The sequence below is a fragment of the Vibrio hepatarius genome, assembly GCF_011806575.1.
Taxonomy (GTDB): domain Bacteria; phylum Pseudomonadota; class Gammaproteobacteria; order Enterobacterales; family Vibrionaceae; genus Vibrio; species Vibrio hepatarius_A.
Window position 1 is genome coordinate 1 of record NZ_JAATOO010000029.1, and the last position, 46,679, is coordinate 46,679.

Genomic DNA, 46,679 nt, shown 5'->3' on the forward strand with positions numbered 1-46,679 from the left:
GGCCTGCCGCCAGCGTTCAATCTGAGCCATGATCAAACTCTTCAATTTAAGATTTTGTTCGGCTCAATGAATACTGACTTCAAAACTACTACTGTAATTTTAAAGCTATTATCGTTCCAACAGAACGATAATGAATTGACTGTGCTGAGTCCGAAGACTCAATGGTCACTTCGTATCATTGAAACCTAATTTGAAACCGAAGTTTCGAATTGGATTATCATCAACGAGTGCCCACACAGATTGATAGGTCTATATTGTTAAAGAGCTACTCTTCTTTGTGACTTACATCACTTCGGAAGAGGCGGCCATTCTAGCGAGATAATCTTCGGTGTCAAACACTTTTTCAAATTATTTCGTTTTTCTTTTTGGCCCGTCTGACTGGCTTTAAACTCTTGTGAGCCCTTGCCCTGTCGACGAGGAGGCATTATAGAGATCGCCATCACATTGGCAAGCGTTATTTTGAAAAAACTGCAAAAATAACGCTTAACCGAGCAAGTTTCGCTCAAAGCCTTATTTATCCAACTTTACCCCAGCATAGCCAACATAATACACACAGAGTTATCCACAGAACGTATTTTTTAGCCAAAAGAAAAGGTCGCCTTAGCGACCTTTTCATCATCTATATAGAAGTAACTTTCTATTTAAATACCAGAACCATCTCGTTCATTATCTTCTTCGTGCAATCCACATTCTCTTTTCAGACCGAAGAAACGAGTTTCCTCTTCTGACATGCCCGGCTCCCATTTTTTAGTAGTATGGGTATCACCAACAGACAAGTAGCCCTCATCCCATAGCGGGTGGTAAGGAAGGTTGTTCTCTTCTAAGTAATAGTGGATATCTTTGTTCGTCCAGTCGATTACCGGAAGGAATTTAAACACACCATTCTGGATCGACAATATCGGAAGGCCTGCACGAGACTTCGATTGCTCTCGGCGAAGTCCAGAGAACCAAGTACCAACATTAAGCTCATCCAGAGCTCTACGCATCGGTTCGACTTTGTTGAGCCTGTTGTATTTTTCGATACCTTCAATCCCCTGCTCCCAAAGTTGCCCGTATCGCGCTTCTTGCCAGTTAGCACTTTCTTTAGCTCGGTACACTTTTAGGTTCAGAGTCAGTTGTTCACTCAATAAATCAATGAAACGGTATGTCTCTGGAAACAGATAACCTGTATCCGTGAGAATAATGGGTGTATCCGGCTTTTGCGCTGTGACTAGGTGAAGCATCACCGCGGCTTGGATACCAAAGCTTGATGATACAACATGCTCCCCTTCCAAGTTTTCAAGCGCCCAAGCAACTCGTTCTTGCGCTGACAACTGCTCAAGCTTCACGTTGATTTCTGCAAGACGCAGAATTTGCTGCGTCTTAGTGAGTTTGAGTAGCTCTGCCAGCTCCAGTTTTGAAGCTACAGAATCAAGCATAGAAATCCCTCTTTGACACAAATACTTCTTCAATGATGCCAGCACGAATGGTGAAGTCACCGAAGCATTCGCCTTGTTCTCTTTCTTTCGCCCAGCGGCCAACGAGCTGGTCAATCTCTTCTAGGATCTGTTTGTCGGTAATGTTCTCTTTATACATCTTCGGTACTCGCGTACCGCCACGGTTACCGCCTAGGTGTAAGTTGTAGCGGCCTGGCGCTTTACCAACTAAACCGATCTCAGCCAACATCGCACGGCCACATCCATTCGGACAACCAGTCACACGTAGGATGATGTTGTCTTCTTTCGGCAAGCTGTGTTTAGCTAAGATAGCCTCTACGTCAGTGACAAACTCAGGCAAGAAGCGCTCAGCTTCAGCCATCGCCAGTGGACAGGTTGGGAAAGCAACACACGCCATTGAGTTCTTACGCTGCTCGCTCACAGACTCATCCATCAAGCCGTGTTCAACGGCGATCTTCTCGATCTTCGCTTTTTGGCTCTTAGCGACACCCGCCACAATCAAATTCTGGTTTGCGGTCATGCGGAAGTCGCCTTTGTGAATCTTCGCAATTTCAGCAACACCAGTTTTAAGCGGTTTACCTGGGTAATCCAGTAGCCGGCCGTTCTCAATGAATAAGGTTAAGTGATGTTTGCCATCGATCCCTTCAACCCAACCAATACGGTCACCACGCTCTGTAAACTCATAAGGGCGACTGGTTTCAAACGTAACGCCAGCACGCTTTTCAACTTCAGCTTTAAATACGTCGCTACCAACACGGTCTAAGGTGTACTTGGTTTTCGCATTCTTACGGTTAGAACGGTTACCCCAATCGCGTTGAGTGGTAACTACAGCCGCAGCCACATCGAGTGTTTTCTCTAGTGGGATAAAACCAAAGTCATCCGCGCGACGCGGGTAAGTCGAAGTATCGCCGTGAGTCATTGCCAGGCCGCCGCCGACTAGGACATTAAAGCCCACCAGCTTGCCGTTTTCTGCAATTGCAACGAAGTTAAGGTCGTTCGCGTGCACGTCAACATCGTTTTGCGGCGGAATGACTACTGTTGTTTTGAACTTACGTGGTAAGTAGTTGCTACCCAGAATTGGTTCTTCATCAGTCGTTTCGACTTTTTCACCATCCAACCAGATTTCCGCATACGCACGAGTCTTAGGCAGAAGATGTTCGCTGATCTTCTTCGCCCACTCATACGCTTCTTGGTGCAACTCTGATTCTACTGGGTTAGTGGTACACAATACGTTACGGTTTACGTCACCCGCCGTTGCGATTGAGTCGATACCAATGCTGTTGAGCGTTTGGTGCATCAGCTTGATATTTGGTTTCAATACGCCGTGGAACTGGAACGTTTGACGCGTCGTTAGACGAATACTTCCATACAGAGAGTGCTCTGTTGCAAACTTATCGATCGCCAACCATTGAGTTGGCGTGATGATGCCGCCAGGCATACGAGCACGTAGCATAACGTTGTGCAACGGCTCTAGCTTTTGCTTAGCTCGTTCATTACGAATATCGCGGTCATCTTGCTGGTACATGCCGTGGAAGCGAATCAGTTGGAAGTTATCCGCGGTAAAGCCACCCGTGATACGGTCTTGCAGGTCTTGCTCAATCGTACCGCGTAAAAAATTACTTTCTCTTTTTAGACGCTCGTTATCCGCAAGTGATCCTAATTCTTCGCCTAGTACAACCTGCTTATTATTTTCGATAGAAAAAGTCATTAGTACACATCCCTTTGGTAACGTTTAGCTTTGCGTAAGTCATTAATAAATTGTTCAGCATCATCGCGTGGCATCTTGCCTTCTTGCTCAGCAACGATAACCAAGGCATCGTGAACGTCTTTCGCCATACGAGTCGCATCACCACAAACGTAGATGTAGGCACCTTCTTGAATCCACTGCCATACTTGCGCTGCGTTTTCTAGGATACGATGCTGTACGTAAACTTTTTCCACTTGATCACGACTAAACGCGACATCAAGACGGCTCAATAACCCTGACTTAAGGTACTTTTGCCATTCAACCTGATACAAGAAATCTTGAGTAAAGGTGCGGTCACCGAAGAACAACCAGTTTTTGCCTTCTGCGTCACGGTTATCGCGCTCTTGGATAAAGCTACGGAATGGGGCAATACCAGTACCAGGACCAACCATGATGATCGGTGTGTTGTCATCTTGAGGAAGCTTGAAGTTATTGTTGTTCTCAACAAACACTTTCACTTCACCGCCTTCTTCTAGACGCTGAGTCAAAAAGCTTGATGCGCCACCAAAGCGTTTTTCGTCGTCTTTGTCGTACTCAACCAAGCCAACAGTAAGGTGCACTTCTTCATCCACTTCTGTTTGGCTCGAAGCGATTGAATACAGACGTGGCGTCAAACGACGTAGTAAACCAATCAACTCTTCAGCTGACAGCTTGGTTTTCTTCTCCGCGAGAACATCAACCACTTGGGTATTCGTCGCGTACTCACGTAGCTTGTCTTTATCTTCCACCAGCTTTTGTAACTTTTTGCTGCCTGATAGCTCGGCAAACTTCGTTACTAGTTGAGGGTTAGACGCTGTGATCTCAAACTTGCTCACTAAGGCGCTATGAATAGAGATACTTTCGCCATCGACATCAACACTCTCGACACCAGAAAGACCGACTTTGCCAAGAATCGCGTTGGCCAGCTCAGAGCTATTGTCGAACCAAACACCCAGCGCGTCACCTGGTTGATAGGTTAAACCCGAACCTTCAAGGTCGATTTCTACATGACGCACGTCTTTACCTGAATCTCGGCCAGTGATTTTCTGGCTGGTCAGTAACGTCGCCGTGTATGGATTTTGTTTGTTGTACTGAGAATGGCCAGTGGCTTGGCCAACTGGTAGTTGTACCACTTCAGCCTGAGGGCCAGCCGCTAGATCATCTTTAACTTTATCTAACGCTTTCGCTTTCCACTCTGATGCAGGTGCTTCGTAATCAACATCGCAATCTACGCGGTCAATAAATGGCGTCGCACCTAATTTCGATAAGTAGGTGTCAAAGTCTTTACCGGTTTGACAGAAGAACTCGTAGCTCGAATCCCCTAAACCGATCACACCGTATTTTAGGTTTGGGAGCTTAGGTGCTTTCTTCGATTGTAAAAACTCGTGAAGCTCGATGGCGTTATCTGGTGCTTCACCTTCGCCGTTAGTCGACGCCACGATGATCACGTGGGACTCTTTCGCTAGGTTCTTACCTTTGTAGTCACTGGCGTCAAACAGCGCAACGTCAATACCTTGTGCTTTTGCTTCTTGCTCCAGTGATTCTGCTACACCCTTTGCGTTACCCGTTTGAGAGGCAAAGATAATGGTTAGCTTACCTGCAGGTTGAGCTGCAACCGCAGCGGCCGCTTGCGTTAATGGCGCAGACGCCGAAGCCGTCTGAGGTTGGGACTGGGCTAAGCCCCAGAAATAACCACTCACCCAAGCGAGTTGTTGAGACGATAGACCTGCTACCGTTTGTTGTAATGAGCCAAGCTGCTGATCATTGAGAGGAGCAGCAATTGACGGTAATTCTTGTGAGGTGTTTCCTTGAGAGGGAACATTCTTGTTTAAAGACATGGTCACGACATCCCTATTCATTGCGTGAACATAGGTTAACCACTCTCTTTAATAACAAGAAAGAATAGAAGTGAATGTTTTATAACTTTTTGAAGTAAAGAGCGGTCAATTAATGCTCATTAAACTATTTGGCTTCGATGCGAACTTGTTTAAAGCCGACCGCCATTGCTGATTTGGAGGCGAGGTCTAAGTCTCCGTAGTGACATTCTTCACCGTGGGAATCGGTCAGTAGCACCAAACCACCACGCGCATGCCTGAATTCCACTATCCAACTGCCTTCTTGGGCTGACGGTTCAATAATGGCTTCTACCAACTGTTTTTCTCTGAATAGGTTTCTTAGCTCAGTGATCGTCATGAGATTCCTTTCTCTGCCAGATATAAGACTACTTATTAAGGATGGGTCAAACCGAGAAAAGTGCTAAAGAAATATTTTATATATAATCAAAGGGTATAAAAAACGCCGCTATATCGAGCGACGTTTTAAAAAAATCAAATAGGTTTAGAAACGGTATTCTGCTCCTGCAAACCAGCCGTGGGCGAAAATAAATGGTTTACCCAGTTCAGATTCACCGGCCACTTTGAAATCATCAGACTCCAAATCGATCGCACGATAACCGCCTTTCAGTAACAATTGCTGCTCTTTCACATCAATACTGTATTGCAAACCCGCCATTAGATCGGTGTTTTTGATCCCTTTAGAATCACCAAAGTTCATTTCACCAATCACGTCAAAGTTCGTATTGGGTACCCTTAACTCTGCATAGCCGTAAAATGCCCAGATCAGCTCATCAAAGCTGACTTGAGCTTGGGTATCGGCGTTACGGTAGTAAGTATTGGAAAGGTCACTGACCGTCACGCCAGCATCAAAACGCATTAAGTCGTGCTCTAAAATGCGGTAATAAAGCGATAAATCTAACTTATCAAACGCCATGTAGTCCGCATCCACTGAAGAATAGCGAACGCGAGCGTTTGGTAAGAACTTAACATCGTGTTCTATTCCTGCATAGAAACTTGGCGTGCTGTCTCTATCACGATTCACTTCATTGACTTTTGTTCTGGTCCACCAGCCTTCAGCTCCAAACTTTGTTGTCAGCGAAGATTCTGCGTACGCAGATACCGACAATACCGCGGCGGCTAAAATGGCAATGGTTTTAAAACCCATGAACTTAATTCTCCAGAGTAGAACTTAAACTCTTCCGTTGTATAACAGCTTAATAATGCTGGGAAGATGTGTATACGATATGCACCGATTCTACCATACACACAGCTTAAGCCAGCAACTATTTCTCTTTTACCACCCGTGATTATCTAGGCTGCACAACGAAGGATTTGAAGAACCAAACCCCGAGAGCAATCACAATCAGCCATGGCAGTATCTTAAGTACTGCACCAATCATACCGAGCAACACCATAACAACCATAGCAAACGCGATTCCCGCGAAGACGGTCAGCATAGTGACGCCAGTCACTAATAGTGTCGCGGTGAAAACCAAAATAAAGATTAACTCAAACATACGCATCTCCTTTGTTTTGTTTTATCTTTCAGGATGTATGCCAACATTTGAAATAAACTTATCTATCTGAATAATAAAAACAAAAATAAAAAGACGCTCTTGGAGAGCGCCTGTTGTAAAACCAAATTGGTAATTTTCACCACTATATATGGTGATTTTTACACATCTAATTCTTTTGGAATTTTTGCTAATGCAGCTTCAACGACTTCAATACCAGAGCCTGGTTTATGCGCATTTTCACTGATGTAACGACGCCACTGACGCGCTCCTGGCATATTTTGGAATAAACCCAACATATGACGGGTAATATGGCCAAGATATGCCCCTTTCGCCAACTGCTGTTCGATGTATGGATACATCTCTTGTACTACTTGAGTACGCTTCTTGATTGGTTTATCCAAACCGAAGATCTGTTGATCCACCTCAGCAAGGATATATGGGTTTTGGTAAGCTTCACGCCCCACCATCACGCCATCGAGGTGTTTGAGGTGCTCTTTAGTTTCTTCGAGCGTTTTAACGCCACCATTCACCGCAATCGTCAGATGCGAGAAGTCTTTCTTTAGCTGATAAGCTCGCGGGTAATCCAATGGGGGAATTTCACGGTTTTCTTTTGGGCTAAGACCAGATAGCCACGCCTTACGAGCATGAATGGTAAACTGCTCACAGCCACCTTTCTCTGACACGATAGAAACAAAGTCGGTCAAGAACTCGTATGAGTCTTGGTCGTCGATACCAATACGCGTTTTTACGGTAACTGGCACGTCCACCACTTCTTTCATTGCGGCAATACAGTCCGCCACCAGTTGCGGCTCTGCCATCAAACACGCACCAAAGCGACCATTTTGAACTCGGTCTGACGGGCAACCAACGTTCAGGTTGATTTCATCATAGCCACGCTCTGCGGCTAACTTAGCGCACGTTGCTAAGTCTTGCGGATTTGAACCACCAAGTTGAAGCGCGACAGGATGCTCTTCTTCGTTATAAGCAAGAAAATCCCCTTTACCGTGGATGATAGCCCCTGTGGTGACCATCTCTGTGTACAGCAAAGTTTCGCTCGTCAGCAGGCGATGGAAGTAGCGGCAATGGCGATCTGTCCAATCGAGCATGGGTGCGATAGAAAAACGCTGTAAGGCAAAGTCGTTGTTTACATCGATGTTAGACACTGAGTATTCCTCATAAGGTCTAGGTTTGGTGGAATCTGATCACAGAAATGGCCGAGAATAGAGTCTGAGCCCTAAAAGTTCACAATTTCTGCAATTTTGCAAAGTAATCGCGTATTATACACCACTGAAGAAGCACATTTACAGAGCGGCACAGTGATTAACCATCTCTCATCCTGTGGCAAACTGGTTTAATGTCCTGCAATCAATGGGTTTATGCTGTCACTGGCAAGTGCCGTAAAACTTATTGAACAAATGTTCCGATATACCTTATTGAGCGAACCATCAGAATTACTCTATGAAGCAACGATATAATTCAATAAATGGTATATTATTAGCAATGTCCAATAGTAATGGTGAAGAGTTTGGACCATCAGTTAGTCAAACAAATTGAAGAAATCTGTGCAGCCCGTGGAGTTAGACTGACTACGCAGCGCAAGCGTGTCTTTGAGCTTATCTGCTCAAGCCCAAAAGCGTTTAGTGCTTATGAATTGCTGGAAGAACTACAAAAAGTTGAACCGCAAGCTAAGCCACCGACGGTATACAGAGCATTGGATTTTTTACTCGAACAAGGTTTTATTCATAGAGTAGAATCAACGAATAGTTACATCCAGTGTTGCTCTTGTAACGCACACAAACATTACTCGCATTTATTGATATGTGATAAATGCAGCAACGTTATTGAACTTCAAGACGATAGTTTGGTAGCCTTACTTGTTAATAATGCAGCAAAGCATGATTTTACGATCACCAACCATGTCATTGAGACTCATGGGGTTTGTAAAGCTTGCTCGGCTGATTAGCGAAAGAAAAATATAGTAGATAATTATGCGCGCTGAATTTGTTAACCCGTTTTTAGCTTCGTTGATGAACGTACTAAAGACGATGGCAGCACTAGAGTTAAAGCCACAAAAGCCAAGAGTCAAAAAAGATGAAATCGCACGTGGCGATGTGTCTGGTTTGATTGGTATGGTGGGCCCACAAACACGTGGTTCAATGTCAATTACCTTTGATGAAACTTTGGCTCTAGAGATAATGCACAAGATGCTTGGTGAGCGTCCCAATGGCCTGAATGATGAAGTGACCGATATGGTTGGTGAAATCACGAATATGGTCACGGGTGGCGCAAAGCGTATCCTCGCGGAGAGTGGCTTCGACTTTGATATGGCAACGCCGATCATTGTTTCAGGCAAAGGCCATACCATTCGCCACAAGTGTGAAGGCTCGATCATCATCATGCCTTTCACCTCTCAATGGGGTAATGCCTTCATTGAAATCTGTTTTGAATAAACAGTATTAAGAAAAGTAAAAAGCTTCCATGTAGGAAGCTTTTTTTATTTAAGCGATGATAGTGCGTTGCTTTAATATTTGGATGCAATCCTCAACTAACTCGTCAATCGCCTTTTCTCCGGCTAACAAGTCAATTTCTGGATTGATTGGCGCTTCATAGTCAGAATCGATACCGGTAAAGTTGCGGATTTCTCCTGCGCGCGCTTTCTTATACAGCCCTTTAGGGTCACGCTGTTCGCACACTTCGAGCGATGTATTGACATACACTTCGAGAAACTCGCCTTCTGGCACCATTTCTCTGACCAACTGTCGCTCAGCGCGGTGAGGCGAAATAAACGCCGACAGAACAATCAGTCCGGCGTCGGCCATCAACTTTGCGAGCTCACCGATACGACGGATGTTTTCACGACGGTCTTGCTCAGAGAAACCTAAGTCACTACACAGACCGTGGCGTACGTTATCACCGTCTAACAAATAGGTATGGTACCCCTGCTCGGCCAGCTTGTTTTCCAACGCACCAGCAACCGTCGATTTACCAGCACCCGATAATCCCGTAAACCATAATATCACTGGTTTTTGCTGCTTTAACTTAGCGCGGAACTCTTTATCGATAGAGTGCTGATGCCAAACGATGTTCTCGTCTTTAGTCGGCGTTTCCGTTGTCATAATTCAATCCTTTTAAAACGGGAAAAACTGAGGAATAAGCGCTAGTACCAATACCGAATAAACGATAGAGATCGGTATGCCTACTCTTATGTAGTCAGTAATTTTGTAATTCCCTACGCTGTATACCAATAGATTAGTCTGGTATCCGTAAGGAGAGATAAAACTTGCGCTAGCGCCGAACAGTACCGCCATAATAAATGGCATCGGGTCTACGCCGTAGCTGATCGCCATACTGTAGCCAAGTGGGAATGCCAGTGCTGCAGCGGCATTATTGGTGACCAGCTCGGTCAAAACCAGCGTTAACAAATATGTCGCGACCAAGGCACCAAAGACCCCCCAACCGTTAAAGCTCTCCATAAACATCTGACCTAGGCTTTCAGACAAACCAGACGAGAGCATCAGTTGAGCTATCGACAGTGCTGAACCAACGATCACCACGATATCAATTGGAAAACGGCGGCGCAGTTCACCGAGCTGAACGATACCGCTAAACAATGCCACCAGCAGGAACACCGAAAGTCCTTTGATCAACGGTACCCAGCCAAGCAATGCGAATGCGATCACCGTACAAAAACCACCTAAAACCATCGCTGATTTGTGCGAATCTAAACGAGCACTGGAGTCGAGGTCGTTGATCACAACAAACTCTTTACGGTGTGCACGGCGTTCTTGTTCAAAACGTTTACCAGGCACTAATACCAAGGTATCACCGGCGTTTAAGGTAATATTCCCTAATCCGCCTTGTAATCGTTCATGCCCACGTCGGATTGCAACGACCACCGCGTCAAAACGGTCACGGAAATGACTCGATTTCAAGGTTTTGTTACAAAAGCTCGCCGAAGAACTCACGACCACTTCAACAAAACTTTGGCCGTTAAGATGGTGCTGACCAAAGAGCGTCAGCCCTTGAATATCTTGCAGTGTCGCGACGCTTTCAACATCACCACAGAACAACAAGCTATCACGAGCCTGCAAGACAAAGTCTGGCTCGACAGGGGCAATGGTTTTACCGTCACGCACGACTTCGGCCAAAAACAACTTACGCAAAGCGCGCAGGTTATTTTCATTAATACTACGACCGACTAACGGTGAACCCGGCTCGACTTTCGCTTCTAGAAAGTAAGACAGTTCTTCTTGGTTTTGATCTTCATAGCTCGGCAGAAGGTAACTCAGAGGGATCAGGATCAACAGCCCAGCCACCAGCACTGATAAGCCGATCATCGTCGGAGAAAAGAAACCTAAACTCGGCAAGCCAGCATCTTCAACAAAGCTGTTGATGATCAAATTGGTCGAGGTGCCGATCAGAGTGAGAGTACCGCCTAAGATCGCCGTATAAGATAACGGGATCAACAGCTTGGACGGCGCGTGTTGCTGATTACGTTTAATCGCACTGATCAGTGAAATCACTACCGCGGTATTATTAGTGAATGACGACAAAAAGGCGGTCGATAAACCCAACTTGGCAACCACAGTGCCTAAACAACCGGTTGATAAAGAGCGGCTCACCCAGCTTATCAGCATGGTTTTTTCCAGCGCCGCCGACGCTACGATCAGTAGCACCAGCGTCACCAGCGAAGAGTTGGTAAAGTTAGTGGCAACATCGCCGACTTCAATCATGCCCGCCATAAAAGCAATAAATGCCGCGCCAGCAAAAATGAAGCTTGGTTTAATGCGTGTTGTTAGTAGGCAGGTTACTGTCCCCAGTAACAACGCCAACACAAAACCTTGTTGCCACATAACTTTTCCTTGTCAGTAAGTGAGTACTTATTTAAGTAACTGACTGATGTCTTTCGCTTCCCAATGCGGGAAGTGTTTACGTACAAGCGCATTCAGCTCAAGTTCAAACGCTGAGATATCACCTGTTTGTGTTTCAACTTGGCTTAGGCTTTCACGTACTAGCCCCGCCCCAACCGTCACATTAGATAAACGGTCGATAATGATGAAACCACCGGTATCCTGACACTCGAGGTAGTGATCTAATGCCACTGACTCGTTCAGTGTTAGCTCACACAGACCAATACCATTCAGAGGTAGCTCAACCGCACTGTGTGTCGACAAGTTATTGATGTCGTATTGGTGACGAATCGCTTCCACGCGACCAACGGTCTTCTTACCCGCAATCTTGATATCGTACTCACGCCCCGGTTGCAGAGGCTGCTCTGTCATCCAAACCACATCGGCGAGCAGATGGTTGCTTGACTCGACTTTTGAATCTTCCAGTACGATCAAGTCACCACGGCTGATATCAATTTCGTCTTCCAGAGTCAGAGTCACCGCCAGACCTGCCTGCGCTTTATCGAGATCGCCATCGAACGTCACGATGCGCGCAACGGTCGATGTTTTGCCCGAAGGGAGCGCTTTAATGCGGTCGCCCACTTTCACTTCACCACCGGCAACCGTACCCGCAAAACCACGGAAATCGAGATTAGGACGATTCACGTATTGCACCGGGAAGCGGAACTCACCGACTTTCTTCTCACGGTCTACATCAACATTCTCTAATAGCTCAAGCAATGACGGGCCTTCAAACCATGTCATGTTTGCGCTAGCTTCGACTACGTTGTCGCCTTCCAGTGCCGACAGTGGAATGATTTGTATATCGGTTTCGCCTTGCAAGTGCTTAGAGAACTCTAAATACTCTTCACGAATCTCTTCAAAACGCTGCTGTGAGTAATCAACAAGATCCATCTTGTTAACAGCAACGATAAAGTGCTTCAGACCAAGCAAGTTCGAAATGAATGAGTGACGACGCGTTTGATCAAGTACACCTTTACGCGCATCAATCAAGATCACCGCCAGATCACACGTCGACGCACCCGTCGCCATGTTGCGCGTGTACTGCTCGTGCCCCGGAGTATCGGCAATGATGAACTTACGCTTCTGAGTCGAGAAGTAGCGGTAAGCCACATCAATCGTGATCCCTTGTTCACGCTCAGCTTGTAGGCCATCAACCAGCAAAGCTAAGTCTGGTCGTTCACCCGTTGTGCCGACACGTTGGCTGTCCGAGTGAACTGCGGCTAGTTGATCTTCATAAATTTGCTTCGAGTCATGGAGCAAGCGGCCAATCAGAGTACTTTTGCCGTCATCGACTGAGCCACACGTTAAGAATCTAAGTAGTGACTTGTACTGGTGCTGTTTGAGGTAACCTTCGATACCTAGCTCTTCTAGTTGAGCTTCTACTGCGCTATTCATTTTCTTTCCTTAGATCCTGTTTAGAAGTAACCCTGACGCTTTTTCAGCTCCATCGATCCCGACTGATCATGGTCGATCGCTCGGCCTTGGCGTTCACTCGATGTCGCCACCAGCATCTCTTCAATAATGCCTGTCAGCGTGTTGGCTTCTGATTCGATCGCGCCAGTCAGTGGGTAACAACCCAACGTACGGAAGCGAACGCTTTTCTCTTCAATTCTCTCGCCTGGTTGTAGCTTCATGCGCTCGTCGTCGACCATGATCAACATGCCGTCACGCTCTACTACCGGACGCTTCTCTGAAAGATAAAGCGGTACGATCTCGATATTTTCTAAGTAGATGTATTGCCAGATATCTAACTCGGTCCAGTTAGATAGCGGGAATACGCGGATGCTTTCGCCTTTATTGATTTGACCGTTGTAAGTGCGCCAAAGCTCAGGACGTTGATTCTTCGGATCCCAGGTGTGGTTCTTGTCGCGGAATGAGTAAACACGCTCTTTCGCACGTGATTTCTCTTCGTCACGACGTGCTCCGCCGAATGCCGCGTCAAAACCGTATTTGTTCAACGCTTGCTTCAGACCTTGGGTTTTCATAATGTCAGTGTGCTTAGACGAACCATGCTCAAACGGGCTGATGCCCATTGCCAAACCGTCTGGGTTCTTATGTACTAAAAGCTCAAAGCCGTATTTTTCTGCCGTACGGTCACGGAACTCGATCATCTCTTTGAATTTCCAATCCGTATCCACGTGTAGAAGCGGGAAAGGAATCTTGCCTGGGTAAAATGCTTTACGTGCAAGATGCAGCATGACTGATGAATCCTTACCGATGGAATACATCATCACTGGGTTATCAAATTCAGCAGCGACTTCACGGATGATATGAATACTCTCCGCTTCCAACTGCTTCAAATGGGTTAATCGTTCTTGGTCCATGTTAGGGCTTCCTTTACGACTCTTAATGAGCTTCTGACTAGTCAAAATTTGGTATTAGGCAAATTGGCGTTGCTGCTCATCTGCCTGTTGTGAAGTCGAGAACCACGCCAGCTTTTCTGACAGGGATACGACTTCTCCGATTACAATTAGCGACGGTGACTGCGCGCCTTGGGCGAGTTCAGCAAGTTGAGCAAGCTGACCTTTAAATACCTTTTGAGTTGCTTGTGTCCCGCGCTCGATAATGGCGATCGGTGTGTTTGGATTACGTCCGTGTTCAACTAACTGGGCTTGAATGTACTCAGACTTCATCAAGCCCATATAGATAACTAAGGTTTGGTTGCCGCGCGCCAGTGTCGACCAATCCATTTGGTCGCTCTCTGCTTTCAAGTGTCCGGTAATAAACATCGCTGACTGAGCAAAATCGCGATGAGTAAGAGGAATCCCGGCATACGCAGTCGCACCGGCAGCGGCAGTAATTCCAGGCACAACATGAAATGAAATGCCCGCATCCGCCAAGACTTCTAACTCTTCACCGCCACGGCCAAAAATGAAGGGATCGCCGCCTTTGATGCGCACCACGCGATGACCTTGCTTGGCAAAGTCGACCAATAGCTGGTTGGTTTTTTCTTGAGGAACACTGTGGTGACCTGCGCGTTTACCGACACAAACTTGGATAGTGTCGCTAGGCACGAGAGACATGATTTCGTCGGAGACAAGGTAGTCAAACAGCACAACGTCTGCTTGCTGTAAAAAACGCAGCGCCTTTAATGTCAGTAACTCAACGTCACCCGGTCCTGAGCCCACAAGCGCGACTTCGCCATGGCCAAGCAAACTGCTACCAATCGAGTTTAGGTTTGTTTGTTCATTGCGCTGCGCGTGCGAATTACTCAGAGGAAACTGAGAAACCGTATCCTTACTCGCCATCATGTCATCCTCTTGCTGTTGATGAGGGCATTATGGCGCCCAATACATATTACCTGAAATTCTAAAATTTCATTTTTTATACTATTTATTGATAAGACGACACGCAGAACAAGAATGTAGACGAGAGATTTTTGAGAGATTGTCAGCAGAGTCCAGTATAACCAACACGTTAGATCACACTTTACGATTCACTGAAATCATCGTTTCATGTCATTTTGTTACATTAAGCATGGTGCTAACAAACGCTATCGGAGCTTAAAAATGAAATTAGCAGTGAAACCTCTTTCTTTAGCAGTCTTGGGTGGGATGCTGACCATGGCTGGTCCAGCAATGGCTGATACCATCAAACTACGTATTGTCGAAACAACCGACATCCATACCAACGTGATGGATTACGATTACTACAAAGACAAACCAAGCCAAAAGATTGGTCTGACTCGTGCTGCTACTTTGGTTAAACAAGCCCGAGCGGAAGTGGAAAACAGCGTATTAGTCGACAACGGCGACCTGATCCAAGGGAGTCCAATGGGTGACTACATGGCCGCGAAAGGCATCGAAAAAGGCGAAGTCCATCCTGTTTATAAAGCGATGAATACGCTCGACTACGATGTAGGCAACATTGGTAACCACGAATTTAACTATGGTTTAGAGTTCCTCGCAGAAACCCTTAATGACGCTGATTTCCCGTATGTAAACGCGAACGTATTTAATAAGAAAACGGGTGAGCATTACTTCAAACCTTACATCATCAAAACTCACACTTTTAAAGATGTCGATGGTGCTGAACAAGAAATTAAAGTCGGCTACATCGGTTTCGTTCCACCGCAAATCATGGTGTGGGATAAGAAAAATTTAGAAGGCAAAGTGTTTGCCAAAGACATCAAAGAAACCGCACAAAAACTGGTCCCAGAAATGAAAGCGGCGGGCGCGGATGTGATCGTGGCGATTCCTCACTCTGGAGTCTCGTCAGACCCACATAAAGTTGGTGCAGAAAACTCGACTTACTACCTTTCTGAAGTAGAAGGCATCGATGCGATTGCGTTTGGCCACTCTCACGCGGTGTTCCCTGGTAAAGGCTTTGACAACATTCCAGGTGTTGATAATCAGAAAGGCACCATCAACGGCGTCGCCGCGGTGATGCCAGGCCGTTGGGGCAGCCACGTTGGCGTGATTGACCTTGAGTTAAAAGAGCAAAATGGTCAGTGGCAGGTGGTGACCGCACAGTCTGAAGCACGCCCTATTTACGATAAAAACGCCCAGAAACCACTGGCAGAAGCCGACGCGGACATCGTTAAAGCGCTTGAAGCTGACCATAAAGGAACACGTGAGTTTGTTAACCAGCCAATTGGCAAAGCCAATGACGTGATGTACAGCTTCTTAGCACTCGTGCAAGACGACCCAACAGTACAGATCGTTAACCTCGCGCAAAAAGATTACGTAGAACGTTTTATCCAAGGCGATCCAGACTTAGCCGATATCCCTGTATTGTCAGCAGCCGCACCATTTAAAGCCGGTGGCCGTAAGAATGACCCAGCGAACTTCACCGAGGTCGAATCTGGACAGCTAACCTTCCGTAACGCAGCCGACCTTTATCTCTACCCGAACACCCTAGTGGCAATGAAGGTCACCGGTAAAGAAGTCAAAGAGTGGTTGGAATGCAGCGCGGGCCAATTCAAACAAATCGACGTCAACAGCACGGCGCCTCAGAGCCTTATCGACTGGGATGGTTTCCGTACCTACAACTTTGATGTGATTGATGGCTTGACCTACCAAATCGACGTGACTCAGCCAGCGAAATACGATGGTGACTGTAAAGTCGTCAACCCAGACGCACAACGCATCGTTGGTTTAACCTACCAAGGTAAGCCCATCGAAATGAGCCAGGACTTCATCATCGCAACCAATAATTACCGCGCGTACAGCAACAAGTTCCCAGGCACAGGCTCTGACTTCGTTGCGTTCGATTCGCCAGACGAAAACCGCTCAGTGGTTGCCGCCTACATTACTCGCGTGAGCCAAGAGAATGGTGAGTTTGCCCCAAGTGCGGATAACAACTGGTCGTTTGCGCCGATTAAATCGGACAAAGCGTTGGATATTCGCTTTGAAACTTCACCAAGCGAGAAAGCAGCCAAGTTCATCAAGGAAAAAGGTCAATATCCGATGAAACATGTGGCGACCGACGATGTCGGTTTTGCGGTCTACCAAATCGACTTGCAAAAATAATTGTTAAGATATCATCTCAAGCCGCGACAACCGTCGCGGCTTTTTTCATCCTCGCAATGACAAAAAGTGCGGTAAAATTAGAGCACTGTTTTTACTCATCTGTTATCCGCCATGTTTGAACGTTTCCAACAACAACTCACTGACAACGGTTTTAACCCTCAAGAGATTGAGCAACTGACTCATTCTGCGCGATTAATTGAGCTCCCGACCCGTCATATTTTGTTGCATCAAGGCCAAGTCGGTGAAGAGATATTCTTTCTGTTGGAGGGCATCTGTCACTCAGCGTATCTGACTGATAAAGGCAAAGAGTTCAGTAAAGAGTTCTACTGGGAGAACGACTGGATCATCGGATTTGAAAGCCTGATCAAACAGCAAGCCTCGCCCTATCTGCTGGAATCGTTGACACCTTGCACATTGATTACACTGCCAGTTGAAACACTGCGAGCTTGGCGCGAACAGAAACACAGCGTCTACCTCAAGCTGCTCGAAACCCAGTTGATGTATAAAGAAAACAAAGAGCGTTTTATGCTGCTATACAGCCCCGAGCAACGCTACGAATTGTTCTGCCACCATTATCCAGAGCTACTCGAACGCTTAAACGACTACCAAATCGCGGCCTATTTAGGTATTACGCCGATCAGTTTGAGCCGGATAAAAAAGCGCGCACAAAGTTAACAATTGTTAATGCCTTTTGTTCGCTAGCCTGTTAATTTTCTGAGACTTTTGTTTATCTTCGAGAGCGATATGATCCACTGGCAACTTGTCCCGTTTACTCAGCTGACTACGCAGCAACTTTATCAATTACTTCAACTGCGAGTAGACGTATTCGTCGTCGAGCAAACTTGTCCTTACCCAGAACTGGATGGTAAAGATTGCCTCCCAGAAGTCCATCACCTGTTGGGCTATAAAGACGATGAACTGATAGCTTGTGCGCGTTTATTGCCTAAAGGCGTAAGCTACCCTTCCGTCAGTATTGGACGCGTGGCAACTAAGCAAACACATCGTGGTGGTGGTCTGGGTCATCAGTTGATTCAGCAAGCCTTGGCTGGTTGTGAACACCTTTGGCCTCAATCAGATATCGAGATCGGCGCGCAAGAACACCTCGCCGGCTTTTACGCTCAGCATGGTTTTGCTGCAACTTCAGCAATGTATCTCGAAGACGATATCCCCCATATCGATATGAAGCTGTCTAAGTAAGATCCGTCTGTGTCCCCTCACTACTTGGCGATTTTATTATTGGTCATCGGGAATTTAGCCGCCTCTTTATCAGATGTTGCAGTGAAAATTCTCGATGGTGGCGTGCCGGTCTATCAATATGTGTTTATTCGTCAGTTATTGTCTGCTTTGGTGATTTTGCCACTGTGGATACGACAACCGTCTGAGCAACGAAGGCTACGCAAACCAGTGCTCAATCTCTTTCGCGCTCATATCCTGATCATCGGTAGTGGCTGTATGGTCGTGGCGGTAACGTACCTCCCACTGGCAACCGCCAACGCGATTTTCTACGCAGCGCCGCTACTGATGCTGCCGCTCTCAACGTTGTTGTTGAAAGAAACGCCACCGTTTGGCAAAGTCATCGCTACCATCATTGGTTTTGTAGGCGTATTGGTGGTACTCAGACCGTCAGAGTTTCACTGGGCTGCTATTTTTGCTCTAGGAACCGCGATGACCATTGCGTTATTCAACATTACCGCACGTCAGCTACCTGTCGAACAATCGATCGTCACGACACTGTTTTGGACCAGTGTGTTGTCATTGCCACTTACCGCAAGCGTCGCCTTAGTTAATTGGACGCCTATAGATTCTCATGTTTTGTTATTGATTCTTGGCAGTGCGAGTTTGATTTTGCTGTACAACGGTTTAGCGGTGGCTGCTTACCAAAAGGCACAAGCTGGGAATATCGCGGTGGCAGAAAACTCTGGACTGCTGTTTGTGACACTATTTGGCGTAATGTGGTTTGATGAAGTGCCTGATTGGCTAACTGCGGTAGGGATTTTGATGATTATCGCTCCACTTATCCCTTGGCATTCGCTAAGAGTGTGCAGAGCGACAAAGTAGTGGTTATTTGCTACGACCGAATCCACCGTCCGACAAACGGAAGAACATCACCGAGTGGCCACTTTTCTCTAGCTGTAAGATATCCAGTTTACCCTCTTCGGTCAGTTTGTAACGTACTAACTGGCCTTGCTTGATATAGCTCAGCGGCTTGTCATTGCCTTCAACTTTCACTAACGCATTCAAATCTGCCATCGGTAAACCATTGCTGCGAAATACTTGCGCCAATGTATCGCCGCTTTTCACTTCGTATTCCTGCCACTCTTTCGAGGTCAACGCCGTTTCACCCGCGATCGTCTGTTCGCTTAAACCCGAGGTGTTAATATCAATCTCTACTCGTTGTGGTGTAGGTTGCGTGACTTCCTGCTTTGAATCAGGAAAAGGAATCAACAACAGTAGAAGAACGATAGGCGCTAATACCATCAATGCACGCTGATGCAACTTAGGCAGTCGATTCCAGTTTTGTTGGATCTTGTCTTTGATTTTTGACCAATCTATCGAAGACCATTTCTGCTTAATGAGCTCAATATAATCTGCGTTTTGCTGCTTCTTTTTCTTTCTGCGATTCATCGCATCTCGTCTCCCGAAAAGGCTTCAGTGCAAGTATAAAAACCAAGCGCACATGAGTATAGGAAATTTCTCTCAAGTTAGTTATACAGAAGTCAAAATTGAGCGGCAATGCAGGGAAAGTAGATCTAAATCTCACATTGCTTGGCGCAAGAATGGATTGAGAGGTGAACATTTCATCATGCCGCTAATACTGGTATCCTTACGCACTTCACACACCATATAAAGAGAGACACTAATGTCTGAAGTAAAATTTGAGACTGTAGAGCAAAAAGCAAGCTACGGTATCGGTCTACAGATGGGTCAGCAACTTGCGGGTTCTGGTCTTGAAGGTTTGAACGTTGATGCTATCGCAGCAGGTATCGCAACTGCTCTAGTTGGTGAGATGCCAGCTATCGAAATCGACGAAATCAACAAAGCACTTCAAGAACTACACCAACGCGCTGAAGCAGCACGTCAAGAAGCGGCTAAAGCTGCAGCTGCTGATGGTGAAGCATTCCTAAAAGACAACGCTCTACGTCCTGAAGTAACCGTTCTTGAATCTGGTCTACAGTACGAAGTGATCACTGAAGGTACTGGTGAAATTCCAACTTCAGACAAGCAAGTACGTGTTCACTACCACGGCGAGCTAACTGATGGCACTGTATTCGACAGCTCAGTATCACGCGGTCAACCAGCTGAGTTCCCAGTAACTGGCGTAATCAAAGGTTGGGTTGAAGCACTTCAACTAATGCCTGTTGGTTCTAAATGGAAACTATACATCCCACAAGACCTTGCTTACGGTGAGCGTGGTGCAGGTGCAGCAATCCCTCCATTTGCAGCACTAGTATTCGAAGTTGAGCTACTAGACATCCTATAATCATTAGTGAGATTAGCTTAACTTAAAACGGTGGCTTAAATGCCACCGTTTTTGTTTTATGTAACAATAATAATAAACGAGCGATTAGGAGAAACGATGAATAACAAACTCGTGATTACAGTACTGGCAAGCGCGGTGCTTTTCGGCTGCCAAAACACTTCTAGTAGTACGCAAGAGAGCTCAACAACAACGAACAGCTACAGCTCTATGGCAAGCAGTGCATTGCTTGCTGCAGCGAGTGCTTGGGGACAACAGCAAAACCAACAGTCATCAATATTGGCTGACGCGATTCAGCAAAGCACGAATGTAACCTCTGAGCAGGCTTTAGGTGGCGTGGGTTCACTATTGGCTCTTGCACAAAACAACTTGGGTCAAAGCCAAAACAACGAACTTGCTGGCTTGATTCCAGGTTACGACAGTCTTCAATCAACAGGTCTCACAGCAATGATCGCGAATAACGAGACCGTTAAAAGCGCGTTCACAGCACTTGGTATGGATCCATCGCTAATTTCAACTTTTGTGCCAATCATTTTGCAAACACTGCAAAGCCAAGGCGCAAGCTCAAGCCTACTAAGCAGCTTAGGCACAATCTGGCAGTAAATACCTATTGTCCGATAGATTAGAATAAACATGGTCGCTGGTGCTGTGAGAAATATTCTTGCCATCGGCGATTTTTTATATTTGTAGAACGGGGAATTTTTGAGAAGGTTTGATTCAAAAGAATACGATTGAATTGGAAAGAATTGCTCGATGGTGCTGACTCAATCTGACGGCTAGCGGCGTTATTAATTGCTATGACAGTCAAGCAATAAAAACAGTCTTTGAATGATTCATTTAAGCAAATTTCAGATACAAAAAAGCCGAGCTAATGCTCGGCTTTTCCGTTCTTACGAACCTGATTACTCAGCAGCTTCTTCAGCAGCTGGGCGATCTACAAGCTCAATGTAAGCCATTGGAGCTTTGTCACCAGCACGGAAGCCAGCTTTTAGGATACGAGTGTAACCGCCCTGACGAGCAGCAAAACGTGGACCTAGTTCGTTAAATAGTTTTGCAACTACTTCGTTGTCACGAGTACGTGCAAATGCTAGACGACGGTTAGCAACGCTGTCAGTCTTAGCTAGTGTAATCAAAGGCTCAACTACGCGACGTAGCTCTTTTGCTTTTGGCAGTGTAGTCTTGATAACTTCATGACGTACTAGAGAGCTAGCCATATTGCTGAACATCGCTTTACGATGTGAGCTGTTGCGGTTGAGTTGACGACCACTCTTACGATGGCGCATGACCTAATCCTTCTAACTATTATCGATTAATCTTCAGCGATAGACGCTGGTGGCCAGTTTTCTAGGCGCATGCCCAGAGAAAGACCACGTGATGCAAGTACGTCTTTAATCTCTGTAAGAGATTTTTTACCAAGGTTAGGCGTTTTAAGTAGCTCAACCTCAGTACGCTGTACAAGATCACCGATGTAGTGAATCGCTTCTGCTTTCAGACAGTTAGCAGAGCGAACTGTTAGTTCAAGATCGTCTACAGGACGCAGTAGGATCGGATCGAATTCTGGCTTCTCTTCCTTCTCCTCAGGTACACGTACATCACGTAGATCTACGAACGCATCCAATTGCTCAGCAAGGATAGTTGCTGCGCGACGGATTGCTTCCTCAGGGTCTAGAGTACCGTTCGTTTCCATGTCGATAACAAGCTTGTCTAGGTCTGTACGCTGCTCTACACGAGCTGCTTCAACAGAGTAAGCAATCTTGTCTACTGGGCTGTACGTAGCGTCAACCAGTAGGCGACCAATTGGGCGCTCATCTTCTTCAGTATGGATACGAGCTGAAGCTGGAACGTAACCACGACCACGTTCAACTTTGATACGCATAGCGATCTCAGCGTTGTCATCCGTTAGGTGACAAATAACGTGTTCTGGGTTAGCGATCTCTACATCACCATCATGGGTGATGTCACCTGCAACCACAGGGCCTGAGCCTGATTTGTTCAGTGTAATAAACACTTCATCTTTGCCTTCGGCAACGCGTACAGCCAAACCTTTTAGGTTTAGAAGAATTTCAAGAATATCTTCCTGAACGCCTTCTTTAGTGCTGTATTCGTGTAGAACGCCTTCAATCTCTACTTCTGTCACAGCACAACCTGGCATAGAAGATAGAAGAATACGGCGAAGTGCATTACCTAGAGTATGACCAAAGCCACGCTCTAATGGCTCAAGAGTTACTTTTGCGTGAGTCGTGCTAACTTGTTCGATGTCAACAAGACGTGGCTTAAGAAATTCTGTTACAGAACCCTGCATTGTGTCCTCTCTTTAGTTTAAACCTTACTTAGAGTAAAGCTCGACGATCAGTTGTTCGTTGATGTCAGCAGACAGATCTGAACGCTCAGGTAGACGCTTGAACGTACCTTCCATCTTGCCACCATCTACTTCAATCCAAGTTGGTTTTTCGCGTTGTTCTGCAACTTCTAGAGCCGCTTTAATACGAGACTGCTGTTTAGCTTTCTCGCGGATAGAAACAACGTCGTTAGCCGCAACTTTGAAAGAAGGAACGTTTACAACTTTACCGTTAACTAGGATAGCTTTGTGGCTAACTAGCTGGCGTGCTTCTGCGCGAGTTGCGCCAAAGCCCATGCGGTAAACTACGTTATCAAGACGACCTTCAAGAAGCTGAAGTAGGTTTTCACCAGTGTTGCCTTTTAGGCGAGCTGCTTCTTTGTAGTAGTTACGGAATTGTTTTTCTAGAACGCCGTACATGCGACGAACTTTTTGCTTCTCACGAAGCTGAACGCCATACTCAGATAGACGACCGCGACGAGCGCCGTGTACACCTGGTGCGTTATCAATTTTACACTTGGTATCGATCGCGCGAACACCAGACTTAAGGAATAAGTCAGTGCCTTCACGACGGCTAAGCTTCAGCTTAGGACCCAAATATCTTGCCATGATCTTTCTCCAATTATCCTAGAAACGTTATACGCGACGTTTCTTAGGTGGACGACAACCGTTATGAGGGATTGGTGTAGCATCAACAATGTTTGTGATGCGGAAACCAGCTGCGTTCAGTGCGCGAACAGTAGATTCACGACCTGGACCAGGACCCTTAACCATAACTTCCAAGTTCTTTAGACCGTACTCTTTAGCCATTTCAGCACAACGCTCAGCAGCAACCTGTGCAGCGAACGGAGTAGACTTACGAGAACCACGGAAACCTGAACCACCTGCAGTAGCCCATGCAAGAGCGTTGCCTTGACGGTCAGTGATAGTTACGATTGTGTTATTGAAAGATGCATGGATGTGCGCAACGCCATCTGCAACTTGCTTGCGTACGCGCTTACGAGCGCGAGTTGGTTGTTTAGCCATTGTACTCTACCTTCCCGACTATTTCTTGATCGGCTTACGCGGACCCTTACGGGTGCGAGCGTTGGTTTTAGTACGCTGTCCACGTAGTGGTAGACTGCGACGATGACGAAGACCACGGTAACAGCCAAGGTCCATAAGACGCTTGATGTTCATAGATACTTCACGACGTAGATCACCTTCTACAGTGTACTTAGCTACACCATCACGCAGTTGATCGATCTGCTCTTCAGTTAGTTCACTGATCTTAACATTTTCAGCAATACCCACTTCAGCTAGGATAGCTTGAGAGCGAGTTTTACCGATGCCGTAGATCGCAGTTAGAGCGATTACAGCATGCTTCTGATCAGGAATGTTAATGCCGGCTATACGGGCCATTATTCACTCCTAAGTGTTTCTATAAAAGAATTAGCCACAGCAAAGCCCGTTATGGATACGCTGTGGAATACTACTTCTTTTGCACGCAAAAGGTAGGCCGAGGAATATACTCGACACTACCTTATATTTCAAGTAAAAATTTCTGCTGATTAGCCTTGGCGCTGCTTGTGCTTTGGCTCACTGCAAATCACGCGAACGACACCGTTACGCTTGATAACTTTACAGTTACGGCAGATTTTTTTAACGGAAGCACGAACTTTCATTGCTAAACTCCGTAATTGAAACTGAAACTACCGCCGAATTAACGGCCGTAACCTTTCAGATTCGCTTTCTTCAACACAGAATCATACTGTTGAGACATCATATGAGTCTGTACCTGTGCCATAAAGTCCATGATAACAACCACTACGATAAGTAATGATGTACCGCCGAAGTAGAAACGTACGTTCCACGCGACCATCATGAACTCCGGAATCAGACAGATAAAGGTGATGTATAACGCACCAGCAAGGGTTAAACGCGTCATCACTTTATCAATGTACTTAGCTGTCTGCTCACCTGGGCGGATACCGGGTACGAATGCACCGGACTTCTTCAAGTTATCTGCTGTTTCACGCGGGTTGAAAACCAACGCCGTGTAGAAGAAACAGAAGAAAATAATCGCTGCTGCATAAAGCATTACATACAGAGGTTGACCTGGGCTAAGAGCCAAAGACACGTCAGTTAACCAACCGAACGCGCTGCTCTCACCATTCTGACCAAACCACTGAGCCAGTGTTCCTGGGAACAGGATAATGCTTGATGCGAAAATTGCTGGAATAACACCTGCCATATTAATTTTAAGTGGCAAGTGAGTGCTTTGCGCAGCAAATACTTTGCGACCTTGTTGACGCTTCGCGTAGTTTACAACGATACGACGTTGACCACGCTCCATGAAAACAACAAAGTAAATAACCGCGAATGCTAGTACAGCAATTAACAGCAGAAGAAGTACATGCAATTCACCTTGACGCGCTTGCTCGACTGTTTGACCGATTGCCGAAGGCAATCCAGCAACAATACCTGCAAAGATTAGTAACGAAATACCGTTACCAATTCCACGCTCTGTAATTTGTTCACCTAACCACATTAGGAACATGGTGCCGGTTACTAAACTTACGGTAGCAATTAGCGTAAACATGGTTTGGTTGATAACAACCAGATTGTCGACCATGTTTGGTAAGCCTGTTGCAATACCAATAGCCTGGAATGTCGCAAGTACAAGCGTGCCGTAGCGTGTGTATTGGCTGATCTTACGACGGCCTGCTTCACCCTCTTTTTTGAGTTCAGCTAACGCTGGATGAACTACAGTTAGCAGTTGGACAACAATAGATGCCGAAATATACGGCATGATGCCCAACGCTAATATAGATGCACGCTCAAGAGCACCACCGGAGAACATGTTAAACATTTCTACGATGGTACCTTTTTGCTGTTCGAACAAATCGGCAAGTACAGCAGCGTCAATACCAGGAATCGGCACAAAAGAGCCTGCTCGGAATACTAAAAGTGCACCAATTACGAATAATAAGCGCGACTTTAGTTCACTTAAGCCGCTCTGAGCACTACGAAAATCTTGTCCTGGTTTCTTAGCCATCTGTACCTCGTTCCTCGAGATTATTCCTCGATTTTACCGCCTGCAGCTTCGATTGCAGCTTTAGCGCCTTTAGTCACACGTAGACCTTTTACAGTCACTGCTTTGTTAATTTCACCAGATAGAACAACTTTTACGAATTCGATGTTCTTAGTGATAACGTTAGCAGCTTTAAGGCTGTTTAGATCTACTACGTCACCAGTTACTTTCGCTAGCTCAGCTAGACGAACTTCAGCAGACACTAGGCTCTTACGAGAAGTGAAACCGAATTTAGGTAGACGTTGTTTTAGAGGCATCTGACCGCCTTCAAAACCTGGACGAACTGAACCGCCAGAACGTGACTTTTGACCTTTGTGGCCACGGCCACCAGTTTTACCTAGGCCAGAACCGATACCACGACCTACGCGCTTCGCAGAAGGCTTAGAGCCCGCAGCCGGTGATAGAGTATTCAAACGCATTCTGATTACTCCTCAACTTTAACCATGTAGTAAACCTTGTTGATCATACCGCGCACGCACGGAGTATCTTCAAGTTCTACTGTGTGGTTGATTTTACGAAGGCCCAGACCTTTAAGACACGCTTTGTGCTTTGGTAGGCGACCAATTGAGCTTTTAGTTTGAGTTACTTTAATAGTTGCCATGGTGTTCTTACTCCGAAATAGATTCAACAGTTAGACCACGTTTAGCAGCAACCATTTCTGGCGACTTCATGCTACCTAGCGCATCGATCGTTGCACGAACGATGTTGATAGGGTTCGTAGAACCGTATGCTTTAGATAGTACGTTGTGTACGCCAGCAACTTCTAGTACTGCACGCATCGCACCACCTGCGATTACACCAGTACCTTCTGCAGCAGGCTGCATGTAAACTTTAGAGCCCGAGTGGCGACCTTTCACTGGGTGGTGAAGAGTGCCTTCGTTAAGAGCGATCGTAGTCATGTTACGACGCGCTTTTTCCATTGCTTTTTGGATCGCTGCAGGTACTTCACGAGCTTTGCCGTAACCGAAACCTACGCGACCGTTACCGTCACCAACTACTGTTAGTGCAGTAAAGCTCATGATTCGACCACCTTTAACCGTTTTAGAAACACGGTTAACGGCGATTAGCTTTTCTTGCAAATCATTCGCTTGAACTTGTTGTTCTTTAGCCATCGTCCAACCCTACCTTAGAATTTCAGACCAGCTTCGCGAGCAGATTCTGCTAGCGCCGCTACTCGACCGTGGTATTGGAAACCAGAACGATCAAATGCAACTGACTCAACGCCTTTCTCAAGAGCGCGCTCAGCAACAGCTTTACCTACTGCTTTAGCTGCATCGATGTTACCAGTGTTTTTCACTTGCTCACGGATCGCTTTTTCTACAGTAGAAGCTGCTGCGATAACCTCAGAGCCGTTCGCTGCGATAACCTGAGCGTACACGTGACGAGGAGTACGGTGTACAACTAGGCGAGTCGCACCCAGTTCTGCAATCTTACGACGTGCGCGTGTAGCACGACGGATGCGAGATGCTTTCTTATCCATAGTGTTACCTTACTTCTTCTTAGCTTCTTTAGTACGCACATTTTCATCTGCGTAACGAACACCTTTACCTTTGTAAGGCTCAGGTTGACGGTAAGAACGAATGTCAGCCGCAACTTGACCAACTAGTTGTTTGTCACAACCAGTGATCACAATTTCAGTTTGGCTTGGACATTCCGCTTTAATACCCGCTGGCAACTCGTGCTCAACTGGGTGTGAGAAGCCTAGTGTTAGGCCTACAGCGTTGCCTTTAATAGCAGCACGGTAACCAACACCTTTAAGAGTTAGCTTCTTAGTAAAGCCTTCAGTAACACCAACAACCATGTTGTTAACTAGAGCGCGAGCAGTACCTGCTTGTGCCCATGCGTTTACAACACCTTCGCGTGGACCGAAAGTAAGATTGTTATCTTCCTGAGCAACAACTACCGCATTGTTTAGAACGCGTGATAGTTCGCCTTTAGCACCTTTTACAGTGATTTCTTGGCCGTTTAGTTTCACCTCTACGCCAGCTGGAATAGCGACAGGTGCTTTAGCAACACGAGACATAGTCTACTCCTTATTAAGCTACGTAGCAGATGATTTCACCGCCAAGACCTGCTTTACGTGCAGCGCGGTCTGACATCAGACCCTTGGAAGTTGAAACGATAGCAACACCAAGACCACCCATTACAGAAGGAAGTTCATCTTTCTTCTTGTAAACACGTAGACCTGGACGAGAAACACGTTTAAGTTGCTCGATAACTGGTTTAGCTTGGAAGTACTTAAGAGTAACTTCTAGCTCAGGTTTTGCTTCGCCTTCTACAGCGAAGTCAACGATGTAACCTTCAGCTTTTAGTAGTGCAGCAATTGCAACTTTAAGCTTTGAAGAAGGCATTTTTACAGCAACTTTGTTTGCTGCCTGACCGTTACGAACGCGGGTCAGCATATCCGAAATCGGATCTTGCATGCTCATATGATTTACTCCAAATGATTAAGTGGCAATTACCAGCTAGCCTTACGAAGACCCGGAATCTCGCCTTTCATGCAAGCTTCACGAACCTTAATACGGCTTAGACCGAACTTACGTAGGTAACCGTGTGGACGACCAGTTTGGTTGCAACGGTTGCGCTGACGTGATGCACTTGAATCACGTGGAAGAGATTGCAGTGTTAGAACCGCATTCCAACGATCTTCTTCAGATGCGTTTACATCGCTGATGATAGCTTTTAGCGAAGCGCGCTTTTCAGCAAACTTAGCTACTAGCTTTGCACGTTTAGCTTCACGTGCTTTCATTGATTGTTTAGCCATAACAGTAACCCTTCACCTTACTTACGGAATGGGAAGTTAAAGGCAGCCAGCAGAGCACGGCCTTCCTCATCAGTACCAGCAGACGTCGTAATAGTGATGTCTAGACCGCGTACTCGATCAACTTTATCAAAGTCGATTTCCGGGAAGATGATTTGCTCGCGAACGCCCATGCTGTAGTTACCGCGACCGTCAAAAGACTTAGCGCTAACACCACGGAAGTCACGTACACGTGGAAGAGCGATCGAAATTAGACGCTCAAGAAAATCCCACATACGTTCGCCACGCAAGGTTACTTTACAACCGATAGGGTAGCCTTCACGGATTTTGAAACCTGCAACAGATTTGCGCGCTTTTGTGATAAGTGGCTTTTGACCAGAGATCGTTGCCATATCAGACGCTGCATTTTCTAGCAGTTTCTTATCGTTGATTGCTTCACCAACACCCATGTTTAGGGTGATTTTCTCGATTCTAGGGACTTGCATGACGCTTGTGTAACTGAACTGTTTGGTCAGTTCAGCGACTACAGACGACTTGTAGTAATCATGCAGTTTCGCCATAGTAGAACTCCAAATTACTTCTATTAGTTAGAAACGGTTTCGCCGTTAGACTTAAAGAAACGAACTTTCTTGCCATCTTCGAAACGGAAACCGATACGGTCAGCTTTACCAGTAGCTGCGTTAAAGATTGCAACGTTAGAAGCGTCAATTGCTGCTTCTTGTTCAACGATGCCACCTTGTTGACCTAGAGCCGGAACCGGCTTTTGGTGCTTCTTAACAAGGTTGATGCCTTCAACGATAACTTTACCAGTTGCTAGAACCTTAGTTACTTTACCTTTCTTGCCTTTATCTTTACCAGCAAGAACGATTACTTCGTCATTACGACGGATTTTAGCTGCCATCTTACGTGCTCCTTACAGAACTTCTGGAGCCAGTGAAACGATCTTCATGAACTTATCGCCACGAAGTTCGCGAGTCACAGGACCAAAGATACGTGTACCGATTGGTTGCTCAGTATTGTCATTTAACAGTACGCAAGCATTACGGTCGAAGCGAATGACAGAACCGTCTGGACGACGTACGCCTTTACGGGTGCGAACTACCACCGCCTTCAGTACATCACCTTTTTTAACTTTACCGCGAGGAATTGCTTCCTTAACAGTAACTTTGATGATGTCACCGATATGTGCATAACGGCGGTGAGAGCCACCCAGAACCTTAATACACATTACGCTGCGAGCGCCTGAGTTATCAGCTGCGTCCAGCATACTTTGCATTTGGATCATGTTAGTGCTCCGCTAAATATATAAAAAAACTAGACCCTCACGGGTCGGGCTGCCTCTTTAAAAGGGACGCGAATTGTACCACCCTTTTTTGTGATTGGGTAGTCAAAAAATAAGCGGCTCCAAAAAAAATTTGGAGCCGCTTTTTTTATAGAAGAAACAAAATTAGATTTTCGCTTTTTCTACAACTTTTACCAAAGTCCAAGACTTAGTCTTAGACAGTGGACGACACTCTGCGATTTCAACAGTGTCGCCTAGGCCACACTCGTTGTTTTCGTCATGTGCGTGTACTTTAGTCGTACGTTTAACGTATTTACCGTAGATTGGGTGTTTTACGAAACGCTCGATAGCAACAGTGATAGACTTGTCCATCTTGTCGCTAACAACACGACCTTGTTGAGTACGTTTTACTTCGCTCATTATGCGCCTGCCTTCTCAGTCAAAACAGTTTTCACACGTGCGATATCACGGCGTACAGCTTTCAGAGTATGAGTTTGCTGTAGTTGACCAGTCGCAGCCTGCATGCGCAGGTTGAACTGTTCGCGTAGCAAATTCAATAGCTCAGCGTTAAGCTCTTCAACGCTCTTTTCGCGTAGATCTTGTGCTTTCATCACATCACCTGCTTAGTTACAAATGTAGTCTTGAATGGCAGTTTACGAGCCGCTAGGCGGAACGCTTCACGAGCCAATTCTTCAGGTACACCACCCATTTCGTACATTACCTTGCCAGGTTGGATTTGGGCTACCCAGTACTCAACGTTACCTTTACCCTTACCTTGACGAACTTCAAGTGGTTTTTCTGTGATTGGTTTGTCTGGGAACACACGGATCCAGATTTTACCTTGACGCTTAACGTGACGTGTCATTGCACGACGTGCCGCTTCGATTTGACGAGCAGTTAGACGACCACGGCCAACAGCTTTAAGACCGAATTCGCCGAAGCTTACATCAGTACCTTTAGCTAGACCACGGTTACGACCTGTGTGAACCTTACGGAACTTAGTACGTTTAGGTTGTAGCATCTGTCGACTCCTTACTTACGGCCTTTACGCTGCTTCTTAGGCTTATCGCCTTTAGGCTCTACAGCGTTAGCTGCTGGCATACCGCCTAGAATCTCACCTTTGAAGATCCAAACTTTAATGCCGATCACACCGTATTGAGTGTGAGCCGAAGAAGTTGCGTAATCAATGTCAGCACGTAGAGTGTGTAGAGGCACACGGCCTTCACGGTACCACTCAGAACGTGCGATTTCAGCGCCGCCTAGACGACCGCTTACTTCCACTTTGATACCTTTAGCGCCTAGACGCATTGCGTTTTGTACCGCGCGCTTCATAGCACGACGGAACATAACACGACGCTCTAGCTGAGACGCGATGCTATCACCTACAAGCTGTGCATCTAGCTCAGGTTTACGTACTTCAGCGATGTTGATTTGCGCTGGTACACCTGCAATTTTAGCTACAGCTGCGCGTAGTTTTTCTACGTCTTCACCTTTCTTACCGATTACAACGCCTGGACGAGCAGTGTGAATAGTCACACGGATGCTCTTAGCAGGACGCTCGATAACGATGCGTGAAAGTGATGCTTTTTTCAGTTCACTCGTAAGGAACTGACGTACCTTGAAGTCGCCGTCTAGGTTGTCAGCGAAATCTTTGGTGTTAGCAAACCATGTAGCATTCCAAGGCTTAACGATGCCTAGACGAATACCATTAGGATGTACTTTTTGACCCATTGCTTACTCTCCTAGTCTCTTAGCGATCTGCTACAACAACAGTGATGTGGCTTGAACGCTTCAAGATACGATCCGCACGACCTTTAGCACGAGGCATAATACGCTTCATGATCGGGCCTTCATCTACGAAGATTTTTGCGACATTTAGATCGTCAATATCTGCGCCTTCATTGTGCTCCGCGTTAGCGATAGCTGACTCAAGAACTTTCTTGATTAGGTCAGCAGCTTTTTTGTTGCTGAACGTCAAGATTTCTAGAGCTTGGTCTACAGATTTTCCACGAATTTGGTCCGCAACTAAGCGAGCTTTCTGAGGCGAAATGCGAGCAAAGTTATGTTTAGCTAGTGCTTCCATCATCTACTCCTTAACGCTTCTTAGCTTTCTTATCCACGACATGGCCGCGGTAAGTACGTGTTGGTGCGAATTCACCCAGTTTGTGACCGATCATTTCTTCGGTAACGAAAACTGGTACGTGCTGACGACCATTATGGACAGCGATGGTCAAACCGATCATCGTAGGGATGATCATTGAGCGACGGGACCAAGTCTTAATAGGCTTTTTGTCTCCGCTTTCCACCGCTTTCTCTACCTTCTTCAGCAAGTGTAGGTCAATAAAAGGACCTTTCTTGAGAGAACGTGGCATGGCGATTCCTCTTTATATAGATTACTTGTTACGACGACGTACGATGTACTTGTCAGTGCGTTTGTTCTTACGGGTCTTGAAGCCTTTAGTTGGCATACCCCAAGGAGATACTGGGTGACGACCACCTGAAGTACGACCTTCACCACCACCGTGTGGGTGGTCAACCGGGTTCATTACCACACCGCGAACGGTTGGACGAACACCGCGCCAGCGGTTAGCACCAGCTTTACCTAGTTCACGAAGCATGTGCTCAGAGTTGCCTACTTCACCGATTGTTGCACGGCCTTCAGACAATACTTTACGCATCTCACCAGAACGTAGACGGATAGTTACGTATGCACCGTCGCGAGCAACGATTTGAGCATATGCACCAGCCGAACGAGCTAGCTGACCACCTTTACCAGGCTTAAGTTCAACGTTGTGTACAGTTGAACCTACTGGGATGTTACGCATTGGAAGTGCGTTACCAGCTTTGATTGGTGCATCCGCACCAGACTGGATTGCATCACCAGCTTGAACACCTTTAGGTGCTAGGATGTAACGACGCTCACCGTCTGCGTACAGAACTAGAGCGATGTTTGCGCTACGGTTTGGATCGTATTCTAGACGCTCAACTTTCGCTGGGATGCCATCTTTAGTACGTTTAAAATCAATTACACGGTAGTGGTGTTTGTGACCACCGCCGATGTGACGTACTGTGATACGACCGTTGTTGTTACGACCGCCGTTCTTAGAGTTTTTCTCTAGAAGAGGTGCGTAAGGCTTACCCTTGTGTAGGTCAGCGTTAACAACTTTAACAACGTGACGACGACCAGCCGAAGTCGGCTTACATTTAACAATAGCCATTTCTCAACTACTCCTGTTATTCCGCGCCGCCAACAAAGTCAAGATCTTGACCTTCTTTCAAAGTAACGTACGCTTTCTTAACGTCGCTGCGGCGACCTTGGCGTAGACCTTGACGTTTGGTCTTACCCTTAGTGATAAGGGTATTTACAGACTTAACTTCAACTTCAAATAGCTTTTCTACAGCTGCTTTGATCTCTTTCTTAGTTGCATCGATAGATACTTTGAAAACGATAGTGTTCGCTTTCTCTGCAGCCATAGTTGCTTTTTCAGAGATGTGCGGTGCACGTAGAACTTTTAGGATACGCTCTTCAGTGATCATGCTAGCATCTCCTCAACTTGCTTAACTGCTTCAGCAGTCATTAGAACCTTGTCAAACGCGATTAGAGATACTGGATCAATACCAGCAACATCACGTGCGTCAACTTTGTATAGGTTACGAGCAGCTAAGAATAGATTCTCGTCTACTTCGCCAGTAACGATTAGTACATCGTTAAGCTCAAGCTCTTTAAGCTTAGCTACTAGCTCTTTAGTTTTTGGTGCTTCTACTGAGAAGTTATCAACAACGATTAGACGCTCTTGACGAACAAGCTCAGAAAGAATGCTCTTCATAGCACCACGGTACATTTTTTTGTTTACTTTTTGGCTGTGATCTTGTGGTTTCGCAGCAAAAGTAACACCACCTGTACGCCAGATTGGGCTACGGATTGTACCAGCACGCGCACGGCCAGTACCTTTTTGACGCCATGGCTTAGCGCCACCGCCAGAAACTTCTGAACGTGTTTTTTGAGCACGAGTACCTTGACGAGCACCTGCTGCAAACGCAACAACTACTTGGTGTACAAGAGCTTCGTTAAACTCACGTCCGAAAGTAGTTTCGGAAACAGTTAGTGCATCGGCACCTTTAACCATTAGTTCCATTACTTACTCCTGAGACGTTATGCTTTAACAGCTGGTTTAACGATCACGTTGCCGCCAGTTGCGCCTGGGACTGCACCTTTAATAAGAAGCAGGTTGCGCTCAGCGTCAACACGTACGATCTCTAGGTTTTGAGTCGTTACACGCTCAGCACCCATGTGACCTGCCATTTTCTTGCCTTTAAATACGCGACCTGGAGTCTGACATTGACCGATAGAACCAGGAGCACGGTGAGACAATGAGTTACCGTGAGTCATATCTTGAGTACGGAAGTTCCAACGCTTAACTGCGCCTTGGAAACCTTTACCCTTAGATGTACCAGTAACGTCTACTTTCTTAGTTTCGTTGAATAGTTCAACAGTTAGTTCAGCACCAACTTCGAACTCTTCACCGTTTTCTAAACGGAATTCCCAAAGACCGCGACCAGCTTCAACGCCAGCTTTAGCAAAGTGACCTGCTTCAGCTTTGTTTACGCGGTTAGCTTTCTTAGAACCAGCTGTAACCTGGATTGCTGCGTAGCCGTCAGTTTCAAGAGTTTTCACTTGAGAAACACGGTTAGCTTCAACCTCAACAACAGTTACTGGGATAGAAACGCCTTCTTCAGTAAATACGCGGGTCATGCCCACTTTACGACCGATTAGACCAATCATACTTCTAATCTCCCTTAACCTAGGCTAATTTGAACGTCAACGCCCGCAGCAAGGTCTAGACGCATTAGAGCATCAACAGTTTTGTCTGTTGGCTCAACGATGTCGATTAGACGCTTGTGAGTACGGATTTCGTACTGGTCACGTGCTTTCTTGTTAACGTGTGGAGAGATAAGAACTGTGAAACGCTCTTTACGAGTTGGTAGTGGGATTGGACCACGAACCTGTGCGCCAGTGCGCTTAGCTGTTTCAACGATTTCCGCTGTAGAAGCATCGATTAGTTTGTAATCGAAAGCTTTTAGGCGGATACGGATACGTTGGTTCTGCATGAGACAGAGCTCCAATTATAAAAAATTACACAAACAATATCGCCACTCAGACTCGTCAGGACGAGAGAATGCCGATTGATTTATGTGAAACCGTAGCATCCAAGATTAGGACGCATTGTCAGTTAATTTTCGATTAACTATCCCTACATGCCAAAGTCACCTTTGGGGATAGTTTTTCCGAAGAAAAGATAGCTAATTGTATTAACCGCGAACATAAGCTGAGTCTACATTACCTAATAAACACTTAAGTTTATTAGCTCCTCACTGCTCATTGGTTCACAACTGGCTTAACCAGTGCGCTGCATTATACAGATCACAATTTCAGTTGCAAGGGGTGTGTGAAAATTAAGCGGAATTAATTGCAGACAAAGAAAAGCGCACAAAGCTAAACCCTGTGCGCTAACTTAATCAATATCAATAATTTTCGTGACTAGGATTATGCGAGTCGCTGACGTACCGCTTCAAACAAACACACACCTGAAGCAACCGAAACGTTTAGGCTTGATACACTGCCTGCCATTGGGATTTTGATCAGGTCATCGCATGTTTCTCGCGTTAGGCGGCGCATACCGTCGCCTTCAGCACCCATCACGATCGCCAATGGCCCCGTTAGCTTGGCTTGATAGATATCGTGCGTCGCTTCTCCGGCGGTGCCGACAAACCAAATGCCCTGCTCTTGCAATGCGCGCATCGTGCGAGCCAAGTTAGTCACGCGTACTAGCGGAACAGTTTCTGCTGCGCCGCAAGCCACTTTACTGACTGTCGCATTGATATTGGCTGACTTGTCTTTCGGTACGATAACTGCCGCCACACCCGCCGCATCTGCATTTCGCAGACAAGCACCTAAGTTATGTGGATCTGTGACACCATCAAGCACCAACAGCAGTGGTGCATCATGTTTTGCCAAGATATCATCGAGGTCATTCTCGTTTAGCTGCTTAGCCGGCTTTACTCGCGCCATCACACCTTGGTGGTTCGCGCCACGAGCTTTGTCGTCGAGTGTTTTACGCGTCATCTGCTGGATCGAAACGCCGATTTGTTGCAGTTCGTTAAGAATTGGCATCAAACGGTCATCCTGGCGACCTTTTAAAACGAACGCTTCAATAAAACGCTCCGGCTCACGCGCCAATACTGCTTTTACTGCGTGAATACCGTAAATAAATTCATTACTCATTAACTAAACCTGTTTCGTTACTGCGCTTTCACTTTGTTGCTGCTTTTGGCTTTCTTTGGCTTACTGTTTGGTTTTTTCTTGCGTGCTTTGGTGACTTTCGCTTTCTTGGCACCTTTCTTATGCTCCGCCGTATCTGGTCGCACAGTTGGCTCGATATTTGGTGACGCTTTGTCGCCACCTTTACTCGCCGCACGCTTCTTCGCTTTGGCTTTCTGCTGAGCTTCCGCCGCGCGTTTCTTCGCCGTCTTGCCTTTGCCGCGTAGCTTACGACTTGTTTCGACTAATTCAAAGTCAATTTGACGATCATCTAAGTTCACCGACAGGACTTTCACTTTCACCGCATCACCTAGGCGGTAGATAGCGCCAAAGCTTTCACCGATAAGCCTTTGACCAACCGGATCAAACTGGTAATAGTCGTTCGCCAAGGCGGAGATATGGACTAGCCCGTCAATATGTAAGTCCGTCAAACGAACAAAGAAACCGAAGCTAGTGACGTTTGCAATCACGCCTTCAAGCTCTTCGCCGACATGGTCCTGCATGTACTCACATTTGAGCCAATCCGAGACTTCACGTGTCGCGTCATCTGCTCGGCGCTCGGTCATCGAACACTGCTCGCCGTAGAAGTCCATGTCGTCAAACGAGTAATGGTAACCGCCAGTTGGCGTCCAACGGTCTTGGTTGCGCCCTTCTTGTTTCGCGATCAGATATTTAATCGCACGGTGCAATAGCAAGTCAGGGTAACGACGAATTGGCGATGTGAAATGCGCGTAGCGTTTCAACGCCAAACCAAAGTGACCCGCGTTATCCGCGTTGTAGACCGCCTGCTTCATCGAACGAAGCAGCATGGTTTGAATCAGTTCTTTGTCTTGGCGCTCAGCAATCTGTTTAACCAAGTCCGCGTAGTCGGTTGGTGATGGCTCTAGTCCGCCTTTTAGGTCAAGTCCCAGTTCACCCAAGAAGTCTCTGAAGCCCATCAGACGCTCTTCACCTGGTGGCTCGTGGATACGGTACAGTGACGGCTCTTTCGCTTTTTCCACCAGAGAAGCCGACGCGATGTTAGCCAAAATCATACATTCTTCGATGATCTTGTGCGCATCGTTACGAATCACAGGCTCAATGCTGTCAATTTTGCGCTCAGCGTTAAAGATGAATTTGGTCTCGATGGTTTCGAACTCGATCGCACCACGATGGTCACGTGCTTTCTTCAGCACTTTGTACATTTTGTGCAGTTCTTCCAGGTGTGGAACGAGCGGTTGGTAACGCTGGCGTAGCTCTTCGTCCCCTTCCAAAATATCGTGCACTTTGTTGTAAGTCAGACGAGCGTGCGAATTCATCACCGCTTCGTAATGCTTATAACCAGTCAGTCTGCCCGATTCAGACAACGTCATCTCACACACCATACACAAGCGGTCAACTTGAGGGTTGAGTGAACATAAGCCGTTTGAAAGGACTTCCGGCAACATTGGCACCACTTGCGACGGGAAGTACACCGAGTTACCACGGTTAATGGCTTCTTTGTCTAAGGCTGAATCTGGACGAACGTAATAGCTCACATCGGCAATCGCCACCCACAGTTTCCAACCACCGTCCGGTAGCGCTTCACAGTAAACAGCGTCATCGAAGTCACGAGCATCTTCGCCGTCAATCGTCACTAACGGAAGTTCACGTAGGTCAACTCGGCCTTGCTTCGCTTCTTCTGGAACTTCTTCGCCCAGGCCTTCAATTTGCTTTTCTACCGCTACTGGCCATTCGTGTGGGATCTGGTGAGTGCGAATCGCGATTTGTGTTTCCATACCCGGTGCCATGTTTTCACCCAGTACTTCCACCACTTTACCCATCATGCCACGTGAACGTGAGCCGCGATCGGTAATCTCGATTACGACCACGTTACCCATACGAGCCCCAGCTTTGAGCTCATTTGGGATCAGAATATCTTGTGAAATACGCGAGTCATCCGGCACCACATAAGAGTAGCCGTACTCCATAAAGAAACGACCGACGATTTGTCCGGTTCTTTCTTCCAACACGCGAACTAAACGCCCTTCCTTACGTCCACGTTTTGAATTTTGCGTCGGTTGAACGAGTACGTAATCACCGTGGATAACGTTTTTCATCTGATGATGAGGAAGAACGATATCGTTGTCCTTACCGGTGCTACCATCTGGTCGCACCCAGCCATGGCCGTCTTTATGACCAATAACATAGCCTTTTACCATTTCGAGTTTTTCTGGTAGGGCATAGCACTGGCGACGGGTAAATACGAGCTGGCCATCACGCTCCATCGCTCTTAAGCGACGACGAAGGCCTTCGTATTGGTCTTCACCGTTGAGCTGCAGTGCATCAAACAAGTCATTGCGGTTCATCGGCACACCCGCCTGAGCCAAGAACTCTAGGATGAATTCACGACTAGGGATTGGGTTTTCATAGTTTTCCGATTCACGATCTGCAAACGGGTCGTTATTGATATTATCTGACATAAGCTCGCCTAAATTTAGCAAGGAAGGTATGGAAACTAGTATATCTGACTCACGGTAGAAGCTACAGGCAACTCGCTTCAAATCCATTACTTTTTAATGTCTTTTTCATCACTTAGCTTGGATTAATTCCGTGGGCAGCGTGAATTTATCCAGTTCACACTTTTGTGCAACGCACGGTTCAATAACACACGAACCATAAAAAATGCCCAGCAACCGCTGGGCATTTTTTGCTTTTGACATAAACTTGAGTGCAGACAAGTTCATCTCGGAATTCAGGTTACCAGAAGGTATCGCGCTTTTTCGCTCGAGCAATAATGTTCATCGGCATACGCTGTTCTAAGCCGCGACGCAAAATCGAAATCCGCTTGTGGGTACGTTGGTCAGCCGAAACTGAGTTATATAACCAACGGTAGGCATCTTCGTAATCTAACGGGCTGCCGTAATCGCGGAGTAGCAATTCCGCCAATTGAATACGCGCATTAATGTTCCCCATCGCCGCTGCTTCGCGTAGATATGGAATCGCGCGTTCTTTATCTTGCTGAACCAAGGTTCCACGTGAGTAGTAACGACCGAGTTGTTCTAACGCCGCAGGCAACCCTTGATTCGCCGCGTTTTCCATATAATAGAGACCCAGTTCTACATCTTGGTCAACACACACACCCCACGCTAACATATCGCCATAGAGAAACTCGTATGCCGGTAAGTTAATACGGGTAGCACGAGCAACGATATCTTCCACCAACTGGCAGTTATCGGCTTTTATGCGTGCAAGGTGCTGGTTTTCATTCACCAACGTGATCAGTTCTGCTTCGGAGTAGATAGGTACTGGCTCGCCAATCTCCTGCAAGCCGTTAGCCTTAACCATAAAGGTACTAGCCGCCAATACCATCGAAGCCGCTAATTGTTTTAGCTTCATTGTCTGCACTCTTAACTTCGATAATCGGCATTCGTTTTTCACCAACGCCGGAATTGCCGCAGTTGCGGCAAGTTTGATATTAATATCGGCAAGTGCCGCTAACTCTTTAATCAAAATTGCCGTGTTATGGCAAAAGATTGCCATAGAGTGTCTAAAAAGTCAGCGTTTAGCAGGCATAAAAAAACCAGCGACATAGCGCTGGTTTTCTAATTTACTGATAACAATCAGGATTAAGATTCGAATGGGTGAACCTTGATGATTGTTTCATTACGGTCTGGACCAGTAGAGATAATGTCTACAGGCACGCCCGTTAGTTCTTCGATACGCTTGATGTAATCTAGAGCCGCTTTTGGTAGCTCTTCGATTGATTTCGCACCGAATGTGTTTTCTGACCAACCAGGCATTGTTTCGTAGATTGGCGTTGCTTGTTCAAATGCTTCAGCAGCCATTGGCGAAACTTCTAGTACAGATCCGTCTTCCATCTTGTAACCAGTACAGATTTTTAGCTCTTCTAGACCATCTAGTACGTCTAGCTTAGTTAGACAGAAACCAGAGATAGAGTTGATTTGGATTGCACGACGCATAGCAACTGCATCGAACCAACCTGTACGACGTAGACGACCCGTTGTTGCACCAAACTCGTGACCTTTAGTACCTAGGTGTTTACCTACTGGATCTTGTTTCTCTTGACCGTCGTAAAGTTCTGTCGGGAATGGACCTGAACCTACACGAGTACAGTAAGCTTTCGCGATACCAAGGATGTAACCGATGTGACGAGGGCCGAAACCAGAACCTGCAGCAACACCACCAGCAGTCGTGTTAGAAGACGTTACGTATGGGTAAGTACCGTGGTCGATATCAAGTAGCGTACCTTGCGCACCTTCAAACATGATCTTGTCGCCGCGCTTGCGTGCTGCGTCTAGTTCGTCAGTTACGTCGATAACCATTGAAGTTAGTAGCTCAGCGTAGCCTTGTGCCTGCTCAAGTACTTCTTCGTAGCTTACTGCTTCTGCTTTGTAGAAGTTAACTAGTTGGAAGTTATGGAATTCCATCACTTCTTTTAGTTTCTCAGCGAACGCTTCCATATCGAATAGGTCGCCAACGCGTAGACCGCGACGTGCAACTTTATCTTCGTATGCTGGACCGATGCCACGGCCAGTTGTACCGATCGCTTTCTTACCACGAGCAAGTTCGCGAGCTTGGTCAAGCGCGATATGGTAAGGAAGAATTAGAGGACAAGCTTCAGAAATGAAAAGACGCTCGCGTACAGGAATACCGCGCTCTTCAAGAGGTTTCATTTCTTTAAGTAGAGCTTCAGGTGATAGTACTACACCGTTACCGATAACACATTTTACGTTATCGCGAAGGATACCTGATGGAATTAAGTGAAGAACGGTTTTTTCACCGTCAATTACTAGAGTGTGGCCTGCATTGTGACCGCCTTGGTAGCGAACCACATATTTTGCATCTTCAGTTAAAAGGTCTACGATTTTACCTTTACCTTCGTCACCCCATTGGGTGCCTAGAACGACTACGTTATTACCCATCTTTCCAAGTCTGATTGCTGATTAAAAATGGATTCTAGCACTGAATCACATTTCTTGCAGTTATTTTTTAATCACGCTTGCACAGCGCTAAACTAAGTGTTTGTTGGTATTGTCTTTTTCAAACAATGCTGCTTATTTTTCTGCGGCGTATATCTTAATTTCCATCGCTCCTTGGGTATCAATTCCAGCGCGGTACATACCGCTACTATTCATCGCATAACTGATGTTGCCGAGCGCATCTAACGCGATCAAACCGCCCTCTCCACCCATGTTTTTTAGCTCACCATTGATCACGGTTTCACTCGCCGTCACAACGTCTTCGCCTAAGTAGCGCATTCTTGCCGCCACATCACCCGCAACGCATTTGCGAATAAAAAATTCACCCATTCCCGTGGTCGACACCGCAACGTTTCCATTTTCTGCAAAAGTGCCTGCACCAATGATTGATGAGTCACCTACTCGGCCGTATTTCTTATTGGTCACGCCACCAGTGCTGGTTGCAGCGGCCAAGTTTCCTTGCTGGTCGAGCGCCACTGCGCCTACCGTGCCGTGTTTGCTGTCATCTGGGTACTTAGACTCAGACAAAGCGAACAAGCCTTTTTCTTTCATCGACTGCAGTTGGTCATAACGGCGGTCGGTGTAGAAGTAATCTTGTTCGGTGTATTCGTATCCGTGTTCAAACGCGAACTCTTCCGCACCTTCTCCAATCAACAAAACATGATTGCTGTTGAGCATCACATCACGGGCCAACTCAATCGGGTTGCGAATATGGCGCACACCCGCCACAGCGCCGGCATTCATCTCTTTACCGTGCATAATCGACGCGTCCATCTCGACCATTTCTTTGTGGGTCAGTACGGAGCCCTTACCCGCATTAAAATGTGGTGAGTCTTCCAACACTTTGACTGCTGCCACGACCGCATCCAGCGCATCGCCACCATTTGCCAGCACTTGATGCCCCGCTTTGACCGAAGACTCAAGATCGCGTCTGATTTGCGCTTCTAACTCCGGCGTCATTTGTTCGCGTAAAATCGTCCCGGCACCACCGTGGATAGCGATAGAAAATGGCTTGCTCATGGGTTTACTCTCCGAGTATCTGGAGTTGATCAATTCAACGGGTATAAAAAAGCGCAAGCTAATCTGGTTAGCTTGCGCTCTGTTATTCTATCTTACTAAACGTAAGTTCAGCATCGGCTCAGATTAGTGAGAACCGCAGCCACCGCCACCGCAGCAACCGTCTTTCTTCTCTTCACCGTGGCTGTGGCCTTCGCCGCCACAACAACCGCCTTCGTGATCGTGGTCATGGTCGTGACCACAACCGCCAGCTTGGTGAACGTGGCCGTGCTCAACTTCTTCCGCTGTTGCTTCACGCAGCGCGACAACTTCAACGTCAAAAGTCAGCGTTTGACCTGCAAGCATGTGGTTACCGTCAACCACGACTTCATCACCGTCAACTTCAGTAACTTCAACAGGGATTGGACCTTGGTCAGTATCCGCTAGGAAACGCATACCAACTTCGATCTGCTCAACGCCTTGGAATACGTCTGCAGGAACGCGTTGTACTAGCGCGTCGTTGTGCTCACCGTATGCTTCTTCTGGAGTAACAGTTACTGAGAACTTAGCACCTGCTTCTTTACCTTCTAGGGCATCTTCAAGACCTGTGATCAGGTTGTTGTTACCGTGAAGGTAATCTAGTGGTGCTTCAGTTGTTGATTGGTCAACAACCACACCATCTTCTAGTTTTACTTGGTAAGCAAGACTTACTACTACGTTCTTTTCAATTTTCATAATTACTCCAAGGAGTTAGAGAAACGGAGCAAAAATCTTGCTCCGATTAACAAAGTGTCTATCCACGTATTATGGGGATTGATTATAGAAACTCAATTATTCTGGCTTAAAAATTCCGATCATCTCCTGACCGCTGTGTTCAGTTTTTTCTACAGATTGCGGTTTCCGCTGATCGATGTGCGAGCACTCGACACATTCAACGATTTCGATATTATTCTCTATCCACCAGCGTAATGTGTCCTGCTGCGAACACTTAGGGCAACTTGCGCCTGCGATAAACCTTTTCTTCATTTCTCTTACTTCACTCGTCACTTCCAACCTATACACCGTTTTAAAAGAGGGCGTACACATCGGCTATTGGATCAATCCCAGAAGTATTTTGATTGTTGGTCGCTTTCCATTTCACGTCCAAAAATCTCTTCCAGTTCTTTTCGGGCTTCTTTGGCTCTTAAGGCCAATTGCTTATCGTCAGTGTGCTGAGGTAACAACTCTTTCAGCATCGCATTGTCCAGCTTCCGGAAATGCGCTTCCGCTCGTTTGGCCTGATAGGGATGCATTCCCAATTCGACCAACGCCTGACGCCCCAAGTCTAACGCACCTAAGAAGGTTTCGCGCGAGTACCTTTCGATTCCGTGACTGAGCAATTGATATGCTTCAACCCGGCTGCGCGCTCGCGCGAGGATTTTAAGCCTTGGGAAATGTTGTTTACACAGCTCAACGATATTCATCAGTTCATCTGGCGAATCGGTACAGATGATCATCGCTTCAGCTTTGTCTGCCCCAGCGGCACGCAGTAAATCAAGCTGGGTTGCGTCACCAAAGAAGACTTTATAACCGTATTTACGCAGCAATTGGATCTGACTGGCGTCACTTTCGAGTACCGTTACTTTGATCTTGTTGGCGTACATCAGACGACCAACGATCTGACCAAAGCGACCAAAACCCGCGATAATCACGCGAGGTTGTTTGTTCACCACATCACTACGACGTTGTTTAGTTTGCTGAATATTAAGACCTCGCGCATACCAGCGGTTTTGCACCGTGAGTAACAACGGCGTGGTCACCATAGATAAACTCACCACCACGAGTAAAAACGCAATTTGGTCTTGGGTTAACAAACCTTCTGCACTAGCTGCGGTAAAAATAACAAAGGCAAACTCACCACCTTGGCTGAGGATCGCCGCCATCTTACTGCGTGATTTGGCGCGGCCACCGGACAAGTGTGCCAGCACATAAAGGATCAGCCCTTTACACACCACTAAACCCGTAACTGCCAACAGCACCGCGACTGGTTGTAACGCCAGCAACCCGAGGTTAACCGCCATGCCAACCGCGATAAAAAATAGTCCCAACAACAGGCCTTTGAACGGTTCAATCGCAATCTCTAGTTCATGGCGGTATTCACTCTCTGCCAGTAGCACCCCAGCCAAGAAAGTCCCGAGTGCCATCGATAAACCAAGCTGCTTCATGATCAGTGCGATGCCGATGACCAATAGCAAAGCCGCGATGGTGAATAATTCGCGTACGCCACTCATCACCACATAACGGAACAGTGGTCGCAGTAGATAATGGCCACCGACTAATAAACCACCGACACCACCGAGCATCCAGATAACATCCAGCCAGTCACCTGCGCTATTCCCTGCTAAGACTGGCAATATCGCCAACATCGGAATCACGGCGATATCTTGGAACAGCAGCACTGCAAAACCCGACTGCCCAGCTTCACTGCCTTCTAAACCTTGCTCTTCGATCACCCGCAACGCAATCGCGGTGGAAGACAACGCCAAGCCCATACCGATCACTAAACTGGTTTGCCAGCTTGTACCCAATAGATAAGCCACACTGGCGAGCAATAGCGTGGTTATTACAACCTGTGCGCCGCCGAGACCGAGAATTGGCCCTTTCATTTGCAACAGTTTGGTCGGATTTAACTCCAGACCAATCAAAAACAGCAACAGTACGACACCAAACTCGGCAAAGTGCAAAATCGCTTCAACGTCACTGATTAAGCCCAAGCCCCAAGGACCGATCGCCACACCCGCGAGCAGATAACCAAGTACCGAGCCCAGCCCTAAGCGCTGCGCGAGTGGCACTGCAACGACCGCAGCAGTGAGGAAAATTACGCTACTTTGTAGAAAGTCACTTTCAGCTGCCATGCTGACCTCCTACTAGATTGTGATCGTCATGGGTAAGACTTATCAGCCACTGACGATAAGCTTCGGCGTGCTGGTAGCGTTCCATTTCTGGCACTCGTCTCGCCCAGTACAACACTAAAGGCTCAGCCCATTCCATTTGACACAAGGCTGCGGTCAGCTCAAACGGCTGTAGGATTTCAGACATCGGATAACGGTTATAACCGCTGGCGTTAAAGGCGTCCTCACGACCACCTGCAGTAATCACGCTGCGCCACACTTTACCTTTCAGTGCCTCTCCTGAACCGAACGCAAAGCCTTTACACAGGACGCGGTCAAGCCATTCTTTTAACAACGCGGGACAGGAATACATATAAAGCGGGTGGTGGAAGACAATCACATCGTGATTCAGCAATAGTCGTTGCTCTGCTTTGACGTCGATAAAAAAATCTGGGTAATGGGCGTACAGGTCGTGCACCATCACGTGATCAAGCGATTGAATTTTCTTGATCATCATTTGGTTGGCGACTGAACTATCCGGCTCTGGGTGAGCGTAAAGCACAAGTACTTTGGGTGTTTTCGATGGTCTGGTCTGCATTCCTTGGACAGCAATCCTTATTAGTGATGAAGCCCTCTCACTGTGGCTAGGCTCATATTATCGTTATCAGATTGTTATACGTCTTTGTTACACATAATACAATGATCGACATTTAATCTCATTCCCCCTACTATTCTGCGCGATACGAGCAAAGATAAAGCACAAAACTATGATTACCTTTTCTGACATCCAGCTTCTTCGTGGCGGTAAACCGCTTCTGGACCAAACTTCTGCAACCATTCATCCAGGCGATAAAGTCGGCCTAGTGGGTAAAAACGGTTGTGGTAAATCCACCCTATTTGCGTTGATTAAAGACGAGTTGTCGGTGGATGCTGGTAACTTCAGCAAACCAGCGCATTGGGAATTAGCTTGGGTTGCACAGGAAACACCGGCGCTTGAACGCAGCGCGATTGAGTACGTAATTGACGGTGACCGTGAATACCGTGCGTTAGAAGAAAAACTCGCACTCGCAGAAGCGAACGATAACGGCACGCTCGTCGCCGATATCCACGGCCAGATTGAAACCATCGGTGGGTATAGTATTCGCGCTCGCGCGGCAGAACTGCTCGACGGTTTGGGTTTTAGCCAAGAACAGATGAGCTGGAACCTAACCCAGTTTTCTGGTGGTTGGCGTATGCGTCTTAACTTAGCGCAAGCGCTGCTGTGCCGCTCTGATTTGCTCTTACTCGACGAACCGACCAACCACTTAGACTTGGACGCGGTGATGTGGCTTGAACGCTGGTTGCAAAACTACCCAGGTACTTTGGTGCTTATCTCGCACGACCGTGATTTCTTAGACCCGATCGTCGGTCGAGTGATCCACATCGAAAACGAACAGCTTAACGAGTACACGGGTAACTACTCGTCGTTCGAAGAGCAACGCGCGCAAAAACTCATCTTGCAACAAGCGATGTATCAAAAGCAGCAGAAGCAAATGTCGCACATGCAAAGCTACATCGATCGCTTCCGCTACAAAGCGTCGAAAGCTCGCCAAGCGCAAAGCCGTATCAAAGCGTTGGAACGGATGGAGAAAGTGTTACCTGCGCAGTTCGATAACCCGTTCAGTTTTGAGTTTCACGAACCGGATGCGCTGCCAAACCCAATC

Annotated in this window: 60 protein-coding genes; 10 read left to right on the plus strand and 50 right to left on the minus strand. The window is 46.7% G+C overall.

All coding sequences use genetic code 11. The annotated features are described in order from the left end of the window. Positions 1-189 (plus strand): hypothetical protein (locus HCZ42_RS21740; RefSeq protein ID WP_217702302.1); only part of this gene is annotated, 189 nt, incomplete at its 5' end. A gap of 452 nt (positions 190-641) precedes the next feature. Here the strand turns inward: HCZ42_RS21740 and HCZ42_RS18490 are convergent. The 7 genes from HCZ42_RS18490 to dusA all read right to left on the minus strand — a co-directional run bounded on the left by HCZ42_RS18490 (position 642) and on the right by dusA (position 7,668). After that, a complete protein-coding gene (locus tag HCZ42_RS18490; protein ID WP_167422226.1) occupies positions 642-1,418 on the minus strand; it encodes a phosphoadenylyl-sulfate reductase in 777 nt (258 codons plus the stop codon). After that, positions 1,411-3,144: an assimilatory sulfite reductase (NADPH) hemoprotein subunit gene (gene cysI / locus HCZ42_RS18495; protein ID WP_167422227.1), complete on the minus strand. Its 1,734-nt coding sequence runs from the start codon at positions 3,142-3,144 to the stop codon at positions 1,411-1,413. The genes HCZ42_RS18490 and cysI overlap by 8 nt, the downstream gene beginning before the upstream one ends. Further along, positions 3,144-5,000 carry an assimilatory sulfite reductase (NADPH) flavoprotein subunit gene (locus tag HCZ42_RS18500; protein ID WP_167422228.1) on the minus strand — a complete coding sequence of 619 codons (1,857 nt, stop codon included), beginning with the start codon at positions 4,998-5,000 and terminating at the stop codon, positions 3,144-3,146. The genes cysI and HCZ42_RS18500 overlap by 1 nt, the downstream gene beginning before the upstream one ends. A gap of 124 nt (positions 5,001-5,124) precedes the next feature. Then, positions 5,125-5,355, minus strand: coding sequence for a hypothetical protein (locus HCZ42_RS18505; protein WP_053410123.1), 231 nt, complete (start codon positions 5,353-5,355; stop codon positions 5,125-5,127). Positions 5,356-5,499: 144 nt separating this feature from the next. Further along, a complete protein-coding gene (locus HCZ42_RS18510; RefSeq protein WP_167422229.1) occupies positions 5,500-6,162 on the minus strand; it encodes a TIGR04219 family outer membrane beta-barrel protein in 663 nt (220 codons plus the stop codon). Positions 6,163-6,304: 142 nt separating this feature from the next. Beyond that, entirely contained in the window at positions 6,305-6,514 is a 210-nt protein-coding gene (gene pspG, locus HCZ42_RS18515; protein WP_167422230.1) for an envelope stress response protein PspG, read from the minus strand. Positions 6,515-6,672: 158 nt separating this feature from the next. Next, positions 6,673-7,668: a tRNA dihydrouridine(20/20a) synthase DusA gene (gene dusA, locus HCZ42_RS18520; protein ID WP_281173359.1), complete on the minus strand. Its 996-nt coding sequence runs from the start codon at positions 7,666-7,668 to the stop codon at positions 6,673-6,675. Positions 7,669-8,027: 359 nt separating this feature from the next. On the opposite strand from dusA, the gene zur reads away from it, so the two are divergent. Both zur and HCZ42_RS18530 read left to right on the plus strand, forming a co-directional pair. Further along, positions 8,028-8,477, plus strand: a complete 450-nt coding sequence (gene zur / locus HCZ42_RS18525) for a zinc uptake transcriptional repressor Zur (RefSeq protein ID WP_175579564.1) — start codon at positions 8,028-8,030, stop codon at positions 8,475-8,477. Between the two features lie 25 nt (positions 8,478-8,502). After that, a complete protein-coding gene (locus HCZ42_RS18530; protein ID WP_053410119.1) occupies positions 8,503-8,964 on the plus strand; it encodes a chemotaxis protein CheX in 462 nt (153 codons plus the stop codon). Between the two features lie 48 nt (positions 8,965-9,012). Here HCZ42_RS18530 and cysC read toward each other — a convergent pair whose 3' ends face one another. Genes cysC through cobA form a run of 5 tightly spaced genes read right to left on the minus strand, consistent with a single transcriptional unit; the run spans position 9,013 to position 14,675 of the window. Further along, positions 9,013-9,630 (minus strand): adenylyl-sulfate kinase, encoded by a 618-nt coding sequence (gene cysC / locus HCZ42_RS18535; RefSeq protein WP_167422231.1) that lies wholly within the window; start codon positions 9,628-9,630, stop codon positions 9,013-9,015. Between the two features lie 12 nt (positions 9,631-9,642). Then, complete coding sequence (locus tag HCZ42_RS18540) at positions 9,643-11,367, minus strand: SLC13 family permease (RefSeq protein WP_167422232.1); 1,725 nt, start codon at positions 11,365-11,367, stop codon at positions 9,643-9,645. 27 nt (positions 11,368-11,394) lie between these two features. Then, positions 11,395-12,822 carry a sulfate adenylyltransferase subunit CysN gene (gene cysN, locus HCZ42_RS18545; protein WP_167422233.1) on the minus strand — a complete coding sequence of 476 codons (1,428 nt, stop codon included), beginning with the start codon at positions 12,820-12,822 and terminating at the stop codon, positions 11,395-11,397. Positions 12,823-12,842: 20 nt separating this feature from the next. Beyond that, positions 12,843-13,778, minus strand: coding sequence for a sulfate adenylyltransferase subunit CysD (cysD, locus tag HCZ42_RS18550; protein ID WP_368484198.1), 936 nt, complete (start codon positions 13,776-13,778; stop codon positions 12,843-12,845). A gap of 27 nt (positions 13,779-13,805) precedes the next feature. Continuing rightward, positions 13,806-14,675: a uroporphyrinogen-III C-methyltransferase gene (gene cobA, locus HCZ42_RS18555; protein ID WP_167422251.1), complete on the minus strand. Its 870-nt coding sequence runs from the start codon at positions 14,673-14,675 to the stop codon at positions 13,806-13,808. 261 nt (positions 14,676-14,936) lie between these two features. Here cobA and cpdB point away from each other — a divergent pair, with 261 nt between their 5' ends. The 4 genes from cpdB (at position 14,937) to HCZ42_RS18575 (ending at position 18,956) form a co-directional block, all read left to right on the plus strand. Then, positions 14,937-16,898, plus strand: coding sequence for a 2',3'-cyclic-nucleotide 2'-phosphodiesterase (cpdB, locus tag HCZ42_RS18560; RefSeq protein ID WP_167422235.1), 1,962 nt, complete (start codon positions 14,937-14,939; stop codon positions 16,896-16,898). 111 nt (positions 16,899-17,009) lie between these two features. Then, positions 17,010-17,573: a Crp/Fnr family transcriptional regulator gene (locus HCZ42_RS18565; protein ID WP_167422236.1), complete on the plus strand. Its 564-nt coding sequence runs from the start codon at positions 17,010-17,012 to the stop codon at positions 17,571-17,573. Between the two features lie 69 nt (positions 17,574-17,642). Continuing rightward, positions 17,643-18,095, plus strand: coding sequence for a GNAT family N-acetyltransferase (locus HCZ42_RS18570; protein WP_167422237.1), 453 nt, complete (start codon positions 17,643-17,645; stop codon positions 18,093-18,095). Positions 18,096-18,104: 9 nt separating this feature from the next. Next, positions 18,105-18,956: a DMT family transporter gene (locus tag HCZ42_RS18575; protein ID WP_167422238.1), complete on the plus strand. Its 852-nt coding sequence runs from the start codon at positions 18,105-18,107 to the stop codon at positions 18,954-18,956. Positions 18,957-18,959: 3 nt separating this feature from the next. Here HCZ42_RS18575 and HCZ42_RS18580 read toward each other — a convergent pair whose 3' ends face one another. Next, positions 18,960-19,523: a LysM-like peptidoglycan-binding domain-containing protein gene (locus tag HCZ42_RS18580; protein ID WP_167422239.1), complete on the minus strand. Its 564-nt coding sequence runs from the start codon at positions 19,521-19,523 to the stop codon at positions 18,960-18,962. A gap of 235 nt (positions 19,524-19,758) precedes the next feature. On the opposite strand from HCZ42_RS18580, the gene HCZ42_RS18585 reads away from it, so the two are divergent. Together HCZ42_RS18585 and HCZ42_RS18590 are read left to right on the plus strand one after the other, a co-directional pair. Next, the gene (locus tag HCZ42_RS18585) at positions 19,759-20,379 is read left to right on the plus strand and encodes an FKBP-type peptidyl-prolyl cis-trans isomerase (protein WP_167422240.1); all 621 of its coding nucleotides are present in this window, start codon (positions 19,759-19,761) and stop codon (positions 20,377-20,379) included. A gap of 96 nt (positions 20,380-20,475) precedes the next feature. Then, positions 20,476-20,979, plus strand: coding sequence for a DUF2780 domain-containing protein (locus tag HCZ42_RS18590; protein WP_167422241.1), 504 nt, complete (start codon positions 20,476-20,478; stop codon positions 20,977-20,979). Between the two features lie 299 nt (positions 20,980-21,278). Here HCZ42_RS18590 and rplQ read toward each other — a convergent pair whose 3' ends face one another. The 37 genes from rplQ to kefG all read right to left on the minus strand — a co-directional run bounded on the left by rplQ (position 21,279) and on the right by kefG (position 45,574). Further along, positions 21,279-21,659 (minus strand): 50S ribosomal protein L17, encoded by a 381-nt coding sequence (rplQ, locus tag HCZ42_RS18595; protein WP_005383141.1) that lies wholly within the window; start codon positions 21,657-21,659, stop codon positions 21,279-21,281. 26 nt (positions 21,660-21,685) lie between these two features. Next, positions 21,686-22,678, minus strand: coding sequence for a DNA-directed RNA polymerase subunit alpha (locus HCZ42_RS18600; RefSeq protein WP_004410407.1), 993 nt, complete (start codon positions 22,676-22,678; stop codon positions 21,686-21,688). 24 nt (positions 22,679-22,702) lie between these two features. Further along, the gene (gene rpsD, locus HCZ42_RS18605; protein WP_006963204.1) at positions 22,703-23,323 is read right to left on the minus strand and encodes a 30S ribosomal protein S4; all 621 of its coding nucleotides are present in this window, start codon (positions 23,321-23,323) and stop codon (positions 22,703-22,705) included. Between the two features lie 27 nt (positions 23,324-23,350). Beyond that, positions 23,351-23,740 (minus strand): 30S ribosomal protein S11, encoded by a 390-nt coding sequence (gene rpsK / locus HCZ42_RS18610; protein WP_001118870.1) that lies wholly within the window; start codon positions 23,738-23,740, stop codon positions 23,351-23,353. 18 nt (positions 23,741-23,758) lie between these two features. Then, positions 23,759-24,115, minus strand: coding sequence for a 30S ribosomal protein S13 (gene rpsM / locus HCZ42_RS18615; protein ID WP_005383154.1), 357 nt, complete (start codon positions 24,113-24,115; stop codon positions 23,759-23,761). A gap of 149 nt (positions 24,116-24,264) precedes the next feature. Beyond that, positions 24,265-24,378: a 50S ribosomal protein L36 gene (gene rpmJ, locus HCZ42_RS18620; protein WP_000868186.1), complete on the minus strand. Its 114-nt coding sequence runs from the start codon at positions 24,376-24,378 to the stop codon at positions 24,265-24,267. 38 nt (positions 24,379-24,416) lie between these two features. Continuing rightward, on the minus strand, positions 24,417-25,751 hold the full coding sequence (secY, locus tag HCZ42_RS18625; RefSeq protein ID WP_053410108.1) for a preprotein translocase subunit SecY: 1,335 nt from the start codon (positions 25,749-25,751) through the stop codon (positions 24,417-24,419). 20 nt (positions 25,752-25,771) lie between these two features. After that, positions 25,772-26,206, minus strand: a complete 435-nt coding sequence (rplO, locus tag HCZ42_RS18630) for a 50S ribosomal protein L15 (RefSeq protein WP_006963206.1) — start codon at positions 26,204-26,206, stop codon at positions 25,772-25,774. A gap of 5 nt (positions 26,207-26,211) precedes the next feature. Then, positions 26,212-26,388, minus strand: coding sequence for a 50S ribosomal protein L30 (gene rpmD, locus HCZ42_RS18635; protein ID WP_004410429.1), 177 nt, complete (start codon positions 26,386-26,388; stop codon positions 26,212-26,214). 7 nt (positions 26,389-26,395) lie between these two features. Next, entirely contained in the window at positions 26,396-26,899 is a 504-nt protein-coding gene (rpsE, locus tag HCZ42_RS18640; protein WP_004745894.1) for a 30S ribosomal protein S5, read from the minus strand. A gap of 14 nt (positions 26,900-26,913) precedes the next feature. Beyond that, positions 26,914-27,267, minus strand: coding sequence for a 50S ribosomal protein L18 (gene rplR, locus HCZ42_RS18645; protein WP_004410436.1), 354 nt, complete (start codon positions 27,265-27,267; stop codon positions 26,914-26,916). A gap of 9 nt (positions 27,268-27,276) precedes the next feature. Continuing rightward, positions 27,277-27,810, minus strand: a complete 534-nt coding sequence (gene rplF, locus HCZ42_RS18650; protein WP_167422242.1) for a 50S ribosomal protein L6 — start codon at positions 27,808-27,810, stop codon at positions 27,277-27,279. A 13-nt stretch (positions 27,811-27,823) separates the two neighbouring features. After that, positions 27,824-28,216 carry a 30S ribosomal protein S8 gene (gene rpsH, locus HCZ42_RS18655; protein ID WP_053410106.1) on the minus strand — a complete coding sequence of 131 codons (393 nt, stop codon included), beginning with the start codon at positions 28,214-28,216 and terminating at the stop codon, positions 27,824-27,826. 29 nt (positions 28,217-28,245) lie between these two features. Continuing rightward, on the minus strand, positions 28,246-28,551 hold the full coding sequence (gene rpsN / locus HCZ42_RS18660; protein ID WP_053410105.1) for a 30S ribosomal protein S14: 306 nt from the start codon (positions 28,549-28,551) through the stop codon (positions 28,246-28,248). Positions 28,552-28,568: 17 nt separating this feature from the next. After that, positions 28,569-29,108, minus strand: coding sequence for a 50S ribosomal protein L5 (gene rplE / locus HCZ42_RS18665; protein ID WP_114787356.1), 540 nt, complete (start codon positions 29,106-29,108; stop codon positions 28,569-28,571). 23 nt (positions 29,109-29,131) lie between these two features. After that, on the minus strand, positions 29,132-29,449 hold the full coding sequence (rplX, locus tag HCZ42_RS18670; protein WP_014230668.1) for a 50S ribosomal protein L24: 318 nt from the start codon (positions 29,447-29,449) through the stop codon (positions 29,132-29,134). 12 nt (positions 29,450-29,461) lie between these two features. Continuing rightward, positions 29,462-29,833, minus strand: a complete 372-nt coding sequence (rplN, locus tag HCZ42_RS18675) for a 50S ribosomal protein L14 (RefSeq protein WP_053410103.1) — start codon at positions 29,831-29,833, stop codon at positions 29,462-29,464. 162 nt (positions 29,834-29,995) lie between these two features. Further along, on the minus strand, positions 29,996-30,250 hold the full coding sequence (gene rpsQ, locus HCZ42_RS18680) for a 30S ribosomal protein S17 (protein ID WP_053410102.1): 255 nt from the start codon (positions 30,248-30,250) through the stop codon (positions 29,996-29,998). Further along, positions 30,250-30,441 carry a 50S ribosomal protein L29 gene (gene rpmC, locus HCZ42_RS18685; protein WP_004410456.1) on the minus strand — a complete coding sequence of 64 codons (192 nt, stop codon included), beginning with the start codon at positions 30,439-30,441 and terminating at the stop codon, positions 30,250-30,252. Before rpmC ends, rpsQ begins: the two co-directional genes overlap by 1 nt. After that, a complete protein-coding gene (gene rplP, locus HCZ42_RS18690) occupies positions 30,441-30,851 on the minus strand; it encodes a 50S ribosomal protein L16 (RefSeq protein WP_053410101.1) in 411 nt (136 codons plus the stop codon). The genes rpmC and rplP overlap by 1 nt, the downstream gene beginning before the upstream one ends. Positions 30,852-30,862: 11 nt before the next feature. Continuing rightward, the gene (rpsC, locus tag HCZ42_RS18695) at positions 30,863-31,561 is read right to left on the minus strand and encodes a 30S ribosomal protein S3 (protein ID WP_005471060.1); all 699 of its coding nucleotides are present in this window, start codon (positions 31,559-31,561) and stop codon (positions 30,863-30,865) included. Between the two features lie 19 nt (positions 31,562-31,580). After that, entirely contained in the window at positions 31,581-31,913 is a 333-nt protein-coding gene (rplV, locus tag HCZ42_RS18700; RefSeq protein WP_004745877.1) for a 50S ribosomal protein L22, read from the minus strand. A gap of 10 nt (positions 31,914-31,923) precedes the next feature. Beyond that, the gene (rpsS, locus tag HCZ42_RS18705; protein ID WP_004745876.1) at positions 31,924-32,202 is read right to left on the minus strand and encodes a 30S ribosomal protein S19; all 279 of its coding nucleotides are present in this window, start codon (positions 32,200-32,202) and stop codon (positions 31,924-31,926) included. Between the two features lie 21 nt (positions 32,203-32,223). Further along, the gene (gene rplB / locus HCZ42_RS18710; RefSeq protein ID WP_053410100.1) at positions 32,224-33,048 is read right to left on the minus strand and encodes a 50S ribosomal protein L2; all 825 of its coding nucleotides are present in this window, start codon (positions 33,046-33,048) and stop codon (positions 32,224-32,226) included. Positions 33,049-33,064: 16 nt separating this feature from the next. Continuing rightward, positions 33,065-33,367 (minus strand): 50S ribosomal protein L23, encoded by a 303-nt coding sequence (gene rplW / locus HCZ42_RS18715; RefSeq protein ID WP_053410099.1) that lies wholly within the window; start codon positions 33,365-33,367, stop codon positions 33,065-33,067. Continuing rightward, positions 33,364-33,966: a 50S ribosomal protein L4 gene (rplD, locus tag HCZ42_RS18720; RefSeq protein WP_053410098.1), complete on the minus strand. Its 603-nt coding sequence runs from the start codon at positions 33,964-33,966 to the stop codon at positions 33,364-33,366. The genes rplW and rplD overlap by 4 nt, the downstream gene beginning before the upstream one ends. A 17-nt stretch (positions 33,967-33,983) precedes the next feature. Then, on the minus strand, positions 33,984-34,613 hold the full coding sequence (rplC, locus tag HCZ42_RS18725; protein ID WP_005456132.1) for a 50S ribosomal protein L3: 630 nt from the start codon (positions 34,611-34,613) through the stop codon (positions 33,984-33,986). A 14-nt stretch (positions 34,614-34,627) separates the two neighbouring features. Continuing rightward, complete coding sequence (gene rpsJ, locus HCZ42_RS18730) at positions 34,628-34,939, minus strand: 30S ribosomal protein S10 (protein ID WP_004410492.1); 312 nt, start codon at positions 34,937-34,939, stop codon at positions 34,628-34,630. A gap of 436 nt (positions 34,940-35,375) precedes the next feature. Then, on the minus strand, positions 35,376-36,113 hold the full coding sequence (rlmB, locus tag HCZ42_RS18735; protein ID WP_053410097.1) for a 23S rRNA (guanosine(2251)-2'-O)-methyltransferase RlmB: 738 nt from the start codon (positions 36,111-36,113) through the stop codon (positions 35,376-35,378). 17 nt (positions 36,114-36,130) lie between these two features. Then, positions 36,131-38,590: a ribonuclease R gene (gene rnr / locus HCZ42_RS18740; RefSeq protein ID WP_167422243.1), complete on the minus strand. Its 2,460-nt coding sequence runs from the start codon at positions 38,588-38,590 to the stop codon at positions 36,131-36,133. Positions 38,591-38,867: 277 nt separating this feature from the next. Then, positions 38,868-39,506 carry a flagellar protein MotX gene (motX, locus tag HCZ42_RS18745; RefSeq protein WP_167422252.1) on the minus strand — a complete coding sequence of 213 codons (639 nt, stop codon included), beginning with the start codon at positions 39,504-39,506 and terminating at the stop codon, positions 38,868-38,870. Between the two features lie 230 nt (positions 39,507-39,736). Then, positions 39,737-41,053 (minus strand): adenylosuccinate synthase, encoded by a 1,317-nt coding sequence (locus tag HCZ42_RS18750; RefSeq protein ID WP_167422244.1) that lies wholly within the window; start codon positions 41,051-41,053, stop codon positions 39,737-39,739. A 132-nt stretch (positions 41,054-41,185) separates the two neighbouring features. Further along, positions 41,186-42,130, minus strand: coding sequence for an isoaspartyl peptidase/L-asparaginase family protein (locus tag HCZ42_RS18755; RefSeq protein ID WP_167422245.1), 945 nt, complete (start codon positions 42,128-42,130; stop codon positions 41,186-41,188). A gap of 123 nt (positions 42,131-42,253) precedes the next feature. After that, positions 42,254-42,841, minus strand: a complete 588-nt coding sequence (slyD, locus tag HCZ42_RS18760) for a peptidylprolyl isomerase (RefSeq protein WP_167422246.1) — start codon at positions 42,839-42,841, stop codon at positions 42,254-42,256. A 96-nt stretch (positions 42,842-42,937) separates the two neighbouring features. Next, on the minus strand, positions 42,938-43,132 hold the full coding sequence (locus HCZ42_RS18765) for a YheV family putative zinc ribbon protein (protein WP_167422253.1): 195 nt from the start codon (positions 43,130-43,132) through the stop codon (positions 42,938-42,940). 71 nt (positions 43,133-43,203) lie between these two features. Beyond that, complete coding sequence (kefB, locus tag HCZ42_RS18770; protein ID WP_167422247.1) at positions 43,204-45,000, minus strand: glutathione-regulated potassium-efflux system protein KefB; 1,797 nt, start codon at positions 44,998-45,000, stop codon at positions 43,204-43,206. Next, positions 44,990-45,574: a glutathione-regulated potassium-efflux system ancillary protein KefG gene (kefG, locus tag HCZ42_RS18775; RefSeq protein WP_167422248.1), complete on the minus strand. Its 585-nt coding sequence runs from the start codon at positions 45,572-45,574 to the stop codon at positions 44,990-44,992. Before kefG ends, kefB begins: the two co-directional genes overlap by 11 nt. 169 nt (positions 45,575-45,743) lie before the next feature. Between kefG and HCZ42_RS18780 the strand changes: the two genes are divergently transcribed. After that, positions 45,744-46,679 (plus strand): ATP-binding cassette domain-containing protein (locus tag HCZ42_RS18780; protein WP_167422249.1); only part of this gene is annotated, 936 nt, incomplete at its 3' end.

Bases quoted from the DNA above. Each gene is read 5' to 3' on its own strand.
- HCZ42_RS18490 (WP_167422226.1), bottom strand. From the start codon at position 1,418: ATGCTTGATTCTGTAGCTTCAAAACTGGAGCTGGCAGAGCTACTCAAA.
- cysI (WP_167422227.1), bottom strand. From the start codon at position 3,144: ATGACTTTTTCTATCGAAAATAATAAGCAGGTTGTACTAGGCGAAGAA.
- HCZ42_RS18500 (WP_167422228.1), bottom strand. From the start codon at position 5,000: ATGTCTTTAAACAAGAATGTTCCCTCTCAAGGAAACACCTCACAAGAA.
- HCZ42_RS18505 (WP_053410123.1), bottom strand. From the start codon at position 5,355: ATGACGATCACTGAGCTAAGAAACCTATTCAGAGAAAAACAGTTGGTA.
- HCZ42_RS18510 (WP_167422229.1), bottom strand. From the start codon at position 6,162: ATGGGTTTTAAAACCATTGCCATTTTAGCCGCCGCGGTATTGTCGGTA.
- pspG (WP_167422230.1), bottom strand. From the start codon at position 6,514: ATGTTTGAGTTAATCTTTATTTTGGTTTTCACCGCGACACTATTAGTG.
- zur (WP_175579564.1), top strand. From the start codon at position 8,028: ATGGTGAAGAGTTTGGACCATCAGTTAGTCAAACAAATTGAAGAAATC.
- HCZ42_RS18530 (WP_053410119.1), top strand. From the start codon at position 8,503: ATGCGCGCTGAATTTGTTAACCCGTTTTTAGCTTCGTTGATGAACGTA.
- cysC (WP_167422231.1), bottom strand. From the start codon at position 9,630: ATGACAACGGAAACGCCGACTAAAGACGAGAACATCGTTTGGCATCAG.
- HCZ42_RS18540 (WP_167422232.1), bottom strand. From the start codon at position 11,367: ATGTGGCAACAAGGTTTTGTGTTGGCGTTGTTACTGGGGACAGTAACC.
- cysN (WP_167422233.1), bottom strand. From the start codon at position 12,822: ATGAATAGCGCAGTAGAAGCTCAACTAGAAGAGCTAGGTATCGAAGGT.
- cobA (WP_167422251.1), bottom strand. From the start codon at position 14,675: ATGGCGAGTAAGGATACGGTTTCTCAGTTTCCTCTGAGTAATTCGCAC.
- cpdB (WP_167422235.1), top strand. From the start codon at position 14,937: ATGAAATTAGCAGTGAAACCTCTTTCTTTAGCAGTCTTGGGTGGGATG.
- HCZ42_RS18565 (WP_167422236.1), top strand. From the start codon at position 17,010: ATGTTTGAACGTTTCCAACAACAACTCACTGACAACGGTTTTAACCCT.
- HCZ42_RS18570 (WP_167422237.1), top strand. From the start codon at position 17,643: ATGATCCACTGGCAACTTGTCCCGTTTACTCAGCTGACTACGCAGCAA.
- HCZ42_RS18580 (WP_167422239.1), bottom strand. From the start codon at position 19,523: ATGAATCGCAGAAAGAAAAAGAAGCAGCAAAACGCAGATTATATTGAG.
- HCZ42_RS18585 (WP_167422240.1), top strand. From the start codon at position 19,759: ATGTCTGAAGTAAAATTTGAGACTGTAGAGCAAAAAGCAAGCTACGGT.
- HCZ42_RS18590 (WP_167422241.1), top strand. From the start codon at position 20,476: ATGAATAACAAACTCGTGATTACAGTACTGGCAAGCGCGGTGCTTTTC.
- rplQ (WP_005383141.1), bottom strand. From the start codon at position 21,659: ATGCGCCATCGTAAGAGTGGTCGTCAACTCAACCGCAACAGCTCACAT.
- HCZ42_RS18600 (WP_004410407.1), bottom strand. From the start codon at position 22,678: ATGCAGGGTTCTGTAACAGAATTTCTTAAGCCACGTCTTGTTGACATC.
- rpsD (WP_006963204.1), bottom strand. From the start codon at position 23,323: ATGGCAAGATATTTGGGTCCTAAGCTGAAGCTTAGCCGTCGTGAAGGC.
- rpsK (WP_001118870.1), bottom strand. From the start codon at position 23,740: ATGGCTAAACAACCAACTCGCGCTCGTAAGCGCGTACGCAAGCAAGTT.
- rpsM (WP_005383154.1), bottom strand. From the start codon at position 24,115: ATGGCCCGTATAGCCGGCATTAACATTCCTGATCAGAAGCATGCTGTA.
- rpmJ (WP_000868186.1), bottom strand. From the start codon at position 24,378: ATGAAAGTTCGTGCTTCCGTTAAAAAAATCTGCCGTAACTGTAAAGTT.
- secY (WP_053410108.1), bottom strand. From the start codon at position 25,751: ATGGCTAAGAAACCAGGACAAGATTTTCGTAGTGCTCAGAGCGGCTTA.
- rplO (WP_006963206.1), bottom strand. From the start codon at position 26,206: ATGCGTTTGAATACTCTATCACCGGCTGCGGGCTCTAAGCCTTCTGCG.
- rpmD (WP_004410429.1), bottom strand. From the start codon at position 26,388: ATGGCAACTATTAAAGTAACTCAAACTAAAAGCTCAATTGGTCGCCTA.
- rpsE (WP_004745894.1), bottom strand. From the start codon at position 26,899: ATGGCTAAAGAACAACAAGTTCAAGCGAATGATTTGCAAGAAAAGCTA.
- rplR (WP_004410436.1), bottom strand. From the start codon at position 27,267: ATGGATAAGAAAGCATCTCGCATCCGTCGTGCTACACGCGCACGTCGT.
- rplF (WP_167422242.1), bottom strand. From the start codon at position 27,810: ATGTCTCGTGTTGCTAAAGCACCTGTCGCTATTCCAGCTGGCGTAGAG.
- rpsH (WP_053410106.1), bottom strand. From the start codon at position 28,216: ATGAGCATGCAAGATCCGATTTCGGATATGCTGACCCGCGTTCGTAAC.
- rpsN (WP_053410105.1), bottom strand. From the start codon at position 28,551: ATGGCTAAACAATCAATGAAAGCACGTGAAGCTAAACGTGCAAAGCTA.
- rplE (WP_114787356.1), bottom strand. From the start codon at position 29,108: ATGGCGAAACTGCATGATTACTACAAGTCGTCTGTAGTCGCTGAACTG.
- rplX (WP_014230668.1), bottom strand. From the start codon at position 29,449: ATGGCAGCTAAAATCCGTCGTAATGACGAAGTAATCGTTCTTGCTGGT.
- rplN (WP_053410103.1), bottom strand. From the start codon at position 29,833: ATGATCCAAATGCAAAGTATGCTGGACGCAGCTGATAACTCAGGCGCT.
- rpsQ (WP_053410102.1), bottom strand. From the start codon at position 30,250: ATGAGCGAAGTAAAACGTACTCAACAAGGTCGTGTTGTTAGCGACAAG.
- rpmC (WP_004410456.1), bottom strand. From the start codon at position 30,441: ATGAAAGCACAAGATCTACGCGAAAAGAGCGTTGAAGAGCTTAACGCT.
- rplP (WP_053410101.1), bottom strand. From the start codon at position 30,851: ATGCTACAACCTAAACGTACTAAGTTCCGTAAGGTTCACACAGGTCGT.
- rpsC (WP_005471060.1), bottom strand. From the start codon at position 31,561: ATGGGTCAAAAAGTACATCCTAATGGTATTCGTCTAGGCATCGTTAAG.
- rplV (WP_004745877.1), bottom strand. From the start codon at position 31,913: ATGGAAGCACTAGCTAAACATAACTTTGCTCGCATTTCGCCTCAGAAA.
- rpsS (WP_004745876.1), bottom strand. From the start codon at position 32,202: ATGCCACGTTCTCTCAAGAAAGGTCCTTTTATTGACCTACACTTGCTG.
- rplB (WP_053410100.1), bottom strand. From the start codon at position 33,048: ATGGCTATTGTTAAATGTAAGCCGACTTCGGCTGGTCGTCGTCACGTT.
- rplW (WP_053410099.1), bottom strand. From the start codon at position 33,367: ATGATCACTGAAGAGCGTATCCTAAAAGTTCTACGTGCACCGCACATC.
- rplD (WP_053410098.1), bottom strand. From the start codon at position 33,966: ATGGAACTAATGGTTAAAGGTGCCGATGCACTAACTGTTTCCGAAACT.
- rplC (WP_005456132.1), bottom strand. From the start codon at position 34,613: ATGATTGGTCTAATCGGTCGTAAAGTGGGCATGACCCGCGTATTTACT.
- rpsJ (WP_004410492.1), bottom strand. From the start codon at position 34,939: ATGCAGAACCAACGTATCCGTATCCGCCTAAAAGCTTTCGATTACAAA.
- rlmB (WP_053410097.1), bottom strand. From the start codon at position 36,113: ATGAGTAATGAATTTATTTACGGTATTCACGCAGTAAAAGCAGTATTG.
- rnr (WP_167422243.1), bottom strand. From the start codon at position 38,590: ATGTCAGATAATATCAATAACGACCCGTTTGCAGATCGTGAATCGGAA.
- motX (WP_167422252.1), bottom strand. From the start codon at position 39,506: ATGAAGCTAAAACAATTAGCGGCTTCGATGGTATTGGCGGCTAGTACC.
- HCZ42_RS18750 (WP_167422244.1), bottom strand. From the start codon at position 41,053: ATGGGTAATAACGTAGTCGTTCTAGGCACCCAATGGGGTGACGAAGGT.
- HCZ42_RS18755 (WP_167422245.1), bottom strand. From the start codon at position 42,130: ATGAGCAAGCCATTTTCTATCGCTATCCACGGTGGTGCCGGGACGATT.
- slyD (WP_167422246.1), bottom strand. From the start codon at position 42,841: ATGAAAATTGAAAAGAACGTAGTAGTAAGTCTTGCTTACCAAGTAAAA.
- HCZ42_RS18765 (WP_167422253.1), bottom strand. From the start codon at position 43,132: ATGAAGAAAAGGTTTATCGCAGGCGCAAGTTGCCCTAAGTGTTCGCAG.
- kefB (WP_167422247.1), bottom strand. From the start codon at position 45,000: ATGGCAGCTGAAAGTGACTTTCTACAAAGTAGCGTAATTTTCCTCACT.
- kefG (WP_167422248.1), bottom strand. From the start codon at position 45,574: ATGCAGACCAGACCATCGAAAACACCCAAAGTACTTGTGCTTTACGCT.